The following is a 57671-nucleotide window of genomic DNA, read 5'->3' as shown; positions in this document are numbered from 1 at the left end:
TAAAGATCGCTTCATTATCGATCCACAAGAAAGTTTATTTGCTAAAGTTTCTCTTAATTTTTTGCTTTTTGATGGGGGTTCTAGAGAGGCCAATTTAAGGGCTTTAGAAAGCAAAGAAAAATTAAGCCTTTTAGACAAAGAACAAAGCAAAAATTACCTTGCCTTAAATGCAATCACACTTTATTTTAACACCCTAAGTCTTGAAAAAATTTTACTAGCCAATCAACAAAAAGTAGCTTTTTTAAAATCAACTTTTGAAAGATTGCAAAAATTTTACGATGCAGGACTTAGCCCTAAACATGAACTTGAAAGCATTAAAGCCAAATATCATTTAAGCTTATTAGAGCTCAGTCAAAATGAATTAAAACTTGCCAATATACAAAAAGAGATTAAAATTTTAAGCGATACAGATTTTAAAGTGCAAGGGAATGCTTTTTTAGAAAATCCGCAACAAGAAAAAAGTCAAAACTATGAAGTAATGATAGCTAAAGAACAAATCAATCTTGCTAAAGAAAGTGTAAATTTAGCAAAAGCTGAATATTTTCCAAAATTTTATATTCAAGATAATTTTAACTTTTATAAAAACAATTATAATCCAAAAGTTCCGGCTCCTTTTGCAAATTTAGCGGATCAATTCTTAGAAAAATATTCTCAAGGTAATCAGTTTATTTTAGGTATGGAATGGAAAATTTTTGATTTCAATGCAAGGGCTAAAGAAGTTGAAAAAGAGCGTTTAAACGTTCAAATAGCCAATGCAAACGCAAGGTTTAGTGAGAGAAAAAATAAAGAAGAATTAAATTATTTAGACAAAAGTTTAAAAGTTTTACAAGAACAAATTTTAGCTCTTAATCTTAGCTTAAATGCTGCAAATTTAGCTTTTGAAAGTGTAGATAAAAAATACCAAGCAGGACTTGTTTCTTATGTGGAATATCTTCAAGCTTTAGAGGCTAAATTTAAAGCACAAAGCGATTTAGAGCTTGCTAAAAATGAATTTGAAATTACTAAAGCAAATTATTATTTTAATGCAGGTATAGATCTTAATTCAAAGGTTAAAGAATGAAAAAAATTCTATTTTTACTTCTTGCTTTTAATTGCGCCTTTGGCGAAGAAATTTATGCAAGTTTCAATGTAGAAGCATCAAAACAAAGTAAACTTGCCCTTGAAAGCATAGGTTTAGTTCAAAAAATTCCTGTAGAAATTGGACAAAAAGTCAGCAAAGGAGAACTTTTACTTGCTCTTGATCAAGAAAGTGAAAAAATAGCTCTTCAAAATGCCCAAAATTCTTATCAACTTGCTCTTGTAGAATACGAAAATACCAAAAGCAAAATGCAAAAAATCAAAGCTGTAGAAAATGTTATAGACAAACAAAGCTATGAAGATATGAAAGCTAAGTTTGATGCAGCTAATTTAAATTTAAACAAAGCAAAAATCAATATAGCTTATTATAAAAATATCATGACAAAAAAAGAATTGCGCGCACCTTATGATGCTATTATCGCAAATAAATTTATACAAGTGGGTGAAGGAGTAGGAGGAGTAGCTCAACCTTTAATAGAAATTTTTTCCTATCCACAAAGCAAACTGATTTTAAGTTTTGATGAAAAATACAAAGATAAAGTTAAATTAGGCGATGATTTCTTTTACAAAATCGATCAAAATGGTGCAGAATTGAAAGGAAAAATCAGCCTTATCTATCCAAGTATAGAAGTAAAAACAAGAAAAATTTATGCTGAAGTGCAAACTACAAATTTAACACCAGGGCTTTTTGGCGAAGGTAGAATCATCACTAAAGATTAAAAATGTTTAAACTAGCTATAAACCGACCAATTACTGTGCTAATGTTTTTCTTAGCTCTTATGATTTTTGGGCTAATCTCTGCTTTTAGCATGAGTGTAAATTTATTTCCTAATGTTTCCATACCTCTTATAAAGATTACAAGCAAGGTAAATGGGGATTTAAATTTCGTAGAATCAAAAATCACTAAAGAAATAGAAAATGCTCTAAGTGAGATTGATGGAGTAAAGACCATAACCTCAGCTGCGTATGATAATTTTAGTGTGAGTGTAGTCGAGTTTAAACTAGGTAAAAATCTTGAAGTAGCTGCTAATGATGTGCGTGATAAAATAGGAACTTTAAGCCTACCTTCTAAGCCTGAAATTGAAAAAATCAGCTCAGATTCTGGTTCTGCTATTTCGCTTTTTTTATATTCTAAAGATAAATTACAACTCATGCGCGAAATCAATGATAAAATAAAACCTTTTTTGCAAAGAGTTAAAGGAGTAGGTAAAATCGAAGCTAAGGGTTTTTTAGAACCCCAAATTCGCATAGAATTAAAACCAAATGAACTTAGAAAATACAATCTTAACGCCCTTGATGTAGCAAATATCATCAAAAGTCAAAATTTTAAACAAGCCCTAGGCGAACTTAATAACAATCGAGATAACTATATCATCAAAGGCTATTTTGAAGCCACAAATTTAGAAGAACTTAGCAATCTTCGCATAAAAACAGGAGTATTTTTAAGCGATATTGCTAATATTTCAAGCCTTTATGAAGATGAAAAACAAAGTGCTTTATACGAAGGTAAAGAAGGGGTGCTTTTAGAACTCGGAAAAATCACAAATTATAACACCCTTGAAATGATTAAAAATGTCAAAAATGCCTTGCCTATTTTAGAAAAACAAATTCCAAAAGATATAAGCATTAATGTGCTTTACGATAAAAGCTTAAATATCCACAAGCATCTTTCTCAAGTGATTTTTGATATGGTTTTGGGGATTTTTCTAACCCTTGTAATTGTATTTTTATTTTTAAGAAATTTAAGTGCAACTCTCATTGCTTGCATAGCTATACCTACTTCTATCATTTCAACTTTTTTTATTATCGATCTTTTAGGCTATGATTTAAACCGCTTAACTTTCATAGCTTTAACCTTAAGCATAGGAATTTTTATCGATGATGCTATAGTAGTGATTGAAAATATTGCTAAAAAACTAAAAACTTATCCGCCTTTACAAGCTGCTTTTTTAGGTATCAACGAAATAGGTTTTAGCGTTTTAAGCATCAGTATAGTTTTACTTTGTGTTTTTATCCCTATTTCTTATATGAACTCTATACCAGGGCTTTTTTTCAATGCCTTAGGCATAAGCGTTGCAAGTGGGATAGTGATAAGCTTTTTGGTTTCTGTATTTTTAATACCTAGTATTGGAGCAAGATTTTTAAATCCAAAAGAAAGTAAGTTTTATGAAAAAACAGAAGTTTTTTTTGAAAAAATAGAGCAAAAGTATGAAAATTTACTCTATAAAATTTTACAAAATAAAGCAAAATTTATCCTAGCCACTCTTGTTTTTGTAGGGCTTTCTTTTGCTTTAGCTACCCGTATAGGACTTGATTTTTTACCTATGGAAGATGATAGCGAAATTCAAGTTTTACTTGAAAGCAAAAAGGATTTAAGTTTAGAAGCCATGAAAGAAAAAAGTTTAAATTTGCTTGAAAAAATCAAAAATGATAGCAATGTCAAATACGCTTTTTTACTTGTAGGCTATGATGATGCCAAAGATGCTACAAAGGCTAAAATTTATGTTAAACTTAAAAATTTAGACGAAAGAAATTTAAGACAAAGTGCTATAGTAAGTTTATATCGTCAAAAATTTCAAGATGAAAGTTTAAAAATCAAAATTTTAGAACTTCCAAAGATAGAGGGTGCAGGCATTGATGATCCCGTGCAGTTTTTAATCTTAGGAGATGATTTAAACACTCTAAAAGAAGCTGCTTCTCGAGCAAAAGAAATTTTAGGCACTAATGCACGCATTGTAGATATAAGCGACAATGCTAATGCTACAAAAGATGAAGTAGCCTTACACATCAACAAAGAAAAAGCTAAACTTTTAGATGTCAATCCTGAATATATCGCTGGGGTTTTAGGGTATTCTTTTTCGCAACTTAGCGTAGGAAGTATGGATAGAGGCAATTCAAAAGATGATATTATCCTAAGTTTTGCTCCAGAATTTAAAAAAGACATAGAAGCTTTAAAACGCATTAGTATTAAAAACAACCAAGGTGTAAATTTAGAACTTTCAAGCGTGGTGGATTTTATATACAGTAAGGATTTAAAAACTATCAATCGTTACAATAAAAACCGCTCTGTGAAAATCACAGCTGGAGTAAATGATCTTTCCTTAGGAGCGGTGCAAAAACTTTTACTAGATAATATGGATAAAATTTTAAATAATAATGCAAGTCTTAGCTATGCTTTTTCAGGCTTTATCAATCTTTTAGGTGAAACCGTGCAAGGTTTTGCTATGGCAGTAGTACTTGCTTTTGTTTTAATTTATCTTGTTTTAGCCGCACTTTATGAAAGTTTTATTCTGCCTTTAATCATCATGATAACCATGCCTTTAGCCTTTGGCGGAGCTTCTATAGGGCTTTTTATCACGGGGCATAATTTTTCGCTTTTTGTACTTATTGCCATCATCTTACTTTTTGGTATGGTGGGGAAAAATGCTATTTTGCTTGTGGATGTAGCTAATAAAAAATGTCATGAAGGTTTAGATCCCGATAAAGCTCTTTTAATCGCTGGAAAATCACGCTTAAGGGCTATATTGATGACAACTTTTGCTATGATTTTTGCTATGCTCCCACTCGCTCTTTCAAGGGGTGCGGGCTATGAAACTAATTCTCCTATGGCAATAGCCATTATCTTTGGGCTTATAAGTTCGACTTTGCTTACCTTACTCGTAGTACCTGCACTTTTTAAATTTTGTTTTAAACTAGATAACAAATTAAGAAAAATTTATGAGAGAGAAAAATTAAATTAACCAAAATGATTAATTTAATTTTTTTAAGTATTATTCTTATAAAGTGCTTTTAAGTTATCATAGGCGATTTGTATTTTTTCAAACTGTTCTCTTGCGTAAGCTTTTTCTATTGCACTTTTTCCTTGATGAAAATCAGGATGATAAAGTTTTACCAAAATCAAATATTTTTGTCTGATTTCACTAAGATCATTTTGCGGAGTACATTCTAAAGTATTAAAATAATTACTAAAAAGCTTAGCTAAAGCATTAAATTTCCATTTCATATTTTCTTTATTGTGAATATTTTGGCGAAATTTTTTATACTCTTCTCGGTCAACTTCAAAATTCACGCAATATTTTAAATGCTCGCTCTCATCTGCAAAAGCTTCAAAAAGTTCAAGAGTATTCTCGTTTTTATATTCTAAAATTAGAATATTTGTCATTTCATTATATTCTATATTATGATCTTGAAAATAATTTCTTATATAGGTAACAAATAATTTTTCATTAGAGCTTAACTTCATCAAAATTCTACCCGCAGCAAAATCAATCTTGATAAACAACATAGGCTTAAGCATATTATTTTGCTCAAAATTTAATCTAAAAGTTTTAAAATGAGCATCTTGTAAATTCTCTATACCTTCATTTGTACTTTTGCGATATTTTTGATCTAAAACTTTTAAGAAATAACGACGCTGTGGAATTTCATTTTCTTCAAAAAAAGAAAAAATTTTATTTTTTCGTCCTATGACCTTTGTGAAATTTTTGGTAATCAAGTCTTTAAAATACTGAAATACGCTAATATCATCTGTATTAACATTGATAGTTTCTAAAGTTTGCACGATTTGCATCTATTTCTCCCATAAAACCTCATTTTCAAAAAGCTCTTTAGTGCCTTTTAAAATTTCATTGGGTGTATAATCGGCTTTATAAGATAAAGATTGACACTTTTTTACAAAATACCCAAGATAAATATAATCTAAGTTCATTTTTTTAGCTATTTGTATTTCATTGAGCAAAGAAAATTTACCCAAAGAAAAATACGAAAAATCAGGATCATAAAAACAATAAATGCTTGAAATTCCATCCTCTAAAATATCAATCAAATCAACACAAACGAGCTTATCTTCTATATAAAATGCAAGCTCATATCCAAAATTCATAAAACCATCGACATAAAGATTATAATACTGCTTAAAGCTTAAATCATAACGCTTCCAGTTCTTTTTTTCTTCCATAAAACGATGGTATTTATCATATAAAAACAAATGTTCATTGCTTAAATTGGGTGTTCTAAGCATAACTTTGGTGTTAATATTTTTATTTATAACCCTTCTTTCACTTTTTGAAAAATTATATTCATTAACTAAAATTCTAAGACTTAAACATTCATCACAATCTTTACAAATAGGGCGTGAAAAATACCTACCAAAACGACGCCAACCTCGTTTTATTAGCCCATTATTGATTTCTTTAGGGCAATTTTCAATGTATTTATACTCTATTCTTGAGCGTTTATCTTTTAAGTAAGGACACTGATCTTCAAGAGTACAAAAACCAATCTCAAGCATTAAATTTTCTTAATATCTGCATTTTTGATAAATCCGGAAAATTCATCCTGTAGTTTTTCTTGCTTTAAGAAAATTTCTTGCATTTCCTTATCTATGTTTGCTTCTTGATTTTTTTCGCGAATATCTTTAGCTAGTTTTTCTAAATTTTTTACACTTGCACCACTCTTGCTTGATTTCTTCGCTAATTTTGGAGTATTGGCGTTAGCTTGCATTTCTTTTTTAATACTTTTAAGACTGTCTAAAAAATCCATCTATTATTCTCTACTTTCTCGTATTTTTTTAAGCGTAGCAGCTATTGCAGCTATAACTTCTTCTTTGTTTTCTTGATGACGATCTTCTGTTTTTTCTAATAATTCTTGCATATGTGTTTCTATGAAAGAGGTGTCTAAATACCCTCTTCTAAATTCTCTTGTTTTTGTAATGGCAATTAAAAATGGTATCGTTGTTCTAATATCATCAATCACAAATTCCTTCAAAGCACGCTCAAGTTTATTAACCGCTAAATCATAACTGGTTGCTTTAATAATAAGCTTTGCAAGCATGGAATCATAATAAGGCGGCACAGTATAGTCTTTATAAATATGACTATCAACCCTAACAGATGGTCCAAGAGCTGGGTAGTATTCTCCTATTTTTCCAGGACTTGGAATAAAATTTTTCCATACATTTTCAGCAGTAATTCTAGCTTCAATAGCAAAACCCCTAGGTTTAATATCGCTTTGTTCTAAGTCCAAAATTTCTCCTGCTGCAATACGAATTTGTCTTACAATAAGGTCAATACCTGTAATTTCTTCAGTAATTGGATGTTCAACTTGAATTCTTGTATTCATTTCCATAAAATAAAAGCGATTATAATCATCAAGCAAAAACTCTATAGTTCCAGCATTTGTATAACCTACAGCCTTAGCAGCTGCCACAGCTGTAACACCCATGGTTTTTCTAAGATTATCTGAAATTCCAGGGCAAGGTGCTATCTCAATTACCTTTTGATGTCTTCTTTGGATAGAGCAATCCCTTTCACAAAGATGGATAATATTTCCGTAGTTATCTCCTAAAATTTGAAATTCTATATGCCTAGGATTAACTACATATTTTTCCATAAATACTTCATCATTATTAAAGTATGTTAAAGCTTCTCTTTTGCAAGATTCAAAAGCATTTTCAAGATCTTGTTCTTTATGAACAACGCGAATTCCGCGTCCACCTCCACCACCTGAAGCTTTTAAAATAACAGGATAACCAATCTTCTCAGCAAAAATTTTAATTTCTTCCATGCTATAGGAATTTAATTTTTCAGTCCCTGGAACAATAGGTATACCATTTTTAGCCATTAACTTACGAGCGATATTCTTATTTCCCATCTTATGAATTACTTCAGATTTTGGACCTATAAAAATAATTCCAGCATCTTCACAAGCCTTAGCAAATTCGTAATTCTCACTTAAAAATCCATAACCAGGATGGATCGCATCAGCACCACAAGCCTTAGCAATCTCGACAATACGAGCAACATCTAAATATCCTCTTATAGCATCCGTTCCTATGCGATATGCCTCATCTGCGATTTTTACATGCAAACATTCACGATCAGGCTCTGTAAAAACTGCAACACTTTTAATATGTAAATCTCTACAAGCACGGATTACTCTAACAGCTATTTCAGCTCTATTTGCTATGAGAATTTTATGGATTTGATTCATAATTTGCCTTTTTTGTTATATTTTTATTGTTAATTTTAGCAAATTTTCCTTACAAAAACTTAGCAAAAAATTTAATTTATTTTAGTTATAATAAAACTTTTTAAAATTTTAATTCCAATAAAGAAAAGTTATAATTATAATGGTTGCTGATAAAAGATTATTTTATTTAAGTTGTATTTTAATCACCATAGGAATAGTATTTTCATACTCTCTTACAGCTTTTACTGTTCTTTTTCTTGACTATAGCGAGTTTCATTTTTTTATTCGTCAGCTTTTTTTTGGAATTAGTGGCATACTTATAATGTTTTTTATTTCTCGTTTGGATCCTGATAAAGCACTTTCTAAAAAAATTATTTTAGCTATTTTGATTGTTTCTTTTATCTTTATCATCATTTTACCATTTTTACCTTCTGCACTAGCAACAGCTAGCGGAGGAGCTAAACGCTGGATACGCTTAGGCCCACTCTCTATCTCTCCTGTGGAATTTTTTAAAATAGGATTGATTTATTTTTTAGCATGGAGCTATACAAGGCGTATTGATGATAGCAAAAAAGCTATCAGACACGAGGCTCTAATTCTTCTGCCTTATTGTATCTTAGCTTCTATAGTTATAGGATATATTTATATCACTCAAAACGATTTAGGACAAAGTATAATTTCTTTCTTTTTAATTCTAGCTTTAGCTTTTTTTGCAGGAGCTAGTAAAAGACTTTTTGCTTTTGGAACTTTAATCATTATGATGATAGGTATAATGGTAATTTCTAGTAATCAAAGAAGAATTCAAAGAATTGCTTCTTGGTGGGGGAATATACAAGATGCTTTTTTACCTATGCTTCCTGATTGGTTGGCAAATGCTTTAAGAGTAAGTAGCAACAGCGAACCTTATCAGATTTCGCACTCTTTAAATGCTATAGCCCATGGAGGAATGTTTGGCGAAGGCTTAGGACTTGGAACTTTTAAATTAGGCTTTTTAAGTGAAGTACATACTGACTTTATTCTTTCAGGAATTACTGAAGAAATAGGACTTTTGGGTCTTGGAGTTATTTGTTATATTTATCTTTGGATGATTTTAAGAATTTTTAGAATTGCAGGAAGATGCGAAGCTAAACAAGATTTTATTTTCTGTTCAGGCATAGCCTTACTTTTACTTTTTTCCTTTTTTATGAATGCTTTTGGTATTATTTCTCTTACTCCACTAAAAGGTGTGGCTGTTCCACTTTTAAGTTATGGAGGAAGTTCAATGTGGGCAATTTGTATAGGTATAGGATATGTATTAATGATTTCAAAAAAGGTTAAATTATGACAATAGCTTTAACAGGTGGCGGAACTGGAGGACATTTGGCCATAGTGCGTTGCTTATTAGAAAGTGCGATTAAAAAAAATATAGAATGTGTATACATAGGTAGTCAAAATGGTCAAGATAAAGCTTGGTTTGAAAATGAAGTACGTTTTAAGGAAAAATTTTTTTTAAGCTCTAAAGGAGTGGTTAATCAAAACAAATTTGGCAAAATTAGTTCTTTACTCCACACCTTAAAACTCTCCAAAGATTGTAGAGAAATTTTTAAAAAATACCACATCCAAGCCGTTTTTAGTGTAGGTGGATATAGTGCAGCTCCTGCATCTTTTGCGGCTTTATTCTCACATTTGCCTCTTTTTATACACGAGCAAAATTCAAAAAGTGGCTCTTTAAACATGCTTTTAAAACCTTTCGCTACAAAATTTTTTAGCGCCTTTGAAAAAGAATTTAGTCCTTATCCTGTGGCAAATAAATTTTTTGATAATGCTAGGACTCGCACAGAATTAAAAAATATTATTTTCCTAGGAGGATCACAAGGAGCTAGTTTTATAAACGAACTAGCTTTAAATCTCGCCCCAAAGCTTCAAGAACAAAATATCAAAATCATCCATCAATGTGGAAAAAATGATTTTGAAAAATGCAAAAAACACTACCAAAGCTTAAATATCCAAGCTGATGTTTTTGACTTTAGTTCAAATTTGGAAGAAAAAATGAAAAATGCAGATCTAGCTATATCAAGAGCAGGTGCAAGCACCCTTTTTGAACTTTGTGCTAACACCTTGCCTGCTATTTTCATACCTTATCCTCATGCAGCTAAAAATCATCAATACTTTAATGCTAAATTTTTACAAGATCAAGCTTTATGTCAAATTTTCACGCAAGATTCGATCAATCTTGATGATTTTTTCAAAGCAATGTTAAAACTTAACTTAGAAGATATTTCCACAAGATTGCAAAATATAGCACAAAAAAATGGTGGGGATATTTTACTAGAAAAAGCACTATCTGATAACTTGGCTTTTATACGATAAATATCCAAAGATATTTACCAAAATCCCTACAAAAATCAACATCAAAATAGCAAGTGAAAAATTCTCAAATTTATCATGTAAAAAGCCTATAATCCACTGCCCTTGTGCTGCGATTAAATATCCAAAACCTTGAGCTAAAGCAGAAAGCTTTGCTGCTACTTGAGTATTTGAACTTTTTTGAGCGATAAAAAGCAATGCAATACCAAAAACCCCACCCCATGGAAAGCCCATGATAAAAGCACTGATGATAATAGAAATTTTGCTATCAAAAACAAAAAGCATGGCAAAAGCGATCACATACATACTACACAAACTTGCTATGTAAAAAGTATGTAAATTTTGCCTTAATTTTCCTAAAAGTAAAGGGCCAAAAAGAGACACTGGAGCTGCAACAAGTTGAGCAAAAAGAACCATATTTGTAGAAAATTCTTTATCAAATCCTTTTTCTACAACAATTTGAACATACCAAAAAAACAAAGAATAAGCTAAAAAACTTTGAAATCCCATAAAAAGAGTAATTTTCCAAGTTGTTAAATTTGTAAAAAGATTGATTTTTTTATAAGCTTTTTTCTTAATGCGAAAAAATCTACCATTTTTAGCTTGAGGATAGTAAACTACTAAAGCTACAAAAGAAAAAATAGCCCAGAAAAACATAGCTCCAGCTAAATCAAATACACTAAGCAAAGGTATAGCTAAAGCAATACCCATAATCGAAGAAATACTCAAAACAAGACTATAAATTCCCATTATACTTGCCATTTTTTTTGGAAATTTTTCTTTAATAAAACTAGGAAGTAAAACATTTGCAATTGCTATACCACAGCCCATTGCTAACATTCCTAAAAATAAGCCATATACACCAAAATAAGAACGAATAATTTCGCCTAAAAAAATTAAAAAAATTCCAAAAACAATAGCACGAATAGGAGAAAAATACCCCACAATAAAAGAAATACTTCCAAAAGCTATCAAAGGAAGACTTGTAAGTATGCCCGCTACGGTTGAGTTTAAATAATACTTATCTTTAATAATATCAATAATAGGCCCCACTGCAGTAATTGGGGCTCTAAGATTAAAAGCTACAATAATAACAATAATAACATTAATCCAAAATATCTTTTTAAAAGAAGCCATAAAAGCCTTATTTGTTAAGTTCTACTTTGAATATTTTACCTTCTGCCATCTTAGGAATCCATAAAATATTACCTTCAATAAATATATCTGCAGGACCTTTCATCAAAGGAAATTCAAGTTTTACAGATTTAACATTATCTAAATTATAAATATATCCATTTAGATTATTTCCCCAAGAACTTACCAATAAACCATCTTTATAAGGAACTATTCCATCATAAGATTCTTTTTCATTTTTAATTATACTGAGTTCTTTTGTATTTAAATCATAAGCCATTACAACACCGCCACTTACACCATCAGGATGATAACCAGCTATAAAAAGCTTATGTTTTTTTCTATCTAGATATAACCCATTTGGACCACCAAATTTTACTAAATCAAGTTTTAATAATTCATCATATTGCTTAGTTTTTAAATCAACCTTTAAAATAAGTCCTGTGCCAGTATCGCTAACCAAAAGCGTATTGTCGTCTAATTTTTCTATGTCATTTAAAAAGATTGCACCTTTAATAGGTAAATTAAAAATTTCTTTTTTAGTTTTAAGATCAAAACCGCGTAAAACATCGATATCTACCACATAAAGAGTTTTTCCAATCTCCATCATGCCTTTTGGTGCATTAAGATGGGTTAAAAATTTATATTCTAGCACTTTGCCATTTTTATCAAGCTTAGAAATAAATCCATCATTATCTTTCGCCAAAGGTTCAAGTTTTTCTCCTACATTAGATACATAAACATAGTTTTTATCTACAAAAATACTTTCAGGGCTTTTAAAACCATCAAATTCTTGATATTTTAATTCACTTGCACCAAGCAAACTTCCAAGAAGCGCTAAACTTAAAACATATTTTTTCATATTTTCTCCTTTATTTAAAAATATTTTCATTGAATTATATTTATTTAGATAAAAAAAATGTGCTAGTTTTTTGATAAAAAATACAAGTTTTTTGTTTTTTGATATTGCTTAGGAGTTTGCTCATATTTCTCTTTAAATCTTTCAATAAACCAAGCTACTGAAGAAAAAGCGCACTCATTAGCTATTTCATTAATATTTTTTTTAGAAAATTTAAGTAAAATCTTTGCTTTTTGCAACCTTTTTTCATCTAACCATTTTTTAGGACTTTGTCCAAAACATTTCTTAAATTCTTTAGAAAAAGTTGCTAAATCTAATTTCGCAAAATTAGACATTTCATTTACGCTTAAAAATTCTCTACCACAATACTCAAAAAGTTGGGAAAGATCAAGGCGAAATTCTTTTAAAATTCCTGATAAAAAACTAATAAAATAAATATTCTTATTTAAAAGCAAATGTAAAAAAATCTCTTCAAATTTCAAACTCACTATAGGATCTAAAATTTGCGTATTTTCTTCAAAATGCGGTGAAAAACTTTCCAAAATTCCTTGCAAAATCTTATCATTTTTTACCCAAAAAATTTCATAGTTTTGAAACTTTTGATCTAGTTTAAAAAAATCTTTATACTTATAAATAAGCTCAATTAAAAATGCATTGTCAAAAAAAAATAAATAAGCTTCATAAACTCCTTTACTAAGTCCTACATTGCTTAAAGTATAGCTCCCAGCTTTTAAAAACAAAGTTTCATAAGAGTTAATCTTATAATCTTTTGATGCAGTGTGTAAAATTTTATATCCTTTGCGAACAAAAGTTAAAAGATGACTTCCTATATTAACAAAAGTAGAATGCGAAGTATCCGTTTGTGTATATTTAGCAAAAGTGCAAGATTTAATTTTTTTATAATTGACACCTTTTAATTGCTTTAAATCTTCTGGTAAAGAAAGAATTTTATTCATCGTAAATTTTGCCTACATTCTAAAAGATACTTTTTAAGATCTTTTTCTTTCATTAAAATTTCACGCATACAAACGCCTGCTATATTTATATCTTTAAAATTTTCTATATTTTGAGCATTGATACCGCCTATAGCATAAAGTGGTATTTGACTAAATTCAAGCAAGGATTTTAAAAAATCAAGCCCTTTAGGCTCTAAACCCACCTTGCAAGAACTTTCAAAAATATGCCCTGCAAAAGCATAATTTACCTTATAGCTCATCGCCTCTAAAAGCTCTTCTTTGCTATGGACTGAAGTACCAAGTACATGAAAATATTTTACTAATTTAGGCTCTTTTCTTAGCAAAGAAAGCGGTGCGTGAAAATAACGATGTCCTAATTTTAAACACTCCCTATCAAAAAAATGCAAAAAACAAGTCACTTTTTGCTTTGCACAAATGCTTAAAACTTCTTTTGCTAAGTCATAATACTCAAATTCGCTTAAATCTTTTTCTCTTAAAACTATAGCATCTACCTTAGCCTTAGCAAGTTTTTCAATCTGCTTTAAGAAGTCTATTTCTACACATTTTCTATCGCTTATAGCAATGATTTTTTTATCCCACATAGATACTATCACTCATCACAGCTTGTAAATTTGATCTTTTAAGCATAGTTAAAATTTCATCCACGCTTCTATCATCTGAAATTTCAAACTGCCCATCACCCTTTTTCTCGCCCTTATGTTCACCTATACCCACACTAACTCCTGCGCTCATTTTAGTAGCCCCAAGCTTAATAACCTCATCTCTAAAACCTATTCTTTCACGGCTTGAAATAGTAATGCCCGCAAAAGGCAAAAAGAGCCTATAAGCACAAAGTACTTGCAAAAGGCGTTTTTCACTCACATCTTTAGGATGAATTTTAGCATTATTGATAATAGGTCTTAAACGAGGCACCGAAATAGAAATTTCAGCATGAGGATAAGCTTGTTGTAAAAAATGTGCATGAAGTGCCGTAGCAAGGGCGTCTTTTCTAAAATCATCTATGCCTAAAAGCGCCCCAAAAGCCACTCCACGCATACCCGCTTTTAAAGCTCTTTCTTGAGCGTTAAAGCGATAAGGGAAAATGCGTTTTTCACCCGCTAAATGAATTTTAGAATATTTTAAAGGATTGTAAGTTTCTTGAAAAACAGTCACATAATCACAACCCTTTTCATGTAAAATTTTATATTCGTCTTCATTCATAGGATAAATTTCAACACCTACAACCTTAAAATACTCTCTAGCAATCTTGCAAGCATTTGCTATATATTCTACACTTGCAAACTCCCTACCCTCGCCTGTTAGCATTAAAATTTCTTCTAAACCACTTTTAGCAATGGCTTGCATTTCTTCGTGAATTTCAACTTCATTTAGTTTAGCTCTTGCGATTTTATTACCTTTTTGAAAACCACAATAAACACATTTAGAATTACAATAATTTGACAAATAAAGTGGGGTAAAAAGAGAGATAGAATTTCCAAAATATTTTTGCTTGACTTTAGCGGATTTAAAAGCTAATTCTTCTATGAAATCTTCTGCTGCACTTGAAAGCAAAGCTTTTAAATGCTCTATGCTTAAATGTGTTTGATTTAAAGCATTTTTAACATCTTTAGCGCTAAATTGACTCTCATCATAGTTTTGAACTTGACTTAAAACCTTGTTTAAAATTTCGCTTTTTATTTCCTGCATGTGAGGTAAATGCTGCATATAATCTTGCATGATTAACCCCTTAAAAAGCCTGTTAATGGAGAACTTGCTTTAGCCTCGCTCACACTTGCCAAACCTGCTAAAAAAGCCGCTCTTCCCGCATTTACCGCCAAAGAAAAAGCTCTAGCCATCAAGGCTATATCTTTAGCTTCAGCTATAGCTGTATTTACCATCACCGCACTTACTCCCATTTGCATAGCTTCACAAGCTTGTGCAGGACTTCCAATACCCGCATCTACAATAATAGGCAAATCAATTTCATTAAGCAAAATTTGTATAAATTCCTTAGCACATAAGCCTTTATTGCTCCCAATAGGTGCTGCCAAAGGCATGATAGCCGCAGCTCCTGCATCACGCATAGCTCTAGCTGCGTAAAGATCAGCATGCATGTAAGGTAAAGGCGTAAAGCCCTCTTTAGCTAAAAGCTCGCAAGCTTTAATCGTTTCATAATTATCAGGCAACAAATACCTACTATCGCTTATCACTTCTATCTTGATAAGTTCTCCGCAACCAAGCTCTCTTGAAAGCCTTGCAATGCGTAAGGCTTCATCGGCGTTTCTTGCGCCTGAAGTGTTGGGTAAAAGTGTGATATTTTTAGGGATATAATCAAGTATATTTGCAATTTCCCCTGTATTTGCACGGCGTAAGGCTAGAGTGATAATCTGCGCTTTAGCTTCTTCTATGGCTGATTTTATAAGCTCTAGCGAATATTTTCCAGAACCTAAAATAAATCTTGAATCAAACTCGTATTTGCCTATTTTTAATTTATCATTTTTTAAATTTTCTTGCATTTTTACTCCTTATTTGCTAAAAGCTCTAAAACAAGATTACTTTGATGTCCTGCGCAAATATTTACCCTTGGCGCCATAAGTCCATTTCCTAGCTTAGCACCATTTACCAAATCCCCACATACATAGAAATTTTTAGCAATTTTTCTTGTTTGTATGCTGTTGCTATCACCATAGCCCGCAAGCCCTGAAGCACAGATTAAAATACTATCTTTGTAAAATCTATGAAAATTTTGTGCCATCATCGCTTTTGCGATAGCACCATCAAAGGCTTCGCAAACTATATCTATATCTTTAAACAAAGACTTTAAATTATCCTCATCGATTTTTAAAGTGCAAATTTCAACGCTGATATAAGGGTTAATCTCGCTAATTTGCTCCTTTAAAGCTTCGGTTTTAAATTTACCCAAATCACTTACACGGTAAGCTTGACGATTCAAATTGCTAGGCTCAATCACATCAAAATCAATCAGCTTTAAAAACCCCACACCACTTCTTGCTAAATTTATCGCTATATGTGATCCAAGTCCGCCTAAACCACACACCGCCACGCGCCCATTTTTAAGTTTATCGTGAAGTTTTGGAGTGTGTCTTGCTCTCATCATAGCATCTAACGCATCTTTTGGAGGTAAAGTATTTTTTTCTATGCAAAAAAGCTCATCATCTTCGTTTAAAGCGATATTCTCTTTTGTTGCAAAACCATTGATAATCCAAACATCATTTTCATTTTTGCTGATATTTTCAAAAAATTCCAAACTTGTTTTAAAGTCTGTATCAAGTTCTTTGCCATTAAATTTCACTCTCATCAACCGCCTCCTACAAAGCTTACGATTTCAGCTTTATCGTTTTCTTTTAAAATCAAATTTTCAAATTCACTTTTTGGTATGATTTCTCCATTTAATTCTAAAGCGATAAGTTCGATTTTAAAACCTTTTTCTTTAATAAAATCCATAAATTTAAGCTCTTTTAACTCAAGCTTTTGTCCATTGATAATCATTTTAAACCTTTAAAAATTTTCTATCAAGTCTTTAAAAACAAGGCAAAGTTTTTCAAATTCTTCTATACTTACTCTTTCATCAATAGCGTGAATTCTATCATTACAAACTCCAAATTCCACTACCTTTACACCGTATTTTGCAAAATACCTTGCATCACTTGTACCGCCTTTGGTATTAAGCTCTGGTACTTCATGAGTGATTTTTTGAACGCTTTCATTCATTTTTTGAACGATTTTATTATCGATATTTGTCAAAAAAGCTTCGCTTGATTGTTTTAGCTCTAACTCATAGTTTAAACCATGACAAATTTTTTCTACATAACTTTTTACATCTTCTAAGCTTGTATCGGGGGAATTGCGAACATTAAACATAAGTTTTAAATCATTTGGCGTAACATTACACACCCCCATACCTCCGCGAATATCGGTAATAACAATTTTTGAAGGACTAAATTCAGCACTTCCAGGATCAAGATCAAAACCCGCTAAAAGCTTTAAAACTGGTGCAAAATCATGCACAGGATTGATACATTTTTCAGGATAAGCAACATGCCCTTGTTTTCCACGGATTAAAAGTTTTCCATTGATAGAACCGCGACGCCCTATTTTAATACTATCACCAATTTTTTTAACACAGGTTGGCTCGGCAACCACAGCATAATCAGGTAGCATATCTCTTTCTTGCATCCATTCTAAAACAGCCTTAGTTCCATATATAGCTTCGCCTTCTTCATCACTTGTTAAAATAAGGCTAAGTCTAGCTCCTTTAAAATCCGCATTCTTTACCGCATCTACAAAGGCTGCTACTCCGCTTTTCATATCTTGAGCACCCCTTGCATAGATAAAGCCTTCCTTTTCCATAGGCACAAAAGCATCACTACTCCAACCCTCGCCTGCAGGCACCACATCTACATGCCCACCAAAAGCTAAATGCTCACCCTCATCTTTAAATTTTTTAGTGAGTAAAAGGTTTTTAATGCCTTCTTTTTCTATAAAAAAAGCTTCAAAATCACTCAGTTCCATAGCGATGAAATTTAAAGCTCCATCATCATTTGGCGTAACAGATTTAAATTTTAAAAATTCGATTAAAAATTCTTTTGCATTCATTTTTTATCCTAAGAAAGTTTTATATAATAAATTAAGAGCAAAATACTCTATAATTATAGCTGAAATTATATTGATTATAAAAACAACTTTTGCACTAAAAACATGACTATATCTTGCCACCACAAAGGCTAAAGCACTTACCCAAAAAAGTATAGCCACAACAAGCCCTAAAGTCATCAAATAAGCATGATCACTACTTAAAACCACGCTTGCAGCACTAAGCCAAAATCCTATCACAAAAGGATTTGAACCATTTAAAAAAGCTCCTTTAATATAACTTTTCAAAAGACTTTCTTTAAATTCTTTATGCTCTAAATTTAAGCTTTCTTTCTTTTTTCTTAGCATCAAGTACGCCATATAAGTTAAAAAACAAAAACCAAAAATCGCCAAAGAACGCATAAAAATAACATTGTCTAAAAAATTTAAAAGCCCAAATTGAAGCAAAAAAAGATAAAGCATATCTATACTAAATGCTCCAAGTCCTACAGCTATGGAATTTTTAAAAGCTTTTAGTGCATAAGTTAAAATCAAAATATTTACAGGTCCAAAAGGAACACTCACTCCAAAGCCCAAAAAAACTCCACTTAAAAAAGAATCAAACATTACCATCTTTCATAAAATTTTCTATATCAAGTGCGATTTTATCAATAGCGCTTATAATATCTTCTATATAGATTTTATCAAAATACCGCTCTAAATTCGCATCTTTTTCGTAGATATTTAAAATACTTTTTTCGCACATTGAAGCATAACGCCCTACAGGCAAAACCGCCCCACTTGTGCCTACGCTGATAAAAAGCGAAGTTTGATTTAGCAAAGAATAAAGCATAGCATAAGCAGGAGCTTGCTCTTCAAACATGACTATATTGTGTCTTAAATCCTTACTTTTGCATTTTGGGCATTGTTTATCTGTGATTTTTTCATAACCTATATTAAAAATTTCTTCGCATTTTAAGCAGCGAAGTTCGGGCAAAAAGCCATGCAAATGCACTACATCTTTACACCCTGCACGCTCTAGCAAATCATCTACATTTTGCGTGATAACAAAAAGATTTTTACCCCATTTTTCTTTTAATTGTGCGATTTTTTCATGAGCATGATTTGGCTTTACATTTTGAAGTTGCGCCCTTCTTGCATCGTAAAAATCAAGCACTTTTTTAGGGTTTTTTCTAAAACCTGTTGCGGAGCAAACCTCCATCACATCGTATTCTTCCCAAAGTCCATCATTATCTCTAAAAGTTTTAAGTCCACTTGGAGCAGACAAACCCGCTCCACTTAATATCATAATGTTTTTCATAATCTCACCACCTTAGCACCAAAGCCACCTTGATTGATCGGTGCGTCATTAAAGCCTTTAACACTTTTATGGGTTTTTAAAAACTCTCTTACCGCAAAGGCAAGCTTTCCTGTGCCTATACCATGATAGATCAAAACCTCATCAAATCCCGCTATTAAAGCATCTGAAATAAATTTATCAAGCCTTGAAATAGCCTCATCACTCCTAAGTCCATGCAAATCCAAAGTTACGCTTAGATTGCTTGGTTTGCTTACGCTTATACTTGTTTTTGCTACTTTTTTTGGCATTGCACCACTTTTTTTAAGCAGTTTTAAAGGCACACGAAGTTTGATCCCATCGCTTTCAACCATAGCATCGTTTTTAGAAATGCTTATGATTTTACCCTTAATTTTTTCATATTTTACAAAATCCCCCACACGCAATTCTTCGTTTTGCTCCATACTTGGCAAGATGATTTCTTTTTTAAGTTCATTGGCTTTATTAAGGCTTCTTTGCTTATCTTTTGTGTCTTTAAGCTGTATGGTTTTCTTAGCTTCTTCTATGGCTTTGTGAAATTTAAATTCTAAATTTCTCAAACTCGTGCGAAATTCTTGTTCATTTTTTTCTTTTTGATCTTTTAAAGAAAGTAAAATTTCATCAACTTTTTGCTCTTTTTTCTCAACATTTTCAAGCTTAGCTTTTAGTTCTAATTCAAGATTGATATTTTTACCCACAAGCTCTTCTAAATTTTCTTTATCCTCGCCATAAAGCTTTTTAGCCTCGCTAACTAAATTCGGCGGAATCTGATAACGCAAAGCGGTTTCAAAGGCATAAGATTTTCCTATAGTACCTTTTAAAAACTCATATTTTGGGCGTGAAAGCTCTTCATCATATAAAGCAGCAATGAGTTCAACTTGCTCATTTTTTGCTAAAAGCATGGCAAGGCGTTTGTGGTGCGTGGTGATGATGATTTTAAGATTATTAGCTATGAGTTTTGAAATTAACACACTATACAAACAAGCCGCTTCTTCAAAATCTGTTCCAAGCTCTATTTCATCTATACCTAAAAGCAAATTTTTCTTAGAAAAAAGTCTAGAAAAATGCAACATTCTTCCTGCAAAAGTTGAAATGTCGTTTTTAACATTTTGCGGATCTTCTATGATGGCATCAAATTCTTTAAAAGTACCAATTTTACTTTCACTTGCTTTGATATGCATAGGCAAAAGATGTTTAGCTAAAAATGCTGCGCTTAGCATGGATTTTAAAAGCATGGATTTTCCGCCTGCATTTACCCCTGTGATGATTAAAACTTGTTTTTTAAATTCCAAACTCACGCTTTTTGGATTTTTTAAGGCAGGATGAGCGAAATTTTTAAGCACTAAATCCGTACTTTGATCACACAAAACAATTTCAAAATCCTTTTTTTTAGCAAGCAAAACCCTAGCACTATAATGATCAAAAAGATCAAAGGCTGTATTGATAAATTTTAAAAAAGGTAGGTTTTTTGCTAAAAAAGCTGAGAAATTTTTAGCGTATTCATAATAAATTTCTTCTTTTTGATTTTTGATTTTTTCTATATCATTTTGCAAATTTTCAACACTTAAAGGCACGATATAAAAGCCACCGCCACTACTTCTACCTATGATTTTTGCTTTAATAGCGTGATTAAACCCGCCTCTTACAAGCAAGGCTTCAAGATTGTTTATAAGATGGATTTGTGTATCGATAAGATAAGGCATTAAAGCTTTTGTATAGCAAAATTTCTTAAACTCAGCTATTATGCTTTCGTTTTTCAATCTTAGAGCGGTATTAAGATTTACAAGTCTTTCATCTAAACTTTCTTTTAATTCCCCTTTCTCATCGAAATTCAAACAAAGCTCCAAAGCCCCGCTAACAAATTCTATCTTTTGTAGCCAAGAGTCTAAATTTGTTCCTAGTTTTATTTTTTTTAACTTTTCAAAATAACGAAAAATTTTTACAAATTCAAAAATTTCATCTAAATGTAAAATTCCTTGCTTGCTTAAATGAACTAAGGCTTTATCAAGATTGCTAAGCTCTGGCATAGCAGGAAATTCCACCTCGCAAAGCTCATGTATGCGTTTAAAATGAAGATTAGAATCTCCTTGCAAAAAAATCTCCTTATCTCTTGCAAAAAGGCCTTTAAATTCTTCTAAATAGCCGTTTAAATCAAGCTTTGAGATCAATTCTTCTTTTGCATCATTCATCATTTAACCTGCAATCTTTAATATCTATGATTAAAGAATTAAAACTTTGATTATTATCTTTTGAAATAAAACTTCCTGTACCAAATTCATAGTTAAAATACGCCTTAGATACATTAATATCTTTACATAAAATATTTTTATTTTGATTAAAAGCTACGATAATATCTGTTCTTAAACGACTTTTTTGCGTATTTTCAAATTCAAAAAATACCGCTAAAATGATAAAGATCACAAGCAAAATACCAAAAAAAGGTTTGGTTTTTTTGCCTAATTTTTCACGCAAAGCAAAAGTGATTAAGGCTAAAATTAAGATAATTAAAAAATATAAAAAAAACCTACTCATTTTTTTGCCTTAATTTATTACTGATATCTCCTGCACCAAAACCTATAATAAGCCCTTCTTCAAAAACTTGCCCCTTAGAAGCCACCAAAAATTTACCCTCTCTTTTGATATCTTCTACAAATAAAGCCTTAGGAAAAACCGCTTTTAAATCAAGTTCTATAGGCTCTTCTCCTGCAGCATAAACAGGTAAAATTACAAGCTCATCAACACCTTCAAAAGCCTTTGCAAATTCCTTTAAATTTGTAGCCAAACGCGTGTAGCGGTGAGGTTCAAAAATGGCTGTAATTTTTTTATATCTACCTAATTTTGCGTATTCTTGTGCTGCGCTTAAAGTCGCTTTTATTTCGGTGGGATGATGACCATAATCATCGATTAAAACCAAATTTTCATCAGCATGTAAAATATCAAAACGCTTTTTAATACCTTGATAATTTTTAAGCCTAGTTCTTATCGTTTCTATATCTAAGAAATTTAAAGCCGCCAAAATCGCCAAAGACGCATCAAGGGCTAAATGATATCCCATGCCAAAAACCTTAAATTCACCCCAATCTTTCAACTCAAAGCTTGTAAAAGGTTTGAAATTTTCTATACACATGGTGCAGTTTTTGATATCTTTGCTCGGATAAAGCTTGATTGACTCATTTTTATAATTTTTCAAAAACTCATCTTCAGCATTAATCACGCGAATTTTAGCCGTATCTAAAAACTCCACATAAGCATGATGGAGTTTTGAAACTTCATTACCATAATGATCTAAATGCTCTGCTTCCGCATTGGTAACTATAGCCAAATAAGGATTTGAATTTAAAAAAGAACTATCGCTCTCATCAGCTTCAAAAACAAGGTTTTGGCTTTCTTTATAAATCATATTTGAACCAAATTCTTTTAAAATCGCTCCGATGATCACAGAAGCATCATCAAGCAAAGAAGCCAAAATACTTGAAGTTGTGCTTTTTCCATGTGCTCCTGCAACTGCAAAAACGCGCTTATCTTCTAAGATAAGAGGTAAGGCCTCCTTGCGTGAAAGGCATTTAATGCCTAATTCTTTAGCGTGTTTAAATTCAGGATTTTCTTCTTTGATAGCAGCAGAATAAATAACTAAATCTTTGTTTAAAATATTGTCTTTATGATGAGGGATGCTGACCTTAACCCCTTCTTTTTCTAGTTCTTTAGTGATTTTACTCTCTTTAAGATCACTTCCGCTAATTTTAAAACCTTTTTCTTTTAAAAATCTTGCTAAAGCGGAAATTCCTATACCGCCTATGCCGATAAAATGGATATTTTGCATCATTTAAACCTTTATACCTTAAAGGCTAATTTTAGCACTTTTTTACTAAAAAGAAAATATAAATCCTATTTTGAAATGCCTAAACGCTCGGCTAATTGATATAAATTTAACTCTCTATAAAATTTATCAAAGTCTTTAGTATAAACATCAAGATTAAAAGCTTTATTCATATCTTTTAAAGTATCATTACTTTCAAAATAATACCCTTTACCGCCACTATAAATACCTTTTTTATTAATCCATACAGCATCGTTGATCCCAAATTCTAATTTCTCATCACTTGGTCTTGCTAACATATTTCTTCCGCCTACGCTTAAATACTTAACATTATTTAAACTTAAAGCATAAAGAGTTGGAAAAATATCTTTATGAGATCCTACACGATCTTTATCATAATAAATATCATCTTGTAAATCCTTAGGAATATAAAGATAAAAAGGTACACTATAAGCAAAAGCTTTTTGGGAATTTAAATCTATACTCATTTCGCGTACTCTATGATCTCCAGTTGCTGCTATAATGACACTATCCTTAAATGGACTTTGTTTTACTTTATCTAGAAATTTTCCAAATTCATTGTTTGCATAAGTATAAGCTTTGATAATGTTATCTTGTTTATCTTTTTCATAAGGAAGCATATTAAGCAAAGTTTGCGGAATGTTTTGTAATTTTGGCAAATCATTTTGCGGAATTTTATAAGGTGGATGATTAGAAATAGTAAGAGCAATTATAAGGGTTTTATGTGGATTTTTTTGAAGTAAGTCATAAACTTTTTTATATAAAAACTCATCAGCTACCCCATAACCATTTTCACTATCTTTTGCTCCATTATACTCTTTCATTAAAATATTTTCATCTATAATCTCATCTACTCCCAAAATACTGAGATAATTTTTAATATTTTGCCAAGATCCATTACCTGCACTTACAAAAATCACCTTATATCCTGCTTTCTTATAAATAGCAATAGGTGTTAAATCCAAATAAGTTTTCTGAAATTTGCTTGTAGAAATATTAGAAAATGGACTTACAAAAAATAAGTTTGCAAAACTTGGTATAGTTCCATTACTAGAACTCAAAAAGCGTTTGAATAAAAAATCTTGCTTAAAATGTTTATCTAATGAACCTAAAAAATTATGTTCTGTATTTGTAAAATCAGCCAAATTAAGCCCAAAACTTTCCATTAAGTTAACAAATACACTAGGATGATTCTTTTCAGCTTTTAGATTTATAGGACTTTGATGCAAATAATCAAAAAGTTTTTCTTTAAGTTCTTGTGCTTTCAAAGGTGTGATAACCTTCAAAGCCGCTTCTTCTTTATATTGTTTTAAAGCCCAAGAAAATGCCATAATTGGATTTAACATTGTATCATTTACAACACTATACTCACTAAAAGAATAATTTTGTACATTTATAGCCACATGCTTAAAGGGGCCCCTTAAGGCTATAACATAAACAATAATTAATATTAAATTTAAAGCTATCAAGGGAAATAATCTTAAATTAACAGGTTTTAGCTTTAAATTTAATATTTTCAAATTTAAAAAAAATACAAAGACTCCAAAAATCAACATTAAAGCTAAAATTTTTAAAATTGGATAATCATGATAAATAATACTTAAAATAGTTTTTGCATTATCATCTTTTAGAGTAAACATAAAAATATCAAATTTAGTCTTGTAAATTTCGTAATAATAGTATTTTGCATAAGAAAATCCTATACAAAGACAAGAAAGAACAATTATGTAAATGCTTGAAAAAATGAAATAAAAATTTTTACTATATATTACTAATTTATTATTTATTTTTATATTAGAAAAAATTAAACTTAAAAAACCACAAAGCAAGAATGGTAAAAACGCTGCACTTAAAAATCTTATATCATGAAAAACACCCAAAAGATACATTAAAAAGATTTCATTTTTATGATCAATTAAACCAGTAGGGATAAAAGAATTTTGCATTAAAATACGATTAATGGTAAAAATTACTATAAATAATACACTAAAAATAAAAATTTGAAGTAAAATTTTTCTCATGTTCACCTTCTTTAAAAATTCTTAAGAATTTTATCAAAAGCCCAAAGTTTTCTTGCCTCATCGCTTTTTTTAGGCTCTATGATAAGCATTTCTTCTTCAGAACCTAATTTACTTTCTATCTCACCAAAAGCATTGATAAACAGAGTATCGCCGTAAAAATTCCACTCATCTTTTGTTTTGCCTATGCGATTTACTCTTAAAATGCTTGTAGAATTTAAAAAAGATCTTGTTTTTAAAAGTTCTTCCCATCTTTGTTTGCTTTCAAAGGTACAAGCACTAGGAACGATAACCAAATCAATTTTTTTCGCCATAATCTGCTGCCAAAAGATATCAAAATGGGTCTCAAAACCAAAAAGTAAGGCACATTTTAATTTTTCATAATTAAAAGTAAAAATTTTTAATTCTGATGGAGTTTTGTTGCTAAAAAATTTTTCTTCATTCCAATGTTCATAAGGCATTAAAATTTGCTGTTCATAGCTTTTAACACCATTTAGAGTAACTTTTAAGCAAAGTTTTTTATAACTTTTAGCTTCAACACTAACATAAGGAGCGATGATTTCTAATTCGTATTTTTTAGCAAGTTTAATCAAGCTTTCTTTTTTAGCTTCGCTTTGTTCTTTTATCATATTTTTTGGCATATGTAAAAGTTCTGTAAAAAAACTATTGATCACATATTCGCCCAAAACTACTAAATTTGCCCCATTGTCTTTTGAAGCTTTGAGATAATAATCAAGCCTTGATTCACTTAAAGCTAAAGTTGGAAACTGTAAAGCCGCTATTTTACTCATCGATTTGCTCCACTTCTAATTTTGCTTTTTCAAGCTCAAGTCTTGCTTTTTTGATACTCTCTAAACCTTCTTTGTAAATTTTTACACTTTCATCTAAGGCAAGCTCTTGATTGTTTAATTTTTCCAAAGATTCATTAGCGTGTTTTAAATTTTCTTCAAAACTCATTGATGATTAACCTTGTAGTTTGGTGCTTCATGAGTGATAGTAACATCATGTACATGGCTTTCTTTAAGCCCTGCAGTGGTAATTTCAACAAATTCAGCTCTTTTTTGAAAATCTTCTATATCTTTAGCCCCAACATAACCCATAGAAGAACGCAAACCTCCTAAAAGTTGATGCACCACGCTTCTTATACTTCCCACATAAGGAACACGCCCTTCTATACCTTCAGGAACGAGTTTATCTTGAGCAGTACCTTGCTGAAAATATCTATCCGAACTTCCCTTTTGCATAGCCCCAAGTGAGCCCATACCACGATAAGACTTATATTGTCTTCCTTGATAAGTAAAAAGCTCTCCTGGACTTTCATCTGTTCCAGCTAAAAGCGATCCTATCATAACAGAACTCGCACCTACAGCTAAAGCTTTTGCGATATCACCTGAATATTTAATCCCGCCATCAGCTATCACAGGAACGCCAAATTTATTTGCTTCTTCCACGCACTCATCAATGGCTGAAATTTGTGGCACGCCCACACCTGAAACAATACGCGTAGTACAAATACTTCCTGGCCCAATACCTACTTTAACCGCATCTACCCCTGCTTCGCAAAGTGCTTTTGCTGCGGCTGCAGTAGCAATATTTCCTGCGATAAGATCTAAATTTGGATATTTAGCTTTAATTGCTTTTACTGTATCAATAATACCCTTAGAATGTCCATGCGCAGAATCAAGCACAACAACATCAACGCCTGCCTCAACTAAAGCATCCACACGATCCATTTGCCCTACTCCTATAGCCGCACCCACACGCAATCTTCCAAAACCATCTTTATTGGCATCAGGATATTCTTTGCGTTTTTTAAGATCTTTTATAGTGATAAGTCCTTCCAAGCGTCCTTGTTCATCAACTATAGGAAGTTTTTCTACTTTGTTGGTGCTAAAAATTTTTTCCGCATCGTCTAGAGTGCAACCTTTTGGAGCAGTGATTAAAGGCATTTTAGTCATAACATTTTCAACCAAATTTGAAAAATCACTCTCAAATCTTAAATCACGATTGGTAAGTATGCCTATTAGTTTCTTATCTTCATCTATTACAGGAACACCTGAAATTCTATACTCTGCCATGATTTCTAAAGCCTCTGCAACACTTGCTTTAGGACTTACAAAAATAGGATCGATAATCACTCCGCTTTCGCTTTTTTTCACTCTTTTTACTTCTCTAACTTGTGAAGCTATATCCATATTTTTATGAATTACCCCAAGTCCTCCAAGTCTTGCCATCATGATAGCAGCTCTGTGTTCAGTAACTGTATCCATAGCCGCAGAGATTAAAGGCATATTTAAAGTGATATTTTTTGTTAGTTTAGTGTGAATTTTTACTTCCTTAGGTAGAACTTCAGAATACCCAGGACGCAGTAATACATCTTCAAAAGTTAAAGCTCTTTTTACAATTTTCATCTTTCATCCTTAATTTTTAATCATTTGTTCTAAACTTAAAGCCCCATCTAACAAGGTTTGTTCATCATAAGCTTTGCAAATCAGCTGTGCTGATATATTAAGCCCTTCTTTATCTTTTGCAACAGGCACACTAATACCTCCAAGTCCTGCTAAATTTACAGAGATAGTATAAACATCTTCTAAATAAGTTTGTATAGGGCTTTTTTGAGTATCAAATTTAAAAGCCGTTGTAGGAGTTACAGGCATAAAAATAAGATCACAATCTTGCAAAATTTCTTCATATTTTGCCTTGATAAAAGCTCTAGCTTTTTGTGCTTTGATATAATACGCATCATAATATCCACTACTTAAAACAAAAGTTCCTAACAAAATTCTTCTTTTTACTTCTTCGCCAAAACCTTCGCTGCGTGTATTTACATACATTTCTTTTAAATTTTGGATATTTTCAGAACGCTTGCCATAACGCACCCCATCATAACGACTTAAATTTGCACTTGCTTCAGCTGTTGCGATGATATAATACGCTGCGATATCAAACTTAGAATCAAGCAAATTTTTATATACAATCTCATGTCCATTAGCTTTTAACATATCTATGGTTTTTAAAAGTGCGTTTTTTACTTCGCTATCTGCATCATTGACATAATTTTCAATCACTGCGATTTTTAATTTTTTATTTGCATTTAAATTTGAAGCGGTTTTGATAAACTCGATATTTGCACTCGTGCTATCCATTTTATCATATCCTGCGATCGCATCATATAAAATTGCCGCATCTTCTACATTTTGCGTTAAAACTCCGATTTGATCCAAACTTGAAGAATAAGAAGCCAAACCATAGCGACTTACTCTTCCATAACTCGGTTTAAATCCTACACAACCACAAAAAGCCGCAGGTTGGCGCACAGATCCACCTGTATCAGAACCTAAACTTGCTAAAGCCAAGCCACCCGCTACCGCAGCAGCACTTCCACCACTTGACCCACCTGGAACACGCTCAAAATTTAAAGGATTTAAAGTTTTTCCATAACAAGAACTCGCTGTTGAACTTCCCATAGCAAATTCATCCATATTGCAACGCCCAAAAGGAGAAAAACCGTTAGCCTTTAAATTAACAATCGCACTTGCATCATAAGGAGCGATATAACCTTGTAAAATCTTACTCGCACTAGTAAGCTCCCAGCCCTTTACACTGATATTATCTTTTATAGCTACAGGCACACCTTCACCTGAAACACTTAAGTCCTTATCTAAAAATTGTTCGATATAAGCACCTATTTTTTTTTCTTTTTTTGCTTTTTCATTGAGTTCTTTTTTTAAATTTTCAAGTTCTTCTTTGGAGTATTTTAAAGCTTCTTTTAAAGTTATCATTTATTTTCCTTTGTTTTTTTGATCAAAAATACTGCTAAAGCACTAAAAGCCAAAACCACCGCTATAGTTGCAATGATAATACTATTTGGAATAGGATTTTCTAACATTAAACCCCTTTTAAAACTTCTTCACATCTTAAACAAGGTGTTTCTTCATCTTTACTTTGAAGTTTCCAACATCTTGGGCATTTACAAAGTGAAGCTTTGGTGATTTTAAATTTCTCATTCTCTACTTCAAATTCAGCCAAAATTTCTTCATTTTCATTACTGATTTGACTTACCATAAACCAATCGGCTAATTCCTCATTTGGGAATTTATTAAAACTAATGTTTAAATTTAATTCCAAGGTGGATTTAATGATTTTATCTTTTTTAAGCATATCAATTTGTTCAAAAAATTTCTCTCTAGCACTCATTAAAAATGTATCATCTATACCAAAATCATAATCAAAATCCTGAGTTAAACTCAAATCAAATACATCTTTTGCATCGCCTTTGATTAAAACATTAGCATGTTCTAAAGCCTCATCTACACTATAGCTTAAATTTGGAGCAAGTAAATTTAAAAGTTCTTTTGCTATCAAAGCCATAGCCACTTGAGCAGATTTTCTTCTTTGGGCATTTTCACTATCGCAATAAAGCCTATCTTTACTGATATCAAGATAAATCCCACTTAAATCCGCACTTAAAAAATTTAAAAGCAAACTAAAACCTTTAGCAAATTCATAAGCAAAAAATGCTTCTTTACTTGCTTTAAAAACTTTGGTTGCACGACTTAATATCCATTTATCAATAAAACTAAATTCTTTAACTTCTAAATCTTTTAAATCATTGGTATTAGCAAGTAAAAATCTTATAGTGTTTCTTATTTTGCGGTATTGTTCGCCCACTTGTTTTAAGATATTGTCTGAAATTTTTAAATCACTTGAATAATCACTTAAAAGTATCCAAAGTCTTAAAATTTCAACTCCATAGGTTTTTGCTACATATTCAGGAGCGATCACGTTGCCTTTAGATTTAGACATTTTTTGCCCTTTTTCATCGGTGGTAAAACCATGAGTTAAAATGCTTTCATAAGGTGCGCTTTCATTGATCGCTGTACCTACAAGCAAAGAGCTTTGAAACCAACCCCGATGCTGATCGCTTCCTTCTAAATACATACTTGCTCTTTTTTCTCCTGCGTCATAAAGTCCGCTATTTAAAACTGCATTAAAAGTACTTCCGCTATCAAACCAAACATCTAAAATATCATATACTTTTTCTAAATTTTCAGCTTTGTATTTTGAATTTGTAGGAATTAAATCTTTGATTTCAAACTCCCACCACGCATCAGCACCGTGTTTTTCAAAAATAGCTGCTACAAAGTCAAAAAGTTCATCATCAAAAATCACTTCTTTAGTGTTTTTATCTCTAAAAAAGGCTATAGGCGTTCCCCAGTCCCTTTGTCTTGAAATACACCAATCTGGGCGATTTTCCACCATAGAACCTATTCTTTTTACCCCACTTTGCGGATAAAAGGTTGTTTTTAAAAGTTGTTCTTTTGCACACTCTCTTAAAGTTTTTCCTTGAAGTTTTGGTTCATCCATTAAAATAAACCATTGTTTAGTAGCTCTATAAATCACAGGCTTATGCGTTCTCCAACAAAATGGATAAGAGTGTATAAATTTAGAAGAATGTAAAAGTTTTTCGCCTAAAAGTTCTAAAATTTTTTCATTGGCCTTAAAAATATGAAGACCTATAAACTCTTCAAGCAAATGAGAAGGCAAAAGCCCTTTAGCTCTTAAAGTTTCATCATAACATCCACTATCATCAACAGGCATTAAAACTTCAATACCGTATTTCAAACAAGCATAGTAATCATCTTCGCCATGTCCTGGTGCAGTATGTACAAGTCCACTTCCACCATCCATCAATACATGCTCGCCCATAATTAAAACAGATTTTCTTCCATTTAAAGGATTGATAGCTTCAAGTTTTTCAAATTCTTTTGCGTTGAGTTCTTTTTGAATTTCTCCACTTGTAAGTCCTTTTTCTACCATGCTTTTAAGCAAAGCACTTGCAAAAATCAAACCTTCTTTAGTGATCACATAATTTTCGTTAGGATTTAAGGCTATAGCTTGATTAGCCACCAAAGTCCAAGGCGTAGTTGTCCATATCACTGCGCTTGCTTTTGAAACGCCTAATTTTTCGCAAGCTTTTACATCTAAATCAAAAGCCACAAAGATAGAATAATCTTCTTTATCTTGATACTCTACTTCAGCTTCCGCTAAAGCTGACTTTGCCGCCCAACTCCAAAAAACAGGTTTAGAACGCTCACAAAGTAAGCCTTTTTTAGCAATCTCACATAAAGTTCTATAAATCGCTGCTTCAAACTCAAATTTCATAGTCAAATAAGGCTTATCCCAATCCGCAATAATGCCTAAATTTTTAAATTCTTCTCTTTGGATATCTACAAATTCACTCGCATGTTGTCTGCAAAACTCACGAATTTCTTTCTTGCTTAAGCTTTTTTTCTTTTCTCCAAGCTTTACTTCTACTTGTTGTTCTATAGGTAAACCATGACAATCCCACCCTGGAGTAAAACGCACACTCTCACCTTTAAAATAATGCGTTTTGATAATAGTTTCTTTTAAAATTTTATTTAAAGCATGTCCTATATGAATATGTCCGTTAGCATAAGGGGGGCCATCGTGCAAGGTAAAACTTTTTTTCGCATTTTTGCGATTTTCTTTCATTTTTTCATAAGCATAATTTTGCTCAAACCATTTTTTAAATCTTTGCGGTTCAAGTTCCGCTAAATTCGCCCGCATAGCAAAAGTAGTGCTGGGCAAAAGTAGAGTTTCTTTGTAGTCCATTTTTTCCACCTAATTTTTAATAATCTTAAATTCTACTCAAATTAGCTTTAATTTCTACTTTGTTTTTGGCTATAATTATAAGAAAAAAAGGAAAATTTATGAAACATTTGCTTTATCTTATAGGAGATGAGCTTACTATAAACGAAAAATTCAAAAATTATATTTATAGAACTTATGAAGAAAAATTTAAAGAAATTAACGAAATTCGCATACAAAATAAAACCGATAAAGATTTACCCTTTTTGCTTGAAAATCTCTTAAATCAGTATGATTTTATCACTTTATTTACAAGCCCTTTGCATTATGCGACTGTTGCTAAAATTTTAGCAACTTTAAATGATGATAATCTTATCTTAAAAGATGATACCTTGGTTCCAGATAAAGCAGAATTTAGTAAAAATAGCTTTGTATGTAATTTTTCAAATTCAAAAATTAATGTCGTTAAAATAAATCCAAGCGGAAAATTACCTGATCTTCTTGGGCATATAAAATTAAATTTTGCATATTTTTGCATTTTTGGCATGGATGATGAAAGCGCTATATTACTACTGCAAACCCTAACAAAATCTTATGAGATAAGTATAAAATCAACCAAGCTTTTAGATAATCTTGTGCTTATTAAGGCCACTTGCGCTAATTTTGGAAAACTTGATGGTTTTTTAAATAGCGTAAAAAATCTTTTTGGACAAAAAGTATTTTTAGGTAAAGATCCTATACATTTTATAAGCTCTAAACTTTTAGAAAAAAAATTAAAAATTTCTTTTGCTGAAAGTTGCACAGGCGGACTTTGTGCAAGCACCTTAACCAAAATTTCAGGTGTAAGTGAAATTTTTGAAGGATCTATTGTAAGTTATTCCAACCGCATCAAACACGAATGGCTTGGAATTAGCGAAAGCGTCTTAGAAAATAATGGCGAATACAGTGAACGTTGTGTTTATTTTATGCTAAAAGGTATTTTTAAAACAGCTAATCCTGATTTTGCCTTAGCTATTAGCGGAGTAGTTGGCGAAAAAGATGAGGGAAAAATAAAATCAGGCACTATTTATATAGGTGCAATGTTTAGAGATGGAACTTTTGTCCAAGAAACTCTTTATTTAGATGGGGATCGTGAATTTATGCAAGAACAAGCCGTTTTAGCATCTTTTTGCTTGCTTTTAAAATTAAAACCTGAAATTTTTGAAATTTAAAGGATTTAAAAATGAAAGAAATTAAGCTAAAAGAAGACTTGGAAAAAATTTATCCCTTGATAAAACAATTAAGAAACAATCTATCTTTGAAAGTTTTTTTAGACAAATTCCAACTTGCTACACAAACTCAACATTATAAACTTTTTGCCTATGAAAATGAGGGAAGCTACAAAGCAGCTTGTGGAGTCATGCCTTTTAATGTGCTTTATCATAACCATTGTCTTTATATTTGTGATTTTGTCGTAGATGAAACTTTAAGAGGAAAAGGTATAGGTCAAGCTTTTTGAAAAAAATCCAAATTTGGGCAAAAGATCAAGGATATGAAGAATTAGAACTAAGTTCAAGTTTTTTTAGAACACAAGCTCATGAATTTTATATCCAAAAAATGGGTTTTGAAAAATCCGGTTTTGTTTTTAAGAAAAATATCAAACTATAATATTTTTTGATTAAGCTTTGCATTTTATAATTAATATTATTATTTTTGATTTTAAGGAATAAAATGAATTTTAAAGAACTAATTTCAAAACGCAGAGCTTGTAAACTTTTTAATGATAAAAAAATCAATGAAAAGGATTTGCATTGTATCTTAGAAAGTGGAGTCTTAGCCCCGAGCTCACATGGATTTGAGCCTTGGAAATTTGTAGTATTAGAACAAAAAGAACACAATCTTAAACTCTCAACCCTATGTTACAATCAACAAAATGTAGCAAGTGCGAGTCATAATATTATTTTTCTAGCAAGAAAAGATCTTCAAAGCAAAGATGAATTTGCACAAAAACAAGTGCGTCGTTTCTCAGATTCTAGCGAAGAAAATTTTCAAAAAATTTTAGAAATTTACACCCATAAAACCAATGCAATGAATGATGATGAACTCTATCATTACGCACAACTTCAATGCTATCTTGCTATGATGCAAATGTCGCTAGCTGCAATGAGCTTAGGTATTGATTCTTGTATGATAGGTGGCTTTGAAAAAACTAAGGTTGATGATTTTCTTCATTTAACTTATCCTTTTGAAACTGCTGTAATTTTATCCTTAGGATATAAAGCCCACGAACCAAAATATTCTACTCAACGCTTAAATTTTAATGAAGTCGTCGAATTTTACAAGGAAAAATAATGAAAAAAGAACTTGAAATTTTTAGCACAAGATATTCTTGTAGAAATTTTAAAAATGAAAAACTCAAAAAAGAGGATTTAAATTCTATTTTAGAAATAGCAAGATTAAGCCCCAGTTCCTTAGGACTGGAACCTTGGAAATTTATAGTAGTGCAAGATGAGAAAAGAAAAGAAGAGCTTTCTAAAATTTGCAACCAACAAAAACATGTAAAAGATTGCGCTGTATTAATTATCATCATTTCAAGACTTGATTTTTTAGATTATTTTGAAGAAAAACTTAGAAAAAGAGATATGAGTGAAACAGAAATTCAAAAACGCTTAGATACTTATATGCCTTTTTTAAAATCTCTAAATCAAGAACAAAAAATATCTTATGCAAGAGAACAAGCTCATATAGCTCTAGCTAGCATAATTTATAGTGCTAATGCTTTAAATATAGCAAGTTGTACTATAGGTGGTTTTGATAAAGAAAAGCTTGATTCTTATTTATCACTTGATATTCAAAAAGAAAGATCAAGTTTGGTGGTGGCTTTAGGATATTGCAACGATGAAAAAAATCCTCAAAAAAATCGTTTTAGTTTTGATGAAGTTGTAAAATTTATTTAAATTTTGCTTAAAAGCAAAATTTAAATAAAAATAAACTGATTCTTTTTTGTATTTTTACTAAGTCTTTGCTTAAATTTTATACAATTTTGATTATAATTTTACATTTAATTTCACAAGGCTTGTTATGAATTTACCCAATATCTTGGCGGTTTTTAGAATGGTTTTAGCGCCTTTGCTATTTTTTTTATTAATTCATCATTTTGAAAATATTCATCAAAGTTGGATTAACTATTTTGCTGCTTTAACTTTTTCATTAGCAGCTTTGAGTGATTTTTTTGATGGATACATTGCAAGAACTTGGAAACAAACTACAAAACTGGGCGGAATCTTAGATCCATTAGCCGATAAAATGCTTGTTTTAGCAGCTTTTTTAGGGCTTTTGCTTACAGGAAAAGCTAATGAATGGATAATTTATATTATACTAGTAAGGGAATTTTTTATCACGGGTTTTAGAGTTGTAATGATCAGTGAAAATTTAAATGTCAATGCTTCTTTTGCAGGCAAACTTAAAACCGCTTTTCAAATGACTGCGATAGGATTTTTAATCATGGAGTGGATAGGCGGAGAAATTCTACTTTACATAGCTTTGATTTTAACTCTTTATTCTGGATTTGAATACATCTATACTTATACAAAAGCTCAAAAAAAAGGAGAAAAATGAGATCTTTATTGTTTTTAATTATTATTTTGATTTTAGGAATTAAATTTTATTCTATTGAATTTTTAGCAACTGTTTTAGTCATCTCATTTTTAATCTTCTTTCACGAATTAGGACATTTTTTAGCTGCAAGATCTTTGGGTGTAAAAGTTGAAGTCTTTAGCATAGGATTTGGAAAAAGTCTTATAGAACGTGAATTTAAAGGCACAAACTATCGCTTAAGCACTTTACCACTTGGAGGATATGTTAAACTTAAAGGACAAGATGATATGCGTCCTGGTTTTGAAAATCTAGACAAAGATAGCTATAGCATTTTAAGCCCCTTAAAAAAGATTTATATTCTTTTTGCTGGACCATTTTTCAACCTGATTTTAGCTTTTTTTCTTTATATTATCATAGGAAATTTAGGTCTAAACAAACTTGCTCCACAAATAGGAAACATAGCGCCAAACTCTGCTGCACAAGACATAGGACTTCAAAAAAATGATACTATCTTAGAAATCAACGGTGTAAAAATTCAAAGCTTTGATGAAATTTCAAAACATTTAAGTTTAGAGCCTTTGAAAATATTAACCAATAGAGAAGGAAAAAATTTAGAATTTATTTTAACTCCAAAAATAGGACAAGGATATAATGACTTTGGGCAAATTATTGAAAAACCTCAACTTGGAATCAGTCCAAATGGTACAAGCACTCTTGTAAAACATCAAGGTTTAGAAAGTTTTAAATATGCCGCACAAGAAAGTTTTCAAGCTTCTACACTCATCATCAAGGGTATAGTAAAACTCATAAGTGGTGAAGTTGAAGCAAAAAATTTAGGTGGTATTATTACCATGACTGAAATTACCTCAAAGGCTGCACAAAATAGCTTTACTTTACTTTTATTTATCACTGCTTTAATTTCTATAAATTTAGGCATTTTAAATCTTTTGCCTATTCCTATGCTTGATGGAGGACATATACTTTTTAATATTTATGAAATGATTTTTAGACGCAAGGTTCCACAGCGTGCTTTTGAATATCTAAGTTATGCAGGCATGGCAATACTTTTAAGCTTGATGCTCTTTGCAACTTATAACGATATATCAAGGATTGCAGGTGAATAAAAAATTTTCCTACCCTATTCCAAATTTTACTGATAGAAGAAAAAGTATCATCTTTTGGCGCTATTTACGTTTTCAAGCAAGAAAAATTCTATATTTTCCTCAAGTAAGGCTTCTAGAAAAAACGCTTAATGAGGAAAAAAATAAACATTTAAAAGACTTTTTCTCTCAAAGACCCTATGCTTGCTACAATGCTATAAGAAGATTTTGCGATAAAAGTTTTAAAGCAAATGAACGCGTTAAAACACTTATTTATGATGTTGATAAGGGACTTACTTGTTTTAAATTTCTTCCCGAAGAACAAATGATTTTTTCTTTTGATGAAGATTTTGAGCTTTTTTTAGGATATAATCATAATGTTTACGAAGAAGGTTTTTGGGCTTTTTCTTTAAAATTTAAAAAATACACTATTTCACAATGTAATTTTTGCTTTACTTTAGAAAATAATCTTCTACTTTCTTGCATACAAGGATATAAATACAAAGATTTTAATATTTTAGAAATTAATAAAATTTTAACTAAAAAATGTCATGGTTTGCGCCCTGTTGCTTTGCTTATAGAATGCTCTAAGATGCTTTGTGAAATTTTAAAACTTCAAGCTACTTTAGGTGTACATGAAAAAAATCAAATCCGTTCTCAAAAAGGAAAAGAAAAAGGCTATTTTGTAGATTATCAAAAAATTTGGCTAGAAAATGGTGGAGAATTGATAAAAATCGATAAACACAAATACTACAAGCTCCACCACTCGCAAAAAAACCTAGAAGAAATCCCTTCACAAAAACGCTCCATGTATAAAAAACGTTTTGCCATGCTTGAAAATATTAAACAAAATTTATTCCAAATTTTATCTAAATAATACTTTTTAAATATTCTACACTTTTCTCGCAACCTTTTTTTTGAAGTTTTAAAAGCCTCTCTAAGCATTCTTGAGATACTTCTTGAGGATAATAATACTGCATAGCTTTTAAATCTTCAAACAAAGATTTTTCTATCTTAAAAGCCCCTTTACCTAATTCTTTAACCCCGCCTGTTCCTTTTTCTCTTTTAAAAGTCGCACAATAAGGATAACATTGCTCTACATTAATACGGTCAAGTCCTTCTTTTTTAAGAATTTCTACACAAGTTTTAATGTCTAAATTTCCTTCTCCCAAAGGAACGCCGCAAACATATTCTACACCCTCTTCAATGAAAACTATATGATCTTTACAATGCGTGCTAAAAGTATATTTAGCCATGTCTTTGCAAGCTTTTATAGGATCTTCATAGGCCATCATAGAATTTCCAAAATCATATAAAAATCCTATTTTAGGATGACTGATCAATTTCAACAAATCAAGCAAATCCTCTGAAGTTTGATACTCATGATTTTCTATAGCAAGTTTTAAATCATATTTTTCCAAAATCGGTATCAAAGCTTTTATTTCATCCTTTGTAGCTAAAAAATCTTCTTTATCGAATCTAGTAGTAATTTTAGAATCATCATAAGCCCCATCGCTAGCATGTTTAACTTTTTTATTTTTATCGGTTAAGGGCACATAAGAGCGTATAATTTTAGCACCTAAAATAGAAGCTACTTTAGCAATTTTTTCAAATTTATCTTTATTAAAACCCTTAGAGTCAATCTCACAATACATATTGTATTCATCCAATTTGGCTTTAATTTTTTTAAGATGATTTTCGTCATCGCTTCCTAAGCATCCCCATTCTTCATCCAAACCAAAATCTTTAATGATATTTATAATCACACCCTCACAGCCCAAATTTTTAGCAAAATCGATATAAGAAAATATATCCATCCTACCATTTTGAAACCATAAATGCATGCTTTCAGTTTCTAAACCTATTTTCATGATACCACTCCTTTTAATGCTTTTTTTCTAGCTATCATCTTAAGCAAAATCGTAGTTACAATCACACCACAAATAGCAAAAATCCCCATTAACGCAAAAACAATTTGATAGCCTAATAAACCTTTAAAACGATCGATCATAAAACCATAAAGTGCAAAACAAAAAAGTTGTGGAGAATAACCAAAAATACAAGCTATACTCATAGCAGCTCCACTAATTTCCCTAGGCATTTCTATCTCATCCACAGGAGCAAAAAATGTCGCACGCATAGTAAAAACAAGAGCGGCAAAACCTAAGGTTAAACTCATACCAAAATAAATATTTAATTTCTCATGAGGCATAAAAACAAAAATTAATATGGCCAAGGCTCCTAAAATCAAAGCAAAACGCAAATATCTTGTTGAAGATTTAAAGGTTTTATCTGCTAAATATCCCCCAATTGGCCCACCTACTAATTTTAAAGTGTATTGATTGATAATACCATAAGCACCAACCAAAGCCACAGGCATACCATAAATATCTTTTAAAAATGGAATAAAATAAGTCAAACCACAATACACAGAATAAATAGTAAAAATGGTCAAAGATACCACCCAAATTTCAGGAGTTTTAATCGCTTTGATAACTCCATTCCAAGCGACTTTGTTTTTACTGATTTCATTTCCTTGCTCATCTTGGGTATTAATTTTGTCATCTTCAAGTAGAAAATATGCCAAAATACCTGCTATAATCACACAAGCGCTATAAAATAATATAGCAGCCTTAAGTCCACCTGCGCCAGACCCTAAAAGTAAAAAAATTCCCAAAGCACTAAAAGCAACTATAGTATCTATAACACCACGTCCTGCTTCTAAAAATCCAAAAAGTCTTCCTTGTTGAGTAGAATCTCCAAGCAAGCGAATGGCTTTAAGCAAAACAGGCCAATACACAACTTCTCCAAATAAAGAAAGCAAACCCCAAGCTATTAAAATTCCATAAAAAGAAGGAAAAGTAGAAATATAAATTCCAACCAAACCCACACAAACCAACGAAAAAGGAATGAGTATTTTTTTAGAAAATCTATCTGCTATATAAATAGATGCAAAATTTCCTACCGTTTGCACTATGCCATAAACTGAGAGCGCGAGTCCAATTTGTGTATTGCTAAGATTCATAAATTCTTGCATAGGCACATAAAAGGCATCTTTTAAAGAGGAAAGTTTAAAAACAGTTCCTCCGCCAATAACTAAAACGATAAAAGTAAACCAACGAATAGGTTTCGTACTATTCATATCCACCCTCCTTTTTTAACAATTCGCAACTTAAATTAATTATATCACGGATTAAGATAAAAGGTTAAAATTTCACCTTTAAATTATAAACAGTAATTACAAAAAGTTACAACACTTATTGAAGTATAAATTAAGTATATTTTGATATAATTTAATCTTGCTTTATGCAAAATCCTTGCTCATGAAAATGGGCTTTAATATCCATAAGGAGAAAAGATGAAACATTATGAGGTTTTATTTATCTTAAAACCAACACTTACCGAAGAGGAAGTGAATGCGAAGTTGGAATTCGTTAAAGAAGTCCTAACCAAAAATGGTGCAGAAATTGAAACTGTTGTTCCAATGGGCACTAGAAAATTAGCGTATAAAATCAAAAAATACGAAAGAGGAACTTATTTTGTGATTTATTTCAAAGCTCCTACAAACTTGATCGCTGAGCTTGAAAGGGTGTTAAGAATCACTGAAGAAGTAATAAGATTTTTAATCGTAAAATATGAAAACAAAAAAGAAATTGCAGCTTGGGAAAAACTAAGCCACGGGATTAAGCAATCTAAAAAAGAAATCAAACCTTTAGATGCTCCTGAAATTCAATAAGGAAAAAGATGTTTAACAAAGTTGTTTTGGTTGGAAATCTTACACGTGATATAGAAATGCGTTATGCACAAAGCGGTAGTGCTATTGGGGCTTCTGCTATCGCAGTAACAAGAAGATTTACCACAAATGGAGAAAAAAGAGAGGAAACTTGCTTTATTGATATAAGCTTTTATGGTCGCACCGCAGAAGTTGCAAACCAATACCTTACAAAAGGTTCAAAAGTACTCATAGAAGGACGTTTGAGATTTGAACAATGGAGTGATCAAAATGGACAAAATCGCTCTAAGCATAGCATTCAAGTTGAAAATATGGAAATGCTTGGCGGCAATTCCAATGCTCCACAACAAGGTGGAATTGGCAATAATAGCTTTTCAAACAACAATTATAGTGGAAACTATGAAAATCAAAGCTATGATCCTTATATGAGTGAAAATCAAAATTTTAATAAAGCAAAAGCAAACCCTGCTCCACAAAGAAACCAAAACCCACAACACGAAGAAAAATTAAAAGAAATTGATATCGATGCTTATGATAGCGATGATACTAATTTACCATTTTAAAGGATAAACTATGGCAGAAAAAAGAAAATACTCTCGTAAATATTGCAAATACACTGAAGCAAAAGTTGAATTTATTGATTATAAAGATACAGCAATGTTAAAACATGCTTTATCTGAAAGATTTAAAATCATGCCACGCCGTTTAACAGGTACAAGCAAAAAATACCAAGAAATGGTAGAAGTTGCAATCAAACGTGCAAGACATGTAGCTCTTATCCCTTATATAGTGGATAGAAAAGAAGTAATCAATAATCCTTTTGAAGGACTATAATCTTTTAAAAGCAAACTTGTAAAAAGTTTGCTTTCTTATACATTTATTCTCAAAATAAAATTAAACCAAAGTATATTCTAAAACATCACTAAAAGTATCAACAGCAATGATTTCCATATTGTCTCTAACCTCACTAGGAATATCTTTTAAATCCCTTTCGTAATTTTTTCTTGGGATTAAAGCTGTTTTTATATCTGCTTTATAAGCTGCAATTAATTTTTCTTTTAATCCGCCTATTGGTAAAACTTTTCCTTTTAAATCTATTTCACCTGTCATTGCAACATCTGCTTTAACCTTTTTATCACTAAAAATAGAAGCAATGGCTATGCTTATCGTAATGCCTGCGCTTGGGCCATCTTTTGGAGTAGCTCCATCTGGCACATGTATATGAATATTATAACTATCATAAACATTAACTTTAGGATCGATAATTATTTTTTTAGGTATTTTTATTTTTCCTTCATCGATTAAAACTTTTATCATGCTAAAAGCAATTCTAGCTGATTCTTTCATTACATCACCCAAACTTCCCGTGAGCGTTAATTCTCCTTTACCTTTAATTTTTACAGCCTCTACTTTTAAAACATCTCCACCTACACTTGTCCAAGCCAAACCATTAACCTGACCTACTTGATTTTCTCCATTATTTTTTTCTATTTCAAAAACTTTTTTATCTAAAAATTCATTCAAATTTTTTGTATTAATAATGACTTTTTTAATATTTTCTAAAAGTAGTTTTTTAGCACTCTTACGACACAACTCTGCCACTTTGCGACGCAAATTTCTGACTCCTGATTCACGAGTATAATCACTAATGATTAACTCTATAGTTTCATCATCAATAGATAATTCATTGGATTTTAAGCCATGTTTTTTAAGCTCATCTGGAATTAAATATTTTTTCATTATATGAAATTTTTCACTTGGAGTATAAGAGCTAAGTTCTATAAATTCCATTCTATCTCTTAAAGGTGCAGGAATATTGCTAATATCATTTGCCGTTGCTATAAAAATGACTTTACTTAAATCAATATTAAAATTTAAATAATAATCCCTAAATTTAGAATTTTGCTCTGGATCTAAAATTTCTAAAAGCACCGCACTTGGATCGCCTCTAAAACTGCGATTTAATTTATCAATTTCATCCAATACAATTACAGGATTAATTTGTTTTGCCTCTATGAGTCCTTGGGTAATACGTCCAGGCATAGCGCCTATATAAGTTCTACGATGACCACGTAGCTCATTAACATCTTCAAGTCCGCCTAAGGCTATGCGAATAAGCTCTCTTTTTAAAGCTTTTGAAACAGAATTTGCCAGTGAAGTTTTACCCACGCCAGGAGGTCCATAAAGACAAAGTATAACTTTAGCACCATCTTTTTCTGCTATTTTTCTTTTTTCTAAAAGTTCCCTAACTGCAAAATATTCTTCTATGCGTTCTTTTGGTTTATTTAATGCATAATGATCATGGTTGAGCTGTTTTGAAACTTCTTTAATATCAAGTTTTTTCTTAGAAATTTTTTCAAAAGGAATATCTAATGCTGTTTCTATGTAAGTTTGAATCATCGATGCTTCGGAATTATCTTGATGAATGCGTTCGAATTTTTCAATTTGTTTTTTGATTTCTTTATAAGCATCTTCGTGCATAAATTTCTTCTTTAATTCCAGACGCTTTTGATACTCTCTAACCTCATCTTCTTTTTGTGTGTCAGAACCAAGCTCTTTTTGAATTTGTCTTAATTGTTCTTTTAAAAAATATTCTTTATTTACCTTATCAATACGAGAATGTACTTTATTTTTAATTTCTTTTTGAATTTTATTGGCTTCTATTTCTTGGGCAATTAAATCTATTAATTTTACTAATTTTTGCTCAAGATCTGTTAAAACAAAAAACTCATAAGCAACTTGTTTTTTAATACGCACAGTATTTAAAATCAAATCACAAATCCTAGACGCATCAAAACCTTCTTCAATTGTTCTTAAAAGATCCGGAGAAAAATAATGACTAATATTTGCCAAATTTTTTACCTTCTCTTTTAAAACTTCAAGAAGCGCTTCTTTTTTAGTTCCTTCTAAAAAGTCTTCTTTTATAAGTTCTATCTTGGCTTCTAAAGGTTTATTAGAAATTTGCTCTATAATTTTACCCTTAGCATATCCTTGAAAAAGTATTTTCACCCTTCCATCAGGTAAAGGAACTTTTCGCATGATAGTCCCAATCACTCCACAATTATAAATTTCATCAAAATTTCTTCCATTTTCCAACCTTGAAGGCGCAACAAAAAGCATACTATCATTTTTAATCGCAAGATCTAAAGCTTTCATATTGGATGAATCGTTAATAAAAATAGGAGTTATCATAAAAGGATATAAAAATAATTCATCTTCAACCAATACTGGTAAATTTGCTGGATAATTTTGTATCTCTTCAATCTGCATTTATTTTCCTTGTTTATTAAAATCTTTCAAATATACTTCTATACCAAGGAAGCTCAGGTTTGATAATACTTTGCTGATAAAATTCACTTTCTTGAAGTCTTTGTTTATAAATTTGTGCACTTTCATCATGTCCTATGCGCTGGTATAGATTTTCTATAGTACTATTAAGATAAAAAACCGCTAAATTAAATTTTGTAAGCATTGTCTGAACCAAAGGTTCATATTCTGTATAAGGATAATCTTTCAAAAAAGTATCTATTTCTTTTTGGCTTTCAAGCATTAAAGCCTGATTACGATTTGGCACTGCAAATGCATCAAATTTTGCTTTAATTTTAAGATAGCGAATATAATCAGCATTGCGTGAATTTCCAAATTTTTTATTATATTCATCTAAATAAAATTCAGCTAACTTATATTCCTCTTCATCCATATGAGCTTGTGCTAAAATAATTAAAGTAGTTTCCAATAAAGGATCGGCAATGTGCTCACTTGCCATGCCATTATAATGATCATCGGCTTTTTCCAAATCCTTGTCCTGTAAATCTTTAATAATTTGCTTATACCACTCACTAGCACTAAGATTGTATAAACCTTCATCATTTTTCGTACTACACGCATTAAAAAAAACACTTAAAAAAACCAATAAAAAAATACCTTTTTTCATACTTCACCTTGATTTATATTCTCAAAAATCTATATTTTAACGATTTTATAATTATGTTCTTCTAAAATTATAATAAAATTAATTAAATAATTTAAAATTTTGGAATGATTATTGCTTATTTTATGTTAAAATATTAAACATTATAACTTGAGGAGAAAACATGACCCTAGCTGTTAAATGCCCTATCTTAGGTTTTGAAGAAACCAAAAATATGGAATTTTCAACTATCGATGAAGTATTTGTAAGACTTAAAAGTCTTGATGGTAAAGACTTTTCTTTTGTTTTAATTAATCCTTATTTAATTAGACCTGATTATGAATTTGATATACCAACTTATTATCAAGAGCTTCTTTCTTTAACACCTGAATCTAATATGAAAATTTTTAATATAGTAGCCATAGCAAAAAGCATTGAAGAATCGACAGTGAATTTTCTAGCTCCAGTAGTCATTAATCTTGATAATAATACTATGGTACAAGTGATACTAGATACAGTTAATTATCCGGACTTTTTTCAAGCTGATCAAATTGCTAATTATATTAAAAAATAATGCTCTATATACTTGCAAATGGAGCTATGGCAACAGCCTTAGCCTATGGATTAAAAGATAATTATGAAATTTGTATAGTAGGAAGAAGCATAGAAAAACTTCAAGCCCTCACCAAAGAAGGCTTTAAAACCTTACTTTACAAAGATTTTAACATAGAAGGTAAAGATGTTATTTTAGCATTTAAACCCTATGCTTTAGAAAATATTGCTCAAATGCTAAAAGGACAAGCACGTATCTTAATCTCTGTTTTAGCCAATGTTGATTTTGAAAAACTACAAACCATCAAAGCTCAAAATTATGTTAGAATAATGCCTAATACAGCAGCTAAATACAAGGCTTCAACCACACCATATATACTTAAAAACTCTCATTTTGAAAATGAAATTTTAGACATTTTAAAAACTTTTGGCTCGGCTTATAAATTAGATAATGAAATACAAATGAATGCAGCTATGGCGATTAGCGGCTGCGCTCCTGCTTTTTTAGCACTTATAGCAGAAAGTATTGCTAATGCTGGAGTTTATGAAGGTTTGTCAAAAGAACTTAGTCTCAATCTTACGCGCTCTTTATTTAAAAGCTCTAGTACTTTACTAGAACATGAACATCCAGCTATTATCAAAGAAAATATTTGCTCCCCTGGCGGAGTTACAATAAAAGGCATAAAAATACTCGAACAAAAAGGAATTCGCGGAAGTTTTTTTGAAGCCATAAATGCTAGCAGCGCTAAATGAAAAAGGCTTTCATACTTATAGAAAGTATTAGTGCTATAACGATCATATCTTTAATTTTCATTGGTATTTTTTATTACTATACTCAACTTTACAAAAACTATGAAAATTTAAATATTTTTGAAAGACTCTATAAACTTCAAGAAGAATTATATGAAAAGCCCATTTTTAAAACCATCATACTTCAAACTTCAGCCTTAAAACCTATAATTTTACAAGAACAGTTTGTTAATGATGGTATATTTCAATTTCAAAAATTATATTTTCAAGATCAAAATTATAGTGTTTATTTTAAAGAATGAGCAAAGCTTTTACACTTTTTGAACTTACAATATCACTAATACTTTTTACTTTTATAGCTAGCTTACTTTCAAAACCTTTAATGGATTTTTATCATTTAAATTTCACTGCTTTACATACAAACAATTTTATCACTCAAACACATTTAAACTTGCTTAAAATAGAAAAATTAATACAAAATTGTATTAATATTACATTTTCACAAAATACATTAAAATGTCTTTTAAAAGATGAGTTAATTAGCCTAAAAGATAATAAACTTTATCTTATTAACTCTGCTCTTATTTTAGAAAATAATCATACACTTTATTCACCTCATTCTGATTTTAAAACACAACTCCAAAATAGAAAAGATTTATATAATGACAATGAACATATTGGCTATGCTTATAAAATTAATAAGGTTGAAAAAATATTCATCTTAGAAAATGGTATATCTGCAAATTTTACAGGTAGTTTTATTCCTTTGCAAGCTCAATTAGTTATCAAATTGCAAAATGGAGAACTTATATATGAAATAAAGCCAAAATTTAATGAACAATTAAACCAACAAGGATTAATTTCTAAAAACATAAGCTCATTTAACCTGCAAAACAATAAATTAAAAATTTGCCTAAAAAGACAAGCAAAATATTGTCTTGAAAAAAGAATTTTACTATGAAAAAAGCTTATGTTTTAATTTGGACAATTTTTTTAATACTACTAATAAGTCTATGGATGAGCTTGACCTTAAACATATCTAGCTACACTCCAAAAATAATCCAAGATAGTTATTACTACCTTCAAGCTCAAATTTTAAGTCATAATGCAACACAATTTTCTAAATATTTTTTATATCAAGCAAAGCAAGAAAATAAAGAATGTTTAGATAATATATATTTTAATTACACAAAAGCTTTGATTAAAATAAAATATTTTTATCCTATTGTACAATGTGTTAATTTTAAATTTTCCAACTTTAATCCCGATGCAAATTTAAGCAAAGATGGTGTTATTATAGCCCACATTAGCATTGCTTTAAATCGTGATAAAAACGTCAATGATGAAATTTTACTCACAAAAAGCATTATTATTTATCCCAAAGAAAATTTTTGGAATTTAAAAAATTAAACCAAAGTCTTAGCAAGCTTAACACACTCTAAAAGACTTTGATTTTCGCATATATAAAGATTTTTAAAATTTAAAAGCTTCTTTGCTGTGCTTTGTCCTATAACTACAACCTTATCTTCTTCTTTTAAGCTATAAAATTTTAAAAAATTTTCTACACTTAAAGGAGAGGTAAATATAAAAATAGCAGGATGAGTAAGTTTTTTGTCACCTTTTTTAAAAACATTTTCATAAACAATCACTTCATCTAAATCCACACCTACATTTTTAAGATCTAAATTTAAAGTTGAAACAATATTTTTAGCCCTTAAATACAAACATTTTTGCGTTTTTAATTCCTCTTTAAATTCAAGAAAAAGATCTTTTCCATAAGCCTTTGATGGAATTTTAATCTTTTTAAAACCTAAATTTTTAGCGTATTGAGCTGTACTTTGTCCTACAGCGTATAAATTGAGTTTAAAATTTAAAGTGGTTTTTGCATGTTGTAAAGCTTTTAAAGCATTTTTTGAGGTGCAGATTAAAGCATCATATAAACTTAAATCCACACTAAAATCGTAAAAAATAATCTCATTTAAAATAAGATTTTCCACCCCTTTAAAAGGAGTTTCATTTAAAAGGTAAATTTTCATAGATTTTACGCTTTAACTCTTTAGCTGCCAAAAAAGCATCTTTAGCATCCATGATCGCCCTAACCACAGCCACGCCGCTTAAATTTATACCCTTTAACTCATCAAGCACTGCTTTATCAACCCCTCCTATAGCTACAACCCCTATAGGACTTTTATCACAAATTTGGCTTAAAAGCTCAAGGCTTAAAAGCGAACTTTCTTTAGTAGGCGTTGCCTTGATAGCTCCACAACCTAAATAATTTGCTCCTTGTATGAACTCAAGTTGTTCTAGTTTTTTAAGGCTTAAGCCTATGATTTTTTCATCTCCTAAAAGCTTTCTAGCTAGTTTTACTTCTAAATCTTCCTGTCCTAAATGCACCCCATCAGCATCTAAGGCTAAAGCTATGTCCACTCTATCGTTAATCAAAAAAGGTATTTTATAAGCCTTGCAAAGTTTTTGTACCTTTAAACCTAGTTTATAAAATTCTCTTGCATTAAGCTCTTTTTCACGAAGTTGTATGATACTTACTCCACCTTTTATAGCATTTTCTAAAGTATTTAAAAAACACTCCTCGCTTTTATTTCCCTGAGAAGCAACTAAATAAAGGCTAAGATCTAATTTATTTTTCATCTAAAAACTTGAAAAAATGATTTGTAGGACCACAACCTTTTCCAAGATTGAGTGAATAATAAATCGCATTTCTTACATATTCTTTAGCCTCACTAACAGCATAAAATAAATCCTTGCCTTTAGCTAAATTACTAGCAATAGCCGAAGAAAGCGTACAACCTGTACCGTGAGTATTTTTAGTTTCTATGCGTTCGCCTTTTAAAATATAAATTTCTTTTCCATCATAAAGCACATCATTGGCATTTTCTTCACTATGTCCGCCTTTAAGTAAAACCGCCTTAGCCCCCAAGCTGCATAAATGTTTAGCTGCTTTTATCATCTGCTCTTTATTAGCGATCTTAAAACCGCATAAAAACTCTGCTTCAGGAATATTAGGCGTAAGAATGTCTGCAAATTTTACTATGGTTTGCTTGAAAAAATCACAATTTTCTTGCGGCATTAAAGCATAGCCATTTTTAGCAAACATTACAGGATCGATCACTACATTTTGAGGTTTAAACTCGCTTAAATTTTTAGCTACACAGCTCATTAATTCACAAGAACCTATCATTCCGATTTTAGTTGCCTTTGGCACTATATCTTCAAATACGGCAAGCATTTGTTCATCTACGCTTTGAGTAGGTATATCGTGTACAGAAATCACCCTTGCGGTATTTTCAGCTACCACACTTAAAACCACACTCATACCAAAAAGATTGTGCGCACTAAAGGTTTTAAGATCGGCTTGTATCCCTGCTCCACCACTACAATCACTCCCTGCTATAGTTAAAACAGGTATAAGTTCACTTCCTTTTGCTTTCATAAATCTTCCTTTAAAATTTTGATCCATTCTTCACCCTTAGGGCTTAATTTTTGTCCTTTAAAACTCTGTTTTGCAAAAGCTACAATCAAAGCATGAAAAATTTGATAAAGTTCGTAAAGTTCGCATTTTCTCCCTAAAATTTTACACAAATTTTCTTGCTCACTCTCTATACCACTTTGAAAAAATTCTCTTAATTCTTCATAATTTTCAAACTCATAGCCTAAGTGAAAAGCCAAACGCAAACTATAATTATCTACAACCAAAATCTCTCTTTTGCAAAGATAATTTAAAATACCATCAACACTTTCAAAACCCAAACCTTTGATATTTAAAAGCCACTCTCTGCTTACATTTGTTTTAAAATTTTCTAAATTTTTATAAGTGTTTATGATACTTTCTACCAAGCCTTTTAAACGCTTGGCTTTGGTGTTGTAAAATCCGCTAGGCTTAATTAAAGTTGCAAGTTCTAAATTGGATAAAGTATTGATTTGTTCTAAGCTTGCAATATTTTCTTTTTTTAAATTGTCTAAAGCTTTTAAGACATTTTTCCAATTTGTATTTTGAGTTAAAATCACAGAAATTAAAAGCTCAAATTCACTCAATCCTTGATTTTCAAGCCAATCAAAATCATGATAATTTAAATCCAAATTTAAAAGCTTGGTAAAAATTTGCGCTCCAGTCATTTAAAATTCTCCTTAAAAGCCAAATAAAATTGCTTCACAGTACGACCACTTCTACTTGCTCTTAGAGTAGTAAATTCTTTAGCTTTAGCGTGTAAAAGCTCTTTATCACAAGAATAATCTTTAAAATAAAAATCTATCATCTTTAAATACTCTTCTAAATTTCCTTGATAAAAACTTAACCACAAACCAAATCTATCACTCAAGCTTAATCTTTCTTCAGCAGCATCGCTTAAATAAAGTTCTGTATGTGCAATTTGCGTATCAAGATTATCAGCAATGCTTTCACTTAATAAATGCCTACGATTTGAACTCGCATAAATAATTACATTATTTGGGGCTTTTTCTATGCTTCCCTCAAGTAAAGGTTTTAAAAATTTATAACTATCATCTCCCTTCTCAAAAGAAAAATCATCACAAAAAAGTATGAATTTAAAATTTTCTAATCTGATTTCATCGATGATATCTGCTAAGGCAAATAAATCTTCTTTATTTAATTCAACAAGTCTTAAGCCCTGATCTTTAAATTCGTTAAATATAGCCTTAATTAAACTTGATTTTCCAGTACCCTTAGATCCCCATAAAAGTGCGTGATTTGCCCCTTTGTTTTGAATGAAATTTAAAGTATTTTCATAAAGTGCTTTTTTTTGTTTTTCCATACCTACTAAATCTTTTAAAGCAATAGGATCGATTTCAAAAATAGGCTTTAAATAGTCTTTTCTTGCTCTATAAATTGCTGCATAAGTTTTATTCCAATCCATTTTAAGCCTTTCTTAAATGCGTTAAAATTGCCTCTAAAATATCATCATCGTCTTTGCTTTTTGCTTTGATGAGTTCTTTTTCATCATTTAAAGCAGTAAATTGAATATTTTGCTCATAGTTGCTAATACTTTTAAATTTATTTAAAGCTAAAATTTTAATAATAATCAAAGATAAAAATTGCTTAGTATAAACGTCAAGTTTTCCAAAGCGATCTTCAATTTCACCTTCGATCTCATAAACCTCATGAACTTGCTCACACTTGCTAAGTCTTCTATAAAGTTCTAATCTTAAGCGATCTTCGCTGATAAGCTCACTATTTAAAAAGGCATTAACATTGAGTTTTAAATCAAGTTTATTTTCTTTTTGATCCACTTCATTTTTACTTAAAGCATTAAGTTCATCTTCTAACATTTTAAGATATAAACTATATCCAATTTGCTCGATATGTCCACTTTGATCTACGCCTAATAAATTTCCACCGCCACGAATTTCAAGATCATGATAAGCCAAAACAGAACCTGCGCCTAAAAAAGAATTACTTTCTAAAGAAACTAGACGCTTTAAAGCATCTTTTGTGATAGCATTTTTATCTTCGATTAAAAAATAACAATAACCTTGCTTATCACTTCTTCCTACACGCCCACGCAATTGGTGCAAATCAGCCATACCAAAACGATCGCTTTTTTCTACTATGATAGTATTTGCATTAGGTAAATCAATCCCACTTTCTACGATAGAGGTACTTAAAAGCAAATCATATTCTTTGTTTTCAAATTTCAACATTTCTTCTTCTTGCATCTTGGCATCGATTTTAGAATGTAAAATCAAAATACGCAAAGTAGAAAAAAGTTCTAATAAATGTTTTTTACATTGCTCTATACTTGCAATATGATTATGAATATAAAAAATTTGCCCACCGCGTCTTAACTCTCTTGCTATAGCTTCTTTTAAAAGTGCGTCATCATTTTCTTTGACAAAAGTTCTTACATCCATTCTATCTTCTGGTGGAGTTTGCAAAACACTATAAGATTTTATAGAACTTAAAGCTTGATTTAAGCTTCTTGGTATAGGGGTTGCTGACATGGATAAAATATGTGAATTTTGAGTGATTTCTTTAAGCTTTTCTTTTTGCTTCACTCCAAATTTATGCTCTTCATCAATAATAACAAGGGCTAAATTTTCACATTCTACACTTAAAAGTGCATGAGTTCCTACAACTACACAAGCTTTATTTTCTTTTAAATTTTGTAAAACTTGTTTTTTTTCTGCACTACTTGTAAAGCGATCCAGTTTAAAAACCTTTATATCAAAAGGATCAAAACGCTTTTTTAAGGTTTTATAATGCTGATGAGAAAGCAAAGTCGTAGGCGCAAATAAAAATGCGCAAAATCCACTTTTAACTACTGGATAAATAGCATTCATAGCAACTTCAGTTTTTCCAAAACCCACATCACCGCTTAAAAGCCTATCCATGACTTTTCCACTTTGAAAATCTTGCAAAATTTCATGACAGGCTTTATCTTGATCACTTGTATAAACAAAACCCGCACTAGCTATAAAATCAGCTTGTCTATTTAAATCCACTGTAATTTTTTTTGCTTGCACTAAAGATCTTTTAGCTGCCATAATAACAATTTCAGAAGCTATGGCTAAAAGTTTAGTTTTTAATTTTTCTTTAAGTTTAATAAAGGTTGTTTTACCTAGTTTATCTAAGCTTGGAATAGATCCACTCACGCCCAAATATTTATCAATCAAATAAAGATTTTCCACTGGTAATAAAAGCTTGTCAGAATTTTGATACTCTATAGCAACAAACTCTTTTTTTGCTCCGCTTATCACTATCATCTCAAGACCTAAAAATTTACCTACCCCATAATCTTCGTGTACTATATAATCCCCATTTTTAAGCTCATCTATAATCAAACTAGCTTTTTTTCTTGTTTTTTGTTTTTCTTTTTGATTTAAAGAAATGATTAGCTCTTCAGGACTAATAAGATTAAGCCTTAAATCACTTTTTACAAAATGGATATTTTGAGTATCTTCAAGCTCCAAAGCTTTAAACAAAGCTTCGTTTTTAGCTAAAAGTGTGATTTTTTTATTTTTATGAAATTCAAAAAAATCTTTATTGTAAGAACTTTGCAATTCTTTAAATTTTTTAGCTTGAGGTAAAATTTTTGCATTCACAAAACTTATATCTTTTTCATATTCGTTAATATCAAACTTTTCACAAGCTAAAAAATCAAGTTCTAAATAATCAAAAAAATCATCAATACACCAAAACCCTAAAGAATTGATATCATGTATTAAAGTATCACTTTGAAAATCTTCTAATTTGTCCTTAAAAATTTCATAATTTTCTTTGTCAAAATATTTTAAAAAAGGACAAATTTCAAAATGTTCTAGTTCATTAGGAATAGACTTTTGACTTTGCAAATCAAAATATCTTATGCTTTCAATCTCTTCGCCAAAAAGTAAAATTCTAATAGGATTTTCTTCATTGATACAAAAAATATCAATAATATCCGCACGAATTGAAATTTCACCTTTATCCTGAACTATATCTACAAATTCGTATCCCAATCTTGAAATTTCATCTTCAAAACATTTCAAATCAAAATTTTGTTTTTTATCGATATAATAATTTTGCAAATGTTTTTTTGAAGGAAGTTTTTTTAAAACAGTATTTAAAGGAGAAATAAGGATTTTTTTTTCTTCTTCTTTATGATAAGCATTTAAAATCTTGCAAAGATTAAAAAGTTCTTTGGAAAAAGCCCTTAAATCATCTCCAAACTGCGCTCTAAAATCAGGTAAAACAAAGGTTTTTAAACCCTTAAATCGTGAAACTTGAGCGAGCAAATCTGCTTGTTTTTCATCTTTACAAAGCAAAAGTTCACAAATTTTTGGATTTTGTAGGTATTCATAAAATGAAGCTTGCATTATTCTTCGTTGTTATTTTCAATAAGTTTGATAGTATCTTCTTTAATTTTACTAGTTCCATTAAAGCGACCGCCATTTTCTATAGAAATTTTTTGCGTTGAAATATCGCCATTAACAACTCCGCCCGCTAAAATTTCTAAACTATTGGCCTCAAGTTGCCCTTCAAAATACCCATTTACTACAATTTTATCTGCTTGTAATTCACCTTTTAAATTTCCATTTTTTCCGATAACTACAATGCTTTCAGAATGAATAATACCACTTAACTCTCCATCGACATGAAGCATAGAAGCAAAATAAAATTTACCCTCAATTCTCGCACCTGAAGAAATTACTGTTGTTTCTGAGCTAGGACTGGATGTTGGGCTGATACCGCCTTTATTAAAGATTGCCATGGAACTCTCCTTTCTTGATTAAAAAAATCATTCATATTTTTTCTTTGCAAATTTAAAAAATACAAAGGTTCTAAAGTTTTATTAATAAACCTTACCTCATAGTGCAAATGCGGTCCCGTAGAAAGACCTGTATTGCCACTATAACCTATCAACTGCCCCTTGCTAACAAATTGACCTGCTTTGACTACTTCTTTGCGCATCATATGAGCAAATACTGTTTTAAAACCAAAATTATGCAATAAAATTACATTATAGCCATAGCCATTATCACTATAACCTGAAAATTCCACTACTCCACTTGCTGGTGCATAAATAGGAGTACCAATTTCTGCTCTTAAATCAATACCAGGATGAAATTCCCTTCTTTTTAAAAGCGGATGCTCTCTCCAGCCAAAATTTCCTGTAATGCCTTTATTTTCAATAGGCCATCCATTAGGAATTTGCCCCAAAATTCCAAGCTGCTGCTCATTGGTAAGCTGAAGATTATCAAGTCTTGCACTAATTGTAAGATTATTTTCTGCTTCTAAGCCCAAAGCCTCTTCAAAAGAAGCTATTTTATCTTCTATAGCTGCATACTGCTGAGTTTTTTCTTCTATGCTTTTTTGCATTTGCGAATTAGATAATTCCAATTCTTTGCTTTTTTTCAAAAGCTCCTCACGCTTTTCACTGATATCACTAAGTTTGCTATCGAGATATTTGATATAAAAACCACTAAAAACTAAAAATAAAACAATAAAAGCAATAGTATAAAAAACTATTTTTTTGATTATTTGATTTAAATAAAAATGTCTTGAACCGTTAATATCTGTAATGGTAATAGTGAATTTATTTTTTACCACACCACTCCTTTAAAAAATTTTCTACCAGCATAAAAGAGCCAAAAACTAGATTTTTTTTATTTTCTTCTAATTTTACAAATTCTTTACATTGTATGCCTAGCTTTGATGCAATACTATAAATTTCATCATCAGCCAGCTTTCGTTCTGCACTTTTATATTTATATATTTGTATTGTATCAATAATAGGCTTTAATGCATTTAAAATTTGAAAAATATCCTTATCCAAATAAGCATTATAAATAAGATTTATTTTTTCTCCTTGAAATTTATCAAGCATAGCCTTAGCAGCCATGGGATTATGACCCACATCAACAAAAAAATTTGGAGAAATTTCTTGGCATCTTCCTTGTAAATTTAACTCTTGTAACTTTTTTAAAGCTTCTAAGGTTTTTTCTTGCGAAGTTAAAATTTCACAAGCCTTTAATGCAAGCTTTAAATTATGCTTTAAAAAACAAGGTAAAACAAACTTTTTACAATAAATCTCAAAATTTTCTTTCAAAAAAGGATTTAAGGAAGAAACTTGCAAATCAGCTTTTTTTAAAAAAGCAATTTTTTTTGCTAAGTTTAAAACATTTTGCTCTTGCTCATCACTTATAAGTGCTATAGGTGCCATAATTTTAAGCTTGGTTCTTGCAATATCTTCTAAAGAATTACCCAAAATTTGAACATGGTCAAATCCAATTCTTGTAAAAATATTCATTCTTCTTTCAAAAACAGAAGTAGCATCATATTCTCCACCCACCCCTGCTTCTAAAACAATGAAATCGCATTTTTGAAATAAAATCATAGCTAAAAAAGTAGCATATTCGAAATAACTTAATTTTTGCAAGTCTTGTTTAAAAATTTCTTCAAGTCTTATATGCGCTTGATCTAATTCTTCATCATTTGCAATCTTACCATCAAGATAAAATCTTTCATTAAAACTGAAAATGTGCGGGCTAGTATAATGCCCTATTTTATAATTTAAATTTTCTAAAAGTTGAGTTAAATATCTGCCCGTGCTACCTTTACCGTTTGTGCCTATAAGTTGGATTATAGGAATATTTTTAAAACATTTCTTATATTTTTCATACATTCTAAACATCAAAAAACGGTCAATTTTATCGTAATTTATACTTTTTTGGGCTAAAAAATTCTCAACTTTCATTATATTGCTCATTAACCGCTGTAATTTGCTTTATTAACTCGTCTAAAATATTAATACTTGGCTTACTTTGCTTATCAAGATAAGCCACTTGAATTTTAGGAGTTATAATATCTTGCTTATAAATAAATCTAAAATTTTCTATAGTTTTAAGATTTGTATTTACAAGCTGTGTAATTTCATCTTTACTTTTTCCTGGCGAAACAATCAAATAACTCTTTTCATCTATCATCCACAGTTCATCAAATTCGCTACAAGAATCTTTTAAAATTTTTTTAAATCGAACAAAAATTTCATTCAAACTTCCCATACCATATTTTTCCATAATGAAACGGTAATTTACTATAGAAAATAAAGCTAAAGAATAATTAACTTTATACTTATTAAAATTTTCATCCATTTTATCAAGCTCTTTAAGAACACTCCAAGCCTCTCTCTCCTCCAAACTTTGCGTGAATTCAATTTGATTATTTAAAGATGTAATTTTTTCTCCAAGTTGTTTAAATTTTAGTTTTAAATCCTCAAAACTAAGTTTTACTTCCCCATTTTCATCTGGTTTTAAGGTATTAATAAAATCCATGTTTTGTTCATTCGATTTATTAAGCAAAACAAGCAATTCATAGATTTTTTTTAGATTATCATTAAAAAAATTTAAATTTTTTTGGACATACATATTATCAACCATTATGCGATGATTGATAAATTCCATTAATTCGTTCTTAAAATTTTCTTCGCCTATTATAAAAGGTTTTTGTGTTAAATTTTGTATAAAACCTTGAATTTTTAAATCTTCCACCAATGAAGGATTTAAACCCAAGCATAATAATTCACTAAAGTGCTCATAACTACGCTCTTCAAGTTTAACTAAGAGTTTTTTAATCACGCTATCATAATCATCATATTTACTAATGCCATATTTACGAGCTTGTTCTTCTAAATTATTTTCATCATAATTTCTTTCAAGCTCTTTCCATTTTTTGGTAAGCAAGTAAATACTTTCACTATCCATAGTTTTAGAAATTCTAATCGAAGTCACCTTAGCCAAATCTCTTATCTTTTTATCCTTACTTATTTGCAAAGTTTTAGATATGGTATATAAAAAATCAAAAAATTCACTAAATTGTTTTCCGCTTTGTCTATTTAAAACAGAAATTAAAAAACTAATTAGTTCTTCTAAACTTCTTATAGTTTTAGAATTTAATTCTTGTTGATAAATCGGTAAAAGTAAGGTTTTGTATTTGTCAAGTTTAGCTTTATTTGAGCTTGTGATACCATATTTTAAAGATAGTTCTTCAAAAATTTCCGTATAATTTTCAGGAGTTGGTTTTAGTTTTCTTTCTTTTAATGCAATTAAAGTTTGCTTTGCTATTTCATTAGTATTTGGAATCACGTTTTTGCCCTTTAATAGCAATTACGGAAATAAACTCATCAAATGCCTCGCTTGAAGCTGCTCGAATAGCCTCATACCTTGCAGAATCACTAATAATACTATTTGGAGAAATTTCAAAATTATAACTTCCACTTGTAGTAAAAGCCTGACTTGAACCATCTTTAAAGACAACATTAAAATCTAAATTTAATTTAGCTTTATAACTAATGACATAGCCATTTTTATCATAAGCTAAAGGAATAAATTCTAAATTATTCATTTTAACATTGATTACATCATCTGCCTCGTGTTTTAAAGCAAGTTTACGCCCTAATTTTGAAATTACCATTTCTTTTAAAGTATCGGCAACATAGATACTATTTTTTGGGTCTTGTTGACTTAATTCAACATTAACATAAACCTTCTCATCGAAAATATTATTAGCGATTTTTGATGTAGGAACATATCCACAAGCACCTAAAAATAAACCTATACAAAAAATTAAAATCTTTTTCATTTAATCACTAGATTAACTAGCTTTCCTTCCACATAAATTTCTTTAACTATACTCTTACCTTCAAGCCATTTAGCAGTATTTTCTTTTGCAAAAGCTAAAATTTCTTCTTTACTCGCACTACTTGAAATTTCAAATTCAGCCCTTTTTTTACCATTAATACTTACAGCTAAATTTAAAGTATCTTTTACAAAAACCTCTTCTTTAAGTTCTAATTTTTTGAA

60 protein-coding genes and 1 pseudogene (2 of these 61 cut by a window edge) are annotated in these 57671 nt (G+C 30.6%); 20 read left to right on the top strand and 41 right to left on the bottom strand.

Annotation, left to right across the window (positions count from 1 at the left end):
* The 3 genes in view from cmeD to cmeF are tightly spaced (at most 2 nt apart) and all read left to right on the top strand, a layout consistent with a single transcriptional unit that may run on beyond the window.
* Window positions 1-1060, top strand: partial view of a multidrug efflux RND transporter outer membrane subunit CmeD gene (cmeD, locus tag AJN70_RS02325; protein ID WP_070233088.1) — the 3' portion only. Its footprint begins 215 nt before the window's first position; 1060 of the gene's 1275 nt are visible here — the last part of the coding sequence; its start codon lies beyond the left edge, outside the window; it ends in the stop codon at window positions 1058-1060.
* A complete protein-coding gene (gene cmeE / locus AJN70_RS02320; RefSeq protein WP_002880742.1) occupies window positions 1057-1797 on the top strand; it encodes a multidrug efflux RND transporter periplasmic adaptor subunit CmeE in 741 nt (246 codons plus the stop codon). The genes cmeD and cmeE overlap by 4 nt, the downstream gene beginning before the upstream one ends.
* Before the next feature lie 2 nt (window positions 1798-1799).
* A complete protein-coding gene (gene cmeF / locus AJN70_RS02315) occupies window positions 1800-4817 on the top strand; it encodes a multidrug efflux RND transporter permease subunit CmeF (protein ID WP_070295454.1) in 3018 nt (1005 codons plus the stop codon).
* Window positions 4818-4840: 23 nt separating this feature from the next.
* Here cmeF and AJN70_RS02310 read toward each other — a convergent pair whose 3' ends face one another.
* Genes AJN70_RS02310 through AJN70_RS02295 form a run of 4 tightly spaced genes read right to left on the bottom strand, consistent with a single transcriptional unit; the run spans window position 4841 to window position 8067 of the window.
* A complete protein-coding gene (locus AJN70_RS02310) occupies window positions 4841-5647 on the bottom strand; it encodes an adenylosuccinate lyase (RefSeq protein WP_002861764.1) in 807 nt (268 codons plus the stop codon).
* Complete coding sequence (locus AJN70_RS02305) at window positions 5648-6367, bottom strand: arginyltransferase (RefSeq protein ID WP_002870578.1); 720 nt, start codon at window positions 6365-6367, stop codon at window positions 5648-5650.
* Entirely contained in the window at window positions 6367-6618 is a 252-nt protein-coding gene (locus tag AJN70_RS02300; RefSeq protein WP_070247870.1) for a hypothetical protein, read from the bottom strand. The genes AJN70_RS02305 and AJN70_RS02300 overlap by 1 nt, the downstream gene beginning before the upstream one ends.
* A 3-nt stretch (window positions 6619-6621) precedes the next feature.
* On the bottom strand, window positions 6622-8067 hold the full coding sequence (locus AJN70_RS02295; RefSeq protein ID WP_002856595.1) for an acetyl-CoA carboxylase subunit A: 1446 nt from the start codon (window positions 8065-8067) through the stop codon (window positions 6622-6624).
* A gap of 139 nt (window positions 8068-8206) precedes the next feature.
* Between AJN70_RS02295 and ftsW the strand changes: the two genes are divergently transcribed.
* Window positions 8207-9370 (top strand): putative lipid II flippase FtsW, encoded by a 1164-nt coding sequence (gene ftsW / locus AJN70_RS02290; protein WP_002870576.1) that lies wholly within the window; start codon window positions 8207-8209, stop codon window positions 9368-9370.
* Window positions 9367-10395, top strand: coding sequence for an undecaprenyldiphospho-muramoylpentapeptide beta-N-acetylglucosaminyltransferase (gene murG, locus AJN70_RS02285; protein WP_002870575.1), 1029 nt, complete (start codon window positions 9367-9369; stop codon window positions 10393-10395). Before ftsW ends, murG begins: the two co-directional genes overlap by 4 nt.
* On the opposite strand, the gene AJN70_RS02280 is transcribed toward murG, so the two are convergent.
* From AJN70_RS02280 to ileS, 21 genes are all read right to left on the bottom strand, one after another.
* Window positions 10366-11529: an MFS transporter gene (locus tag AJN70_RS02280; protein ID WP_070278092.1), complete on the bottom strand. Its 1164-nt coding sequence runs from the start codon at window positions 11527-11529 to the stop codon at window positions 10366-10368. The two genes, murG and AJN70_RS02280, sit on opposite strands and share 30 nt — an antisense overlap.
* 7 nt (window positions 11530-11536) lie before the next feature.
* Entirely contained in the window at window positions 11537-12388 is an 852-nt protein-coding gene (locus tag AJN70_RS02275) for an ATP-binding protein (protein WP_002861770.1), read from the bottom strand.
* A 62-nt stretch (window positions 12389-12450) separates the two neighbouring features.
* Window positions 12451-13341, bottom strand: coding sequence for a helix-turn-helix domain-containing protein (locus AJN70_RS02270; protein ID WP_002861771.1), 891 nt, complete (start codon window positions 13339-13341; stop codon window positions 12451-12453).
* Window positions 13338-13943: a thiamine phosphate synthase gene (locus tag AJN70_RS02265; protein WP_070278094.1), complete on the bottom strand. Its 606-nt coding sequence runs from the start codon at window positions 13941-13943 to the stop codon at window positions 13338-13340. The genes AJN70_RS02270 and AJN70_RS02265 overlap by 4 nt, the downstream gene beginning before the upstream one ends.
* Window positions 13933-15078, bottom strand: coding sequence for a 2-iminoacetate synthase ThiH (gene thiH, locus AJN70_RS02260; protein WP_070233079.1), 1146 nt, complete (start codon window positions 15076-15078; stop codon window positions 13933-13935). The genes AJN70_RS02265 and thiH overlap by 11 nt, the downstream gene beginning before the upstream one ends.
* Window positions 15079-15080: 2 nt before the next feature.
* The gene (locus tag AJN70_RS02255; protein WP_070233078.1) at window positions 15081-15857 is read right to left on the bottom strand and encodes a thiazole synthase; all 777 of its coding nucleotides are present in this window, start codon (window positions 15855-15857) and stop codon (window positions 15081-15083) included.
* 2 nt (window positions 15858-15859) lie between these two features.
* On the bottom strand, window positions 15860-16663 hold the full coding sequence (gene thiF / locus AJN70_RS02250; RefSeq protein WP_074470037.1) for a thiamine biosynthesis protein ThiF: 804 nt from the start codon (window positions 16661-16663) through the stop codon (window positions 15860-15862).
* Window positions 16660-16851: a sulfur carrier protein ThiS gene (thiS, locus tag AJN70_RS02245; RefSeq protein ID WP_002830937.1), complete on the bottom strand. Its 192-nt coding sequence runs from the start codon at window positions 16849-16851 to the stop codon at window positions 16660-16662. The genes thiF and thiS overlap by 4 nt, the downstream gene beginning before the upstream one ends.
* A gap of 9 nt (window positions 16852-16860) precedes the next feature.
* Window positions 16861-17958 carry a succinyl-diaminopimelate desuccinylase gene (gene dapE / locus AJN70_RS02240; RefSeq protein ID WP_070233077.1) on the bottom strand — a complete coding sequence of 366 codons (1098 nt, stop codon included), beginning with the start codon at window positions 17956-17958 and terminating at the stop codon, window positions 16861-16863.
* Window positions 17959-17961: 3 nt separating this feature from the next.
* The gene (locus tag AJN70_RS02235) at window positions 17962-18561 is read right to left on the bottom strand and encodes a LysE family translocator (protein ID WP_002861777.1); all 600 of its coding nucleotides are present in this window, start codon (window positions 18559-18561) and stop codon (window positions 17962-17964) included.
* On the bottom strand, window positions 18554-19255 hold the full coding sequence (locus AJN70_RS02230; RefSeq protein ID WP_070210240.1) for an SIR2 family NAD-dependent protein deacylase: 702 nt from the start codon (window positions 19253-19255) through the stop codon (window positions 18554-18556). Before AJN70_RS02230 ends, AJN70_RS02235 begins: the two co-directional genes overlap by 8 nt.
* Complete coding sequence (locus AJN70_RS02225; protein ID WP_074470036.1) at window positions 19252-21462, bottom strand: endonuclease MutS2; 2211 nt, start codon at window positions 21460-21462, stop codon at window positions 19252-19254. Before AJN70_RS02225 ends, AJN70_RS02230 begins: the two co-directional genes overlap by 4 nt.
* Window positions 21452-21802, bottom strand: coding sequence for a hypothetical protein (locus AJN70_RS02220; RefSeq protein ID WP_002861781.1), 351 nt, complete (start codon window positions 21800-21802; stop codon window positions 21452-21454). The genes AJN70_RS02225 and AJN70_RS02220 overlap by 11 nt, the downstream gene beginning before the upstream one ends.
* Window positions 21795-23093 (bottom strand): UDP-N-acetylmuramate--L-alanine ligase, encoded by a 1299-nt coding sequence (gene murC, locus AJN70_RS02215; protein WP_074470035.1) that lies wholly within the window; start codon window positions 23091-23093, stop codon window positions 21795-21797. The genes AJN70_RS02220 and murC overlap by 8 nt, the downstream gene beginning before the upstream one ends.
* A gap of 62 nt (window positions 23094-23155) precedes the next feature.
* A complete protein-coding gene (locus AJN70_RS02210) occupies window positions 23156-25129 on the bottom strand; it encodes an LTA synthase family protein (protein ID WP_070295452.1) in 1974 nt (657 codons plus the stop codon).
* Window positions 25130-25140: 11 nt separating this feature from the next.
* The gene (locus tag AJN70_RS02205; RefSeq protein ID WP_070295451.1) at window positions 25141-25917 is read right to left on the bottom strand and encodes a carbon-nitrogen hydrolase family protein; all 777 of its coding nucleotides are present in this window, start codon (window positions 25915-25917) and stop codon (window positions 25141-25143) included.
* Window positions 25910-26083 carry an exodeoxyribonuclease VII small subunit gene (gene xseB / locus AJN70_RS02200; RefSeq protein WP_002853034.1) on the bottom strand — a complete coding sequence of 58 codons (174 nt, stop codon included), beginning with the start codon at window positions 26081-26083 and terminating at the stop codon, window positions 25910-25912. The genes AJN70_RS02205 and xseB overlap by 8 nt, the downstream gene beginning before the upstream one ends.
* A complete protein-coding gene (gene guaB / locus AJN70_RS02195) occupies window positions 26080-27537 on the bottom strand; it encodes an IMP dehydrogenase (protein WP_070286341.1) in 1458 nt (485 codons plus the stop codon). The genes xseB and guaB overlap by 4 nt, the downstream gene beginning before the upstream one ends.
* Window positions 27538-27546: 9 nt before the next feature.
* A complete protein-coding gene (gene gatA, locus AJN70_RS02190; protein ID WP_070286342.1) occupies window positions 27547-28908 on the bottom strand; it encodes an Asp-tRNA(Asn)/Glu-tRNA(Gln) amidotransferase subunit GatA in 1362 nt (453 codons plus the stop codon).
* Complete coding sequence (locus AJN70_RS02185; RefSeq protein ID WP_002880777.1) at window positions 28905-29015, bottom strand: hypothetical protein; 111 nt, start codon at window positions 29013-29015, stop codon at window positions 28905-28907. The genes gatA and AJN70_RS02185 overlap by 4 nt, the downstream gene beginning before the upstream one ends.
* Window positions 29015-31762 (bottom strand): isoleucine--tRNA ligase, encoded by a 2748-nt coding sequence (gene ileS, locus AJN70_RS02180; protein WP_070286343.1) that lies wholly within the window; start codon window positions 31760-31762, stop codon window positions 29015-29017. The genes AJN70_RS02185 and ileS overlap by 1 nt, the downstream gene beginning before the upstream one ends.
* Window positions 31763-31860: 98 nt before the next feature.
* Between ileS and AJN70_RS02175 the strand changes: the two genes are divergently transcribed.
* From AJN70_RS02175 to AJN70_RS02145, 7 genes and pseudogenes are all read left to right on the top strand, one after another.
* On the top strand, window positions 31861-32949 hold the full coding sequence (locus tag AJN70_RS02175; RefSeq protein WP_070286344.1) for a CinA family protein: 1089 nt from the start codon (window positions 31861-31863) through the stop codon (window positions 32947-32949).
* A gap of 11 nt (window positions 32950-32960) precedes the next feature.
* Window positions 32961-33385 (top strand): annotated as a pseudogene (locus AJN70_RS02170) (GNAT family N-acetyltransferase).
* A gap of 63 nt (window positions 33386-33448) precedes the next feature.
* Complete coding sequence (locus AJN70_RS02165; protein WP_070295449.1) at window positions 33449-34069, top strand: NAD(P)H-dependent oxidoreductase; 621 nt, start codon at window positions 33449-33451, stop codon at window positions 34067-34069.
* Window positions 34069-34674, top strand: coding sequence for an NAD(P)H-dependent oxidoreductase (locus tag AJN70_RS02160; protein ID WP_002861791.1), 606 nt, complete (start codon window positions 34069-34071; stop codon window positions 34672-34674). Before AJN70_RS02165 ends, AJN70_RS02160 begins: the two co-directional genes overlap by 1 nt.
* 124 nt (window positions 34675-34798) lie before the next feature.
* Window positions 34799-35335 (top strand): CDP-diacylglycerol--glycerol-3-phosphate 3-phosphatidyltransferase, encoded by a 537-nt coding sequence (pgsA, locus tag AJN70_RS02155; RefSeq protein ID WP_070295447.1) that lies wholly within the window; start codon window positions 34799-34801, stop codon window positions 35333-35335.
* Window positions 35332-36438 carry an RIP metalloprotease RseP gene (gene rseP, locus AJN70_RS02150; protein ID WP_053872670.1) on the top strand — a complete coding sequence of 369 codons (1107 nt, stop codon included), beginning with the start codon at window positions 35332-35334 and terminating at the stop codon, window positions 36436-36438. Before pgsA ends, rseP begins: the two co-directional genes overlap by 4 nt.
* Window positions 36431-37291 (top strand): VirK family antimicrobial peptide resistance protein, encoded by an 861-nt coding sequence (locus AJN70_RS02145; protein WP_002882614.1) that lies wholly within the window; start codon window positions 36431-36433, stop codon window positions 37289-37291. Before rseP ends, AJN70_RS02145 begins: the two co-directional genes overlap by 8 nt.
* Here the strand turns inward: AJN70_RS02145 and AJN70_RS02140 are convergent.
* Both AJN70_RS02140 and AJN70_RS02135 read right to left on the bottom strand, forming a co-directional pair.
* Complete coding sequence (locus AJN70_RS02140; RefSeq protein ID WP_053872671.1) at window positions 37284-38285, bottom strand: sugar phosphate isomerase/epimerase family protein; 1002 nt, start codon at window positions 38283-38285, stop codon at window positions 37284-37286. The genes AJN70_RS02145 and AJN70_RS02140 overlap by 8 nt on opposite strands.
* A complete protein-coding gene (locus AJN70_RS02135) occupies window positions 38282-39556 on the bottom strand; it encodes an MFS transporter (RefSeq protein ID WP_053872672.1) in 1275 nt (424 codons plus the stop codon). The genes AJN70_RS02140 and AJN70_RS02135 overlap by 4 nt, the downstream gene beginning before the upstream one ends.
* Window positions 39557-39772: 216 nt before the next feature.
* On the opposite strand from AJN70_RS02135, the gene rpsF reads away from it, so the two are divergent.
* The 3 genes from rpsF to rpsR are packed head-to-tail and all read left to right on the top strand — an operon-like array spanning window position 39773 to window position 40981.
* Window positions 39773-40150, top strand: a complete 378-nt coding sequence (gene rpsF, locus AJN70_RS02130) for a 30S ribosomal protein S6 (RefSeq protein WP_002812868.1) — start codon at window positions 39773-39775, stop codon at window positions 40148-40150.
* 8 nt (window positions 40151-40158) lie between these two features.
* Window positions 40159-40710 carry a single-stranded DNA-binding protein gene (locus AJN70_RS02125; protein WP_002861797.1) on the top strand — a complete coding sequence of 184 codons (552 nt, stop codon included), beginning with the start codon at window positions 40159-40161 and terminating at the stop codon, window positions 40708-40710.
* Window positions 40711-40720: 10 nt separating this feature from the next.
* On the top strand, window positions 40721-40981 hold the full coding sequence (gene rpsR, locus AJN70_RS02120; protein ID WP_002853032.1) for a 30S ribosomal protein S18: 261 nt from the start codon (window positions 40721-40723) through the stop codon (window positions 40979-40981).
* 60 nt (window positions 40982-41041) lie between these two features.
* Here the strand turns inward: rpsR and lon are convergent, their stop codons facing one another.
* A complete protein-coding gene (gene lon / locus AJN70_RS02115; protein ID WP_002861798.1) occupies window positions 41042-43417 on the bottom strand; it encodes an endopeptidase La in 2376 nt (791 codons plus the stop codon).
* Between the two features lie 16 nt (window positions 43418-43433).
* On the bottom strand, window positions 43434-44081 hold the full coding sequence (gene bamD / locus AJN70_RS02110; RefSeq protein WP_002861799.1) for an outer membrane protein assembly factor BamD: 648 nt from the start codon (window positions 44079-44081) through the stop codon (window positions 43434-43436).
* A gap of 160 nt (window positions 44082-44241) precedes the next feature.
* On the opposite strand from bamD, the gene fliW reads away from it, so the two are divergent.
* The 5 genes from fliW to AJN70_RS02085 are packed head-to-tail and all read left to right on the top strand — an operon-like array spanning window position 44242 to window position 46769.
* Window positions 44242-44631, top strand: coding sequence for a flagellar assembly protein FliW (gene fliW / locus AJN70_RS02105; protein ID WP_002852982.1), 390 nt, complete (start codon window positions 44242-44244; stop codon window positions 44629-44631).
* Window positions 44631-45362 carry a pyrroline-5-carboxylate reductase gene (locus AJN70_RS02100; RefSeq protein WP_002861800.1) on the top strand — a complete coding sequence of 244 codons (732 nt, stop codon included), beginning with the start codon at window positions 44631-44633 and terminating at the stop codon, window positions 45360-45362. Before fliW ends, AJN70_RS02100 begins: the two co-directional genes overlap by 1 nt.
* Window positions 45359-45661: a hypothetical protein gene (locus AJN70_RS02095; RefSeq protein ID WP_002861801.1), complete on the top strand. Its 303-nt coding sequence runs from the start codon at window positions 45359-45361 to the stop codon at window positions 45659-45661. Before AJN70_RS02100 ends, AJN70_RS02095 begins: the two co-directional genes overlap by 4 nt.
* On the top strand, window positions 45658-46320 hold the full coding sequence (locus AJN70_RS02090) for a hypothetical protein (protein WP_070295445.1): 663 nt from the start codon (window positions 45658-45660) through the stop codon (window positions 46318-46320). Before AJN70_RS02095 ends, AJN70_RS02090 begins: the two co-directional genes overlap by 4 nt.
* The gene (locus AJN70_RS02085) at window positions 46317-46769 is read left to right on the top strand and encodes a hypothetical protein (RefSeq protein WP_052793782.1); all 453 of its coding nucleotides are present in this window, start codon (window positions 46317-46319) and stop codon (window positions 46767-46769) included. The genes AJN70_RS02090 and AJN70_RS02085 overlap by 4 nt, the downstream gene beginning before the upstream one ends.
* On the opposite strand, the gene AJN70_RS02080 is transcribed toward AJN70_RS02085, so the two are convergent.
* The 12 genes in view from AJN70_RS02080 to leuS are tightly spaced (at most 1 nt apart) and all read right to left on the bottom strand, a layout consistent with a single transcriptional unit that may run on beyond the window.
* Window positions 46766-47395, bottom strand: coding sequence for a uroporphyrinogen-III synthase (locus AJN70_RS02080; RefSeq protein WP_070287602.1), 630 nt, complete (start codon window positions 47393-47395; stop codon window positions 46766-46768). The two genes, AJN70_RS02085 and AJN70_RS02080, sit on opposite strands and share 4 nt — an antisense overlap.
* Entirely contained in the window at window positions 47373-48005 is a 633-nt protein-coding gene (thiE, locus tag AJN70_RS02075; RefSeq protein WP_070295443.1) for a thiamine phosphate synthase, read from the bottom strand. Before thiE ends, AJN70_RS02080 begins: the two co-directional genes overlap by 23 nt.
* Window positions 47995-48807: a bifunctional hydroxymethylpyrimidine kinase/phosphomethylpyrimidine kinase gene (gene thiD / locus AJN70_RS02070; protein WP_070287642.1), complete on the bottom strand. Its 813-nt coding sequence runs from the start codon at window positions 48805-48807 to the stop codon at window positions 47995-47997. Before thiD ends, thiE begins: the two co-directional genes overlap by 11 nt.
* Window positions 48804-49490 (bottom strand): endonuclease III domain-containing protein, encoded by a 687-nt coding sequence (locus AJN70_RS02065; RefSeq protein ID WP_070295440.1) that lies wholly within the window; start codon window positions 49488-49490, stop codon window positions 48804-48806. Before AJN70_RS02065 ends, thiD begins: the two co-directional genes overlap by 4 nt.
* Window positions 49487-50248: an ATP-binding protein gene (locus AJN70_RS02060; RefSeq protein WP_070295438.1), complete on the bottom strand. Its 762-nt coding sequence runs from the start codon at window positions 50246-50248 to the stop codon at window positions 49487-49489. The genes AJN70_RS02065 and AJN70_RS02060 overlap by 4 nt, the downstream gene beginning before the upstream one ends.
* A 1-nt stretch (window position 50249) precedes the next feature.
* The gene (locus tag AJN70_RS02055) at window positions 50250-53186 is read right to left on the bottom strand and encodes a DEAD/DEAH box helicase (protein WP_070295435.1); all 2937 of its coding nucleotides are present in this window, start codon (window positions 53184-53186) and stop codon (window positions 50250-50252) included.
* A complete protein-coding gene (locus AJN70_RS02050) occupies window positions 53186-53581 on the bottom strand; it encodes a polymer-forming cytoskeletal protein (RefSeq protein WP_002861809.1) in 396 nt (131 codons plus the stop codon). The genes AJN70_RS02055 and AJN70_RS02050 overlap by 1 nt, the downstream gene beginning before the upstream one ends.
* The gene (locus AJN70_RS02045; protein WP_002861810.1) at window positions 53518-54420 is read right to left on the bottom strand and encodes a M23 family metallopeptidase; all 903 of its coding nucleotides are present in this window, start codon (window positions 54418-54420) and stop codon (window positions 53518-53520) included. Before AJN70_RS02045 ends, AJN70_RS02050 begins: the two co-directional genes overlap by 64 nt.
* Complete coding sequence (locus AJN70_RS02040; protein ID WP_002880807.1) at window positions 54407-55567, bottom strand: folylpolyglutamate synthase/dihydrofolate synthase family protein; 1161 nt, start codon at window positions 55565-55567, stop codon at window positions 54407-54409. The genes AJN70_RS02045 and AJN70_RS02040 overlap by 14 nt, the downstream gene beginning before the upstream one ends.
* A complete protein-coding gene (locus tag AJN70_RS02035) occupies window positions 55557-56954 on the bottom strand; it encodes a hypothetical protein (RefSeq protein WP_044779153.1) in 1398 nt (465 codons plus the stop codon). Before AJN70_RS02035 ends, AJN70_RS02040 begins: the two co-directional genes overlap by 11 nt.
* Complete coding sequence (lptE, locus tag AJN70_RS02030; RefSeq protein WP_070286351.1) at window positions 56938-57450, bottom strand: LPS assembly lipoprotein LptE; 513 nt, start codon at window positions 57448-57450, stop codon at window positions 56938-56940. The genes AJN70_RS02035 and lptE overlap by 17 nt, the downstream gene beginning before the upstream one ends.
* A protein-coding gene (gene leuS / locus AJN70_RS02025) for a leucine--tRNA ligase (protein WP_002880809.1) crosses the window boundary here: on the bottom strand, window positions 57447-57671 show its final stretch. The gene runs 2205 nt beyond the window's last position; the window shows 225 of its 2430 coding nt (coding positions 2206-2430); its start codon lies off the right edge, out of view — the gene reads right to left on this strand; it ends in the stop codon at window positions 57447-57449. Before leuS ends, lptE begins: the two co-directional genes overlap by 4 nt.

This window comes from Campylobacter sp. BCW_4341 (assembly GCF_001764255.1).
Classification (GTDB): Bacteria; Campylobacterota; Campylobacteria; order Campylobacterales; family Campylobacteraceae; genus Campylobacter_D; species Campylobacter_D jejuni.
The sequence above is the reverse complement of the archived record's forward strand: the minus strand, read 5'-3'. Positions and strand labels throughout refer to the sequence as shown.

Bases quoted from the DNA above. Each gene is read 5' to 3' on its own strand.
- AJN70_RS02165 (WP_070295449.1), top strand. From the start codon at position 33,449: ATGAATTTTAAAGAACTAATTTCAAAACGCAGAGCTTGTAAACTTTTT.
- AJN70_RS02060 (WP_070295438.1), bottom strand. From the start codon at position 50,248: ATGGATTGGAATAAAACTTATGCAGCAATTTATAGAGCAAGAAAAGAC.
- AJN70_RS02185 (WP_002880777.1), bottom strand. From the start codon at position 29,015: ATGTTAGAAAATCCTATTCCAAATAGTATTATCATTGCAACTATAGCG.
- AJN70_RS02210 (WP_070295452.1), bottom strand. From the start codon at position 25,129: ATGAGAAAAATTTTACTTCAAATTTTTATTTTTAGTGTATTATTTATA.
- AJN70_RS02255 (WP_070233078.1), bottom strand. From the start codon at position 15,857: ATGCAAGAAAATTTAAAAAATGATAAATTAAAAATAGGCAAATACGAG.
- AJN70_RS02090 (WP_070295445.1), top strand. From the start codon at position 45,658: ATGAGCAAAGCTTTTACACTTTTTGAACTTACAATATCACTAATACTT.
- AJN70_RS02055 (WP_070295435.1), bottom strand. From the start codon at position 53,186: ATGCAAGCTTCATTTTATGAATACCTACAAAATCCAAAAATTTGTGAA.
- thiE (WP_070295443.1), bottom strand. From the start codon at position 48,005: ATGAAAAATAAATTAGATCTTAGCCTTTATTTAGTTGCTTCTCAGGGA.
- rpsF (WP_002812868.1), top strand. From the start codon at position 39,773: ATGAAACATTATGAGGTTTTATTTATCTTAAAACCAACACTTACCGAA.
- ileS (WP_070286343.1), bottom strand. From the start codon at position 31,762: ATGGACTACAAAGAAACTCTACTTTTGCCCAGCACTACTTTTGCTATG.
- AJN70_RS02050 (WP_002861809.1), bottom strand. From the start codon at position 53,581: ATGGCAATCTTTAATAAAGGCGGTATCAGCCCAACATCCAGTCCTAGC.
- guaB (WP_070286341.1), bottom strand. From the start codon at position 27,537: ATGAAAATTGTAAAAAGAGCTTTAACTTTTGAAGATGTATTACTGCGT.
- AJN70_RS02295 (WP_002856595.1), bottom strand. From the start codon at position 8,067: ATGAATCAAATCCATAAAATTCTCATAGCAAATAGAGCTGAAATAGCT.
- AJN70_RS02175 (WP_070286344.1), top strand. From the start codon at position 31,861: ATGAAACATTTGCTTTATCTTATAGGAGATGAGCTTACTATAAACGAA.
- murC (WP_074470035.1), bottom strand. From the start codon at position 23,093: ATGATGCAAAATATCCATTTTATCGGCATAGGCGGTATAGGAATTTCC.
- AJN70_RS02235 (WP_002861777.1), bottom strand. From the start codon at position 18,561: ATGTTTGATTCTTTTTTAAGTGGAGTTTTTTTGGGCTTTGGAGTGAGT.
- AJN70_RS02280 (WP_070278092.1), bottom strand. From the start codon at position 11,529: ATGGCTTCTTTTAAAAAGATATTTTGGATTAATGTTATTATTGTTATT.
- AJN70_RS02040 (WP_002880807.1), bottom strand. From the start codon at position 55,567: ATGAAAGTTGAGAATTTTTTAGCCCAAAAAAGTATAAATTACGATAAA.
- lon (WP_002861798.1), bottom strand. From the start codon at position 43,417: ATGCAGATTGAAGAGATACAAAATTATCCAGCAAATTTACCAGTATTG.
- AJN70_RS02300 (WP_070247870.1), bottom strand. From the start codon at position 6,618: ATGGATTTTTTAGACAGTCTTAAAAGTATTAAAAAAGAAATGCAAGCT.
- AJN70_RS02085 (WP_052793782.1), top strand. From the start codon at position 46,317: ATGAAAAAAGCTTATGTTTTAATTTGGACAATTTTTTTAATACTACTA.
- AJN70_RS02265 (WP_070278094.1), bottom strand. From the start codon at position 13,943: ATGTGGGATAAAAAAATCATTGCTATAAGCGATAGAAAATGTGTAGAA.
- AJN70_RS02225 (WP_074470036.1), bottom strand. From the start codon at position 21,462: ATGATGAATGATGCAAAAGAAGAATTGATCTCAAAGCTTGATTTAAAC.
- AJN70_RS02095 (WP_002861801.1), top strand. From the start codon at position 45,359: ATGAAAAAGGCTTTCATACTTATAGAAAGTATTAGTGCTATAACGATC.
- AJN70_RS02100 (WP_002861800.1), top strand. From the start codon at position 44,631: ATGCTCTATATACTTGCAAATGGAGCTATGGCAACAGCCTTAGCCTAT.
- dapE (WP_070233077.1), bottom strand. From the start codon at position 17,958: ATGAATGCAAAAGAATTTTTAATCGAATTTTTAAAATTTAAATCTGTT.
- cmeF (WP_070295454.1), top strand. From the start codon at position 1,800: ATGTTTAAACTAGCTATAAACCGACCAATTACTGTGCTAATGTTTTTC.
- murG (WP_002870575.1), top strand. From the start codon at position 9,367: ATGACAATAGCTTTAACAGGTGGCGGAACTGGAGGACATTTGGCCATA.
- AJN70_RS02205 (WP_070295451.1), bottom strand. From the start codon at position 25,917: ATGAGTAAAATAGCGGCTTTACAGTTTCCAACTTTAGCTTTAAGTGAA.
- AJN70_RS02125 (WP_002861797.1), top strand. From the start codon at position 40,159: ATGTTTAACAAAGTTGTTTTGGTTGGAAATCTTACACGTGATATAGAA.
- thiD (WP_070287642.1), bottom strand. From the start codon at position 48,807: ATGAAAGCAAAAGGAAGTGAACTTATACCTGTTTTAACTATAGCAGGG.
- ftsW (WP_002870576.1), top strand. From the start codon at position 8,207: ATGGTTGCTGATAAAAGATTATTTTATTTAAGTTGTATTTTAATCACC.
- AJN70_RS02230 (WP_070210240.1), bottom strand. From the start codon at position 19,255: ATGAAAAACATTATGATATTAAGTGGAGCGGGTTTGTCTGCTCCAAGT.
- AJN70_RS02275 (WP_002861770.1), bottom strand. From the start codon at position 12,388: ATGAAAAAATATGTTTTAAGTTTAGCGCTTCTTGGAAGTTTGCTTGGT.
- AJN70_RS02065 (WP_070295440.1), bottom strand. From the start codon at position 49,490: ATGACTGGAGCGCAAATTTTTACCAAGCTTTTAAATTTGGATTTAAAT.
- thiH (WP_070233079.1), bottom strand. From the start codon at position 15,078: ATGCAAGATTATATGCAGCATTTACCTCACATGCAGGAAATAAAAAGC.
- gatA (WP_070286342.1), bottom strand. From the start codon at position 28,908: ATGATAACTTTAAAAGAAGCTTTAAAATACTCCAAAGAAGAACTTGAA.
- AJN70_RS02220 (WP_002861781.1), bottom strand. From the start codon at position 21,802: ATGAGTAGGTTTTTTTTATATTTTTTAATTATCTTAATTTTAGCCTTA.
- rpsR (WP_002853032.1), top strand. From the start codon at position 40,721: ATGGCAGAAAAAAGAAAATACTCTCGTAAATATTGCAAATACACTGAA.
- lptE (WP_070286351.1), bottom strand. From the start codon at position 57,450: ATGAAAAAGATTTTAATTTTTTGTATAGGTTTATTTTTAGGTGCTTGT.
- AJN70_RS02270 (WP_002861771.1), bottom strand. From the start codon at position 13,341: ATGAATAAAATTCTTTCTTTACCAGAAGATTTAAAGCAATTAAAAGGT.
- AJN70_RS02135 (WP_053872672.1), bottom strand. From the start codon at position 39,556: ATGAATAGTACGAAACCTATTCGTTGGTTTACTTTTATCGTTTTAGTT.
- AJN70_RS02310 (WP_002861764.1), bottom strand. From the start codon at position 5,647: ATGCAAATCGTGCAAACTTTAGAAACTATCAATGTTAATACAGATGAT.
- thiS (WP_002830937.1), bottom strand. From the start codon at position 16,851: ATGATTATCAATGGACAAAAGCTTGAGTTAAAAGAGCTTAAATTTATG.
- AJN70_RS02080 (WP_070287602.1), bottom strand. From the start codon at position 47,395: ATGAAAATTTACCTTTTAAATGAAACTCCTTTTAAAGGGGTGGAAAAT.
- xseB (WP_002853034.1), bottom strand. From the start codon at position 26,083: ATGAGTTTTGAAGAAAATTTAAAACACGCTAATGAATCTTTGGAAAAA.
- pgsA (WP_070295447.1), top strand. From the start codon at position 34,799: ATGAATTTACCCAATATCTTGGCGGTTTTTAGAATGGTTTTAGCGCCT.
- rseP (WP_053872670.1), top strand. From the start codon at position 35,332: ATGAGATCTTTATTGTTTTTAATTATTATTTTGATTTTAGGAATTAAA.
- fliW (WP_002852982.1), top strand. From the start codon at position 44,242: ATGACCCTAGCTGTTAAATGCCCTATCTTAGGTTTTGAAGAAACCAAA.
- AJN70_RS02140 (WP_053872671.1), bottom strand. From the start codon at position 38,285: ATGAAAATAGGTTTAGAAACTGAAAGCATGCATTTATGGTTTCAAAAT.
- AJN70_RS02305 (WP_002870578.1), bottom strand. From the start codon at position 6,367: ATGCTTGAGATTGGTTTTTGTACTCTTGAAGATCAGTGTCCTTACTTA.
- bamD (WP_002861799.1), bottom strand. From the start codon at position 44,081: ATGAAAAAAGGTATTTTTTTATTGGTTTTTTTAAGTGTTTTTTTTAAT.
- cmeE (WP_002880742.1), top strand. From the start codon at position 1,057: ATGAAAAAAATTCTATTTTTACTTCTTGCTTTTAATTGCGCCTTTGGC.
- AJN70_RS02160 (WP_002861791.1), top strand. From the start codon at position 34,069: ATGAAAAAAGAACTTGAAATTTTTAGCACAAGATATTCTTGTAGAAAT.